The organism is Jannaschia helgolandensis (genome assembly GCF_900109285.1).
Classification (GTDB): Bacteria; Pseudomonadota; Alphaproteobacteria; order Rhodobacterales; family Rhodobacteraceae; genus Jannaschia; species Jannaschia helgolandensis.
On sequence record NZ_FNZQ01000002.1, the window covers coordinates 170,495 to 228,165 of the forward strand.

Genomic DNA, 57,671 nt, shown 5'->3' on the forward strand with positions numbered 1-57,671 from the left:
ACGCCTGCATCGCCGATCTGACCACCTGATTCAGCGTAAAACGGCGTCTGATTGACCACGATGCTGACCGCATCACCGGCGCGCACCATATCAACCGCCGCCCCATCCGAGACGAGGGCAAGCACCTGACCTTCGGCGACTTCTGTGTCGTAGCCCAGGAACTCCGTCGTTCCGTACCTGTCCGCCAGGTCGAACCAGATCGCCGCATCCGCCTGTTCGCCCGAGCCGGACCAAGCAGCCCGCGCCCGCGTCTTTTGCTCGGCCATAGCCAAGTCGAATCCATCGCTGTCGACAGACAGACCCTTTTCGCGCAGGGCATCCTGCGTCAGGTCCAGCGGAAACCCGTAGGTATCGTAGAGTTTGAACGCCGACGCACCGTCCAGGACGCCTCCTTCGGGCAGCGCCTGGACCTGATCCTCAAGAAGCCGCAACCCCCGATCCAGCGTTGTGCGAAACCGCTCCTCCTCGCCGCGCAATGTCTCCTCGATCATTGACTGCGCGCGCGTCAATTCAGAATAATGCTGTCCCATCTGCGTGACCAGCGCGGGCACCAGACGATGCATCAACGGATCCTTCGCGCCTGCCTGATGCGCATGCCGCATGGCGCGCCGCATGATCCTGCGAAGAACATAGCCGCGCCCCTCGTTCGACGGCATCACGCCATCGGCGATCAGGAACGACGTTGACCGCAGGTGGTCGGCAATAACCCTGTGATGCACATTTTCAGGGCCATCGGGATCGGTCGACGTGGCCTGGGCCGACGCTTCGATCAGGGCGCGCATAAGGTCGGTGTCGTAGTTGTCATGCTTGCCCTGCAGCAGCGCGCCTATCCGCTCCAGCCCCATTCCGGTGTCGATCGACTGCATGTCTAGGGGGCGCATCGTGCCATCCTCAAACTGCTCGTTCTGCATGAAGACAAGGTTCCATATCTCGATGAAACGATCGCCGTCTTCGTCTGGAGTGCCTGGCGGACCACCCGGAATATGCTCGCCGTGATCGTAGAAAATCTCGGTGCAGGGTCCGCAAGGCCCCGTCGGCCCCATACGCCAGAAGTTGTCGTCGGTGGCAATGCGGATGATCCGCTCATCCGGCAGGCCCGCGACCTTCTTCCAGATCGCCGCGGCTTCGTCATCCGTATGATAGACCGTGACCAGCAGGCGGTTCGGATCTATGCCGAACTCCCTGGTCAGCAACTCCCACGCGAAATGGATCGCATCGGATTTGAAGTAATCTCCAAAACTGAAATTGCCCAGCATTTCGAAGAACGTATGATGGCGCGCGGTATAGCCGACGTTATCCAGATCATTATGTTTGCCACCAGCGCGAACGCATTTCTGGCTGCTCGTCGCGCGATCGTAACTGCGGCTTTCGACGCCGGTGAAGACGTTCTTAAACTGGACCATCCCTGAATTGACGAACATCAGCGTAGGATCGTTGCGCGGCACAAGCGGCGAACTGGCAACCTTTTCATGACCGTTCTTGGCGAAATAATCCAGGAATGTCGTGCGGATGTCATTCAAGCTGGCCATGATCTTCCCTCTGGTACCTTGCGTGTCCGTCCTAGCCCTGGCTCATCCTGTCGACAAGCCAATCCCAATCCCGCGTGTGGAAAGGGCCGCCCTTTCGGACGACCCTTCCCTGATCACGCCACCCGGCGGGACATTCCAGAACCATCAATCGTCGAGGATCTCGTCCCGGATCTCGGTCTTGTCCGCTTCGCCCATTTGAAAATCCAGTCCGTGCGCCGCGCGGATCTTGTCTTCGATTTCGGTAGCAATCGACGGATTGTCTTTGAGAAACTGCTTGGAATTCTCACGTCCCTGCCCGATCCGGTCATCGCCGTAACTGTACCAGGCACCGGATTTCTCAACCACACCGGCCTTGACGCCCAGATCGATCAACTCGCCGGTCTTGGATATTCCCTCGCCATACATGATGTCGAATTCGACGACCTTGAATGGTGGCGCGACCTTGTTCTTGACCACCTTTACCTTGGTGGTGTTGCCAACAATTTCGTCCCGGTCCTTTACAGCACCGATCCGGCGGATATCCAGGCGGACAGATGCATAGAATTTCAATGCGTTGCCACCCGTTGTCGTCTCCGGTGAGCCGAACATGACACCGATCTTCATCCGGATCTGGTTGATGAAGATGACCATGCATTTGGATCGGTTAATCGATCCGGTCAGTTTCCGCATCGCCTGACTCATCAAGCGCGCATGTACGCCGACCGAGCTGTCGCCCATGTCGCCCTCGAGTTCGGATTTCGGTATTAAAGCGGCCACCGAGTCGACCACCACCATACTCACCGCGCCCGAACGGACCAAGGTATCGACAATCTCTAGTGCTTGCTCGCCCGTGTCAGGCTGCGAAATCAACAATTCGTTCAGATCGACGCCAAGCTTCTTGGCATATTGCGGGTCAAGCGCATGTTCCGCATCGACGAATGCACAGACACCGCCGTTCTTTTGCTCTTCCGCGACTGCGTGCAGGGTCAGCGTCGTCTTGCCGGAGCTTTCCGGGCCATAGATTTCGATGATCCGGCCCTTCGGCAGACCGCCGATACCAAGCGCGATATCGAGGCCGAGCGACCCCGTCGACGTCGCTTCGATGTCGGGCATCTGGTTCTGCCCGCCCAATTTCATAATGGACCCCTTACCGAACTGACGTTCGATTTGGGCCAAGGCGCTGTCGAGCGCCTTCTGCTTGTCCGCGCTACGTTTGTCAGCCATGTCGAGTAGGTTCGCCGTTGCCATGATTTCGGCCCTTGTTGCATGCTGCCGCAGGCGCGGCAATCTGGTTATCGTTCACGTCTTGTTCCCTGAATGATATGGAACATATACGGAACAGTTACAAGCCCTTTGGACTTGCCCCATCGTGGCGACACAGGGTTAAAGAAGCGTTACCGGCAATTTTGCCAACCCGGAGGACGAGATGCTCATATTCTGGAAGGCCAGGCTGGCAATTCTTGCGGTGCCCAAAACCGGGACGACGGCGCTGGAGTTAGCACTTGCTCCGCATGCTGACGCAGCAATACTCAATCCACCGGGTCTGAAGCATTGCACTGTAAAAAAGTATCGCCGGGAATTGGCCGGTTTCTTCGAACAAAAGGGGAAGCGTCCGCTCGAGTTGCTGGCAGTGATGCGCGAACCCGTCTCTTGGCTTGGTAGCTGGTATCGCTATCGGTCGCGGCCGGGCCTGTCCGGACAACCCAACTCGACGGCAGGAATAAGTTTCGACAGTTTCGTCGCCTCCTATCTAGCCGATCCGCAGCCACCTTTCGCTCGCGTCGGATCGCAAGCACAGTTTCTGGACGGTGGCGTGGACCATCTGTTTCGTCACGGCGACACCGATGGGCTGCTACGCTTTCTAGAAGGCCGCATCGGGATGAAAATCGACCTCGAAAAAACGAATGTCTCGCCCGGAGGAGATCTCGATCTGTCTGACGAAATGCATTCAAGATTGAAGAGCGAACGCGTCAAAGACTTCGATATCTGGGATGGAATCGGCTAGGATACGCGATGGAAAAAACCCGACCCAAAAGCTATTACAAAAGCGCGCGTTCGACCGTCCGCGTCAGATCCGAGAGCGAGAAGGGTTTGGGCAAAAATACGGAATTGGGGACAGGGACGCTGGTTTCGGACAGTGCATCCTGAGTATATCCGGACATGAAAACAGTTCGCACATCCGGTCTCATCTTCATCGCCTCGCGTACCCAGCTGGGTCCATCCAGTCCGGGCATCATTACGTCCGTGACGAAGAGATCGACCAGAAGGTTGCGATCTGACAATTGTGCTAGTGCGGATTCGGCGTCTTCCGCCTCCATCACCTCATATCCGCGCAATCGTAACGCGCGGGACGCAAAGGCGCGAACGGGGGCCTCATCCTCGACAAGGAGAACAACCGGCTTGGTGGGCTGAAGATCGCACTTGTCGACATCGGATGAGACCTTGGACTCTGCCTGTTTGCCAGCAAATGGCAACGTCTTCGGCTCGTCGACAGCATCAGGTGGTGTCGGGTGCGACAACGGATCAGATCGTGAAGTTTCCAGAACGCCGCGCAGCATGGCCGACATTTCGCCTTCCCCCTCCGCCGGTTTCGGGGCATCGACGACTTCCCCATCGAATGCGCTATCGCTTATGGTGGATATGGAACCATCAGGGTCGTTTCCAACTTCGCCATCGTCCCTCGCCCCATCCGAGCTATGGTGGGTGGATGTCTTAATGGTTTGAGTAAGATCGGAAACAGGCTCGGGGACAGGCAGTTGGTCGAGTGCGCGGTCAACCGGTGCGGCGGTCGCGTCAGGGAGGTCTGGCGCTTCGACAAGTTCCGCTTCGGCGGCATCGGTCAGCGCCGGAAAATACAGGCTGAAACGGGTGCCCTGCCCCGGCGTGCTGTCGGCAAAAATGTAACCGCCCGATTGCTTGACGATCCCGTAGGCCATGCTCAGCCCCAGGCCTGTTCCTTCGCCGGGACGTTTGGTCGTGAAAAACGGCTCGAAAATGCGGGAAAGGTTATCGATTGTTATACCGGTTCCCTCATCCGTCACGCTGACGATTACATATTGACCCGATGGAACGGAGACTCGATCCCTTAACAGAGGAGCAGGAAGATATCTGCACTCCGTCTCGATCAGGATCTCGCCGCCGTCTGGCATCGCATCACGCGCATTGACCACGAGGTTCATCAGAACCTGTTCAAGTTGCCGCCTGTCTCCCCGGATCGGAATCAGCGCAGGATCGTGCTCAAGCCGCAGAATTACGCGATCGCCGACCAAGCGGTTCAGCAAATGCGCAAGATCTCCCAGCGTATCCCGAAGGTCGATAGGACGCATCTCCAGCGTCTGCTTGCGGGAAAATGCCAGCAGCTGACCGACCAGAGCGGCTGCGCGATTGGCGTTTTGCGTGATCTGAGTCAGATCTGCGTGATCCTCATCGCCTTCGCCATGCCGCAACATGAGAAGGTCGCAATGACCCGATATGGCGGTCAGCAGATTGTTGAAATCATGAGCGACGCCGCCGGCCAGCTGACCGATCGCCTGCATTTTCTGGCTTTGGACGAATTGCGCTTCCAGAGTCTTGAGTTCGGTCGCATCGTTGAGAACCGCCAGAAGCCCACCTTCGCCATCGCCAAGCGGACGACCGAGCGTGATCTGAAGATAGGTCTCGACCTCGGCACCGGTCACGCGGACGACCTCGGCGCGGTAAAGACCGCGACCGGCCGCCGCTTCGCTGACCCATTCGCGGACACTGCGGCCCAATCCCTCGACCAACGCTGCAAGCCTGCTTTCGGTCCCCGTGTTCGTCGCAGGCAGGAGTTCACGGGCCTGCCGGTTCGCAAAGGCCACCCTCCCGCTGCTGTCCAACCGCAACAGCGCGACCGGCAGAGCATCGAGCGCGACCTGACCATCCGTACTATCGCCGGAGGGCAGAACGAAAACCTCTTGCCGACCGTTCACAGGCGCGGACAAAACGACCCGCACGCTTTCAGCGCCATTCTTGGCAACAAGGCGGTTCAGTCCGCCGTTGACCAACGGAACTTCTTCGAACAGGTCGCGCAAACGTTTGACCCGCCGGCCAGCGGCAGTGCGGAGAACTTCGTTCATATAAAGAATCGTGCCGGAGGGTCCGAATGTCAGCATCGGAAGACCGATACCGTCCGCAGACCGGGGTGGCCGATCGACCAGATCCTCCAGTCGCCAGAGATGCCCGCCCGGAATCCGGTGGACTGCAACGCGAACATGACCTCTTCGGGTCACGACATCTTCGCGCGCAGCTTTCTCGTCTATGGCGGCACTGCGCAGCCGGTGCACCACAGCATCGGGATTGGCGAAGAGCGGTTCGAGCGCGCGAGTCATTGTGCCGCCGTCCTGAACGCCGAACCGCTCCGTCGCAGCGCGGTTCTGCGCGAAAATTGCCCCGATCTCGTCCGTGCAGAAGCCGGGCGCGCTGTCATATTCGAGAAATTCCATCACGATCCGAAGTCGGCGATGCGATATCCATGCCATGATCCATGTCGCGACATGCAGTGCGGCGACGATTGTAGTCAATGCCATCGCTGCCGTGAGAAACAGCGCATTCGGCATCGCGCCAGCTGAAACGAATGCCATCGCAACTGCGCCCACTGCAACAACGAGAAGGACAATCGATCCGGTGCGAAGCCTTCGTAGGAGTATTGTCGTCTCGCCCAAGCCCTCGCCTCCGGACCGATCCCCGCAAGGAGCGGTCACCCTAGAATCGTTCTCACGCTTTTTATGGCCGCAAAAGTATTAAGACGCTCTTAACGACACCGCCCGATCCATAGCATGATCGTGATCCGACCCCTAGCTTTCACGCTTGAGAAGACAAACGTGAAAGCCGTCGTGACCACCGTCGACTGGCAGGCTGGACCATTGGTCACCAATGGCGACATCACGATGGCGGTTCAGCGCTGACACCGCACGATCGGCATTTTCGCGCGCCAGAATGGAACAGGTCATGTAGGCGATCCATCCTCCCGGGCGCGTCAGGGCGATCGCCCGGTCCAGGATGGCGTCCTGCGTTTGCGTCAGCTCGGTCAGGCGGGCCTCGGTCAGTCGCCATTTGGCGTCGGGTGCACGGCGCCAGCTGCCGCTACCGGAACAGGGAACATCCGCGACCACACCATCGAAGGGCGCTGCACCTTCCGGGGCCGTGATCTGACTGATCCGCGCACCGGCACGTGCGGTGCGGGCGGGCAGATCGCGCATCCGGGCCGGATCCGCGTCATGGGCGAAAACCTGTTCCGGACCCCTTGCTGCAAGGGCAAGTGCCTTACCTCCGCCGCCGGCACAGAGATCCAGTATCCGCGCATCAGGCGATACCGGGATGCGGTCAACAAGGGCCTGAGACCCGGCGTCCTGTAACTCCCATAAACCGTCCCTGAACGACGGCAGAGCGGTCAGACCACGCGGTGTGCCGGTCAGGCGGATAGCCGTGGGCGACGCCGCGTCCGGTTCGGCTGCCACGCCTTCCTCGGATAATTTCGCGAGCAGGTCCTGCCGCGTGATACGGGCAATGTTGGCGCGCAGAAAGACTGGCGCGCGGGTACGCAGGGCAAGGGCCACATGCTCGGCGGCACTGCCCAGATCGGCGCGCAGGATCGGCAAAAGCCAATCGGGCATATCGAGGCGGACGGCATCGGGTGCGGGGCCAAGATCGACAGGCGGAGATATCGGCTCCGGCGCATGGCCTTGTCCATTGAAAATGGACTTAACGTCAACGTCTTCACCGATCAAACGCCCTGCCATGATCGCGCGCGCGATACCTGGCGCAATCTCCGCCTCTCCGCCAATCCACGCCGATGACCGCAATGTGCGAAGCGCGTCGAATACGTGGTCCCGAACCGCCGTGCGGTCCTTCGACCCGGCGTAGCGACTGCCGCGCGCCCAGACCGTCAGCTCCCGCTCGGCCGCGCCACCGTCGAGGATACGGTCCAATATCTCGATTGCGGCCTGAACGCGCGCGCCGGGGGTCACGCGCCATACCTTGGGTCAGTCATGTCAGGCCGCCTCTCAGGAGCGATAGTTCGGGCTTTCCCGGGTGATCTGGACATCATGGACATGGCTTTCCTTCAGCCCGGCGCCGGTAATCTTGACGAAGGTACAACCGCCCCGCATCTCGGCCACCGTAGCACATCCGGTGTAGCCCATGGCCGCACGCAAACCGCCGACCAACTGATGCACCACCGCCCCGGCACTGCCCTTGTAGGGCACCTGCCCCTCGATCCCTTCGGGAACCAGTTTGTCCGACGCCGCGTCTTTTTGAAAATACCGATCCGCCGAGCCGCGCGCCATGGCACCCAGCGACCCCATCCCACGATATGATTTGAACGTCCGACCCTGATACAAAACCACTTCGCCGGGCGATTCATCCGTGCCCGCGATCATGCTGCCAACCATGGCGCAGGATGCCCCGGCGGCTATGGCCTTGGCGAAATCGCCGGAAAACTTGATGCCACCATCCGCGATCACCGGCACGTCGCCTGCGGCCGCGGCGGCATCCATGATGGCGGTCAGTTGCGGCACGCCGACACCCGCGACAATGCGGGTGGTGCAGATCGATCCCGGCCCGATGCCGACCTTGACCGCATCCGCGCCCGCGTCGATCAGGGCGCGTGTCCCCTCGGTGGTCGCCACGTTGCCCGCGACGACCTGCACCTTGTTGGACAACCGTTTGATACGGTCGACGGCGATGCCGACGCCTTCGGAATGGCCGTGCGCGGTGTCGACCACGATCAGGTCGCAGCCGGCATCTATCAACGCCTCGGACCGTTCGAACCCGGCATCGCCGACAGTTGTCGCGGCAGCAACGCGCAAACGGCCCAGAGAATCCTTGCACGCCTGCGGGTTCAGCACCGCCTGTTCGATATCCTTGATCGTCAAAAGGCCAGTCAAATGGCCCTTCTCGTTAACTACGAGCAGCTTCTCGATACGGCGGGCCTGCATCATCGAACGCGCCGCATTCAGGTCGGCGGGTTCGCGCAGGATTGCCAGATTGTCTGCGGTCATCATCGTCGACACCGGTGTCGAGTCATCGACAGCAAACCGCATGTCACGGTTGGTCACGATACCCAGCACGCGGCCCTTGTCATCAACGACGGGAAAACCGGTGACGCGATATTTTTCCTGTAAGGCCTTGGCATCGGCCAGTGTCTGATCGGGACGCAAGGTAATGGGGTTGTAGACGACGCCACTTTCGAACCGCTTGACGCGGCGCACTTCCTGCTGCTGGTCGTCGAGGTCCAGATTGCGATGAATCACGCCCATGCCGCCCGCCTGCGCCATGGCGATGGCCATGCGCGCCTCTGTCACGGTATCCATTGCGGACGACAGTAGCGGGATGTTCAGGGCAATAGATTTAGTGACGAACGTGCGTGTATCCGCAGTGCCGGGCAGCACCTTGCTGGCACCGGGAACAAGCAGAACATCATCGAAGGTCAGGGCCTCGCGAATCTCCATCGGGGGTCTCCGTTGGCGGGTATCGGTTGGCGCTTTCCTGTTTCACGGGCGGGGGCCGAGGGCAAGTCCGTCAGTCGTGATGGTGACCCATTCGCTTCTTGAAATCGGGCACGAAGATGCACTTCAGAAAATCGGGACGCATCAAGAAGGTCATCCCACTGGAACCAATACCCATCAACCCCAAACGGGCCGTCAGTGTCATTGCGTCAGGCATAGCCTTGAGGTCGAAGCCGACGGCCAACACCTCATACCCGATCTTAAGAAGATGACCCCGGTCTATCTTTCCAGATGTGAATTAAGTTTGACATCCGACGTCACTCTGAAGTCGGGAGAGCACAACTTCTTCTGATGACAAACGGCCCCCCGTAGTGATGCGGCAGCCTTTCGCTGTTCTGCGAGAGGCTGCCATTCGTCAAAAATCAAAGCGGCGGCGCGATCAGCACGTCGCAGGGCGCATTCAGCGCCACGTCCTCGGCCGTCGACCCAAGAAGGATACGGGCCAGCCCGGTGCGCGCGTGTCGCCCCATTGCCAGAAGGTCGGCGCCATGCTCCGCCGCGTATCGGCGCAGAACATGCCCCGCCGGACCTATGATCACATCCGTCGCGGGCGGCGTGCCGTCCTGCACCATCTCCATTGCCGCGCGCTGCAGTTTCGACCGCAGACGATCGAGGGCTTCCGCCGGAATCGTACCGCCCGTCTCGAACCCATAGGGCGTGCCAGCAACCGGGTCCTGCCACGCATGGATCAGCGTCATCGCGGCCGATGGCGCGAAATCCTGCACTGCTTTCGCTGCAGCCTCGCCGGCCGGGGAAAAATCCCAGCCGATCGTAACGGTTTCATATGTACCCTCCGGTCGACCAACGGCGACGAGAACCGGCACATCGACACTGCGCAACAGCCGCGACAGCGTTGGTGCGCCGAAGACATCCGCCAGGCCCCGACGCCGATGGCTGCCGACAACCAAAAGGTCGATATCCCGTTCGCGCATCAATTTGGGCAAAAGGCTATCGAGATGGCCGGCCTCTACGTCCAGGGACGGTGACAGGTCGGCGAGCGCGGGGTTTTCGGCCACCATGGCCGACAGCGTCGCCTCCACCTCGGTGGTCTGGGCAAGCAACATCGCACCGGGCAAGTCTTCATCTATGACGTGAATAATGTGCAGCGCGGCCCCCGTGTCGCGGGCCAGATGTGCGGCGCGCAGCACGGCGCGGTCAGACCGCGCGCTTAGATCGGTAGCGGCAAGAATTGTTTTCATCGGAACCTCCTGTTCGATGGGATGGCTACACCCTGCGGCCTTCGACTAGCCGGACGCCTTGACGTGGAACAAACCCGCCGCCAAAAGCGCCCCATCATACCCGCAATCGGGCGTTCCGTGGGCGCCAAAACGACGGAGGACTCAGATAAGATGTCCCAGATCACCCTTACCTTCCCCGATGGTAACACACGTGACGTCCCCATCGGGACGACACCCGCACAGGTAGCCGAAAGCATCAGCAAGTCCCTGTCGAAAAAGGCCATCAGCGCCCAGGTCGACGGCGCGCACTGGGATCTGGCATGGCCGATCGAAGCGGATGCGAAAATCTCTATCAACACAATGCAGGACGACGACGCCGCGCTGGAGCTGATCCGCCACGATCTTGCGCATATCATGGCGCGCGCCGTGCAAACGATCTGGCCTGACGCAAAGGTCACCATAGGCCCGGTCCGCGATTTCGGCTGGTTCTACGATTTCGACCGAGCGGAACCTTTCACACCCGAAGATCTGGGTGCGATAGAAGCCGAAATGAAACGTATCATCGCCGCGCGCGAGACGGTTCGCACTGAAGTCTGGGACCGTGAGCGGGCGCGCAAGCACTATGCCGATTCCGGCGAGTCCTTCAAGGTGGAGCTTCTGGACCGAATTCCGGGCGATGAGCCGATCCGGATGTACTGGCATGGCGAATGGCAGGACCTTTGCCGCGGCCCGCACCTGCAGCATACCGGCCAGATCCCTGCGGATGCTTTCAAATTGACGCGCGTGTCCTCGGCCTACTGGCTGGGCGACAACACCCGCCCGCAGTTGCAGCGCATCTATGGCATCGCGTTCCGCAACCGCGACGATCTGAAAATGCACCTCAAGTTCCTGGAGGAGGCCGAGGCCCGCGACCACCGCCGCCTGGGCCGCGAAATGGACCTGTATCACATGCAGGAAGAAGCGCCGGGCCAGGTATTCTGGCACCCCAACGGCTGGACAATTTACACCACGTTGCAGGACTACATGCGGCGGCGGCAGCGCCGCGGTGGCTATGTCGAAGTGAACACACCGCAGGTCGTCGACCGCAAATTGTGGGAAGCCTCGGGCCACTGGGACAAGTATCAGGACCACATGTTCATCGTCGAGGTAGACGAAGAACACGCCCGCGAAAAGGCGATCAACGCGCTCAAGCCGATGAACTGTCCCTGCCATGTGCAGGTCTTCAACCAAGGCCTGAAATCGTATCGTGACCTGCCGCTCAGGATGGCGGAATTCGGGTCTTGTGCGCGGTACGAGCCGTCGGGCGCGCTGCACGGCATCATGCGGGTACGCGGCTTCACGCAGGACGATGGTCACATCTTCTGCACCGAGGATCAGATTCAGGCGGAGTGCACCGCCTTCATCAATTTCCTGTCCGAAACCTATCGCGATCTGGGCTTCGAGACATTCGACATCGCTTTCGCCACCCGTCCTGAAAAACGCGTCGGCAGCGACGAGAGCTGGGATCACGTCGAAGGCGCACTGGAGGCGGCGATCAAGTCGACTGGCAACCCCTACCGCGTGGAGGAAGGCGACGGGGCGTTCTATGGCCCGAAACTGGATTTCTATCTGACCGATGCCATCGGACGCGTCTGGCAATGCGGCACCTTTCAGGTCGATCCGAACCTGCCTGAGCGTCTGGGGGCCAGCTATATCGGCGAAGACGGCAACAAGCACCGTCCCTATATGCTGCATCGCGCGGCGCTGGGGTCGTTTGAACGGTTCATCGGCATCCTGATCGAAAACTCCGCAGGCAAGCTGCCGTTCTGGCTGGCACCGCGGCAGGTCGTCGTCGCTTCCATCGTCTCGGAGGCGGACGATTACGTGGCGGAAGTCGTGGAGGCCCTGACCAAGGCTGGCGTTCGGGCCGAAGCCGACATCCGCAACGAGAAAATCAACTACAAGGTCCGCGAACATTCGTTGGGCAAGGTTCCCGCGATTCTCGCCATAGGACGGCAAGAGGTCGAGGATCGCACTGTCACCCTGCGCCGCCTGGGCGAAAAGGCCACGCAGGTGATTTCGTTGGACGAAGTGACGTCTGCCTTGTCGGCGGAGGCGACGCCTCCGGACCTGCGACAAAAGTGATCGTTTCCGAAATCGGGACAATTCCATGACCACACGGAATTGTCCTGACTTCACCCCACCATTGCCCCAATCACGCCACATTTCACCTGCATAAATAAGATCAAGGCGACGATCCGGTTGGGGTTGATCAAAATCCTCCCCCCTTGCGGTCCCCCGGTCGGGTCGATTGTCTTATCTCTCTCCCTGAAGATTGGTCGGCCCGCGTATTGCGCGGGTCGCTCCATGCAGAAAATCCGCATTTCGCAGGCCTATTTCGCTGAATGACTGCCATGCATCTGCATCCCGGCTCGGGCTGTCAGTCGACTGTGACCGGAAACTCGATTTCGGTGCGATATCCATCCGGTGACGGGAAAGTCCGCAGCAAGCCTTCGAGCTGCGCGGCCGAGGCTTCCATGATGCGTTGGCCGAGGCCGGGCTCCGATGCGTCGACGGATCCGACCCCGTCATCGGCACATGCGATGGCATATCGCCCCGCATTGGTTTTCTGGCCGCTCAGGACAATCCGCCCGGTCCGCCCATCGGGAAAGGCGTGCTTGCAGGCATTTGAAATCATCTCATTGATCAGAACGCCCAGTGCGGACGCGCGTCGCGCGATCAGGGCCACGGAATCGAAATGTACTTCGATTTCCACACCCGGAGGGGACATATCGCGCAGGTGGCTGGCCACCCGCTCCAGATAGTTCGTAACCTCGATCGGCTCGTCCGGATTGTCGGATCGATAAAGATCGTTATGAAGTTCCACCATCACGCTGATCCGCTTTTCAACGGACAGCATCGCCTCGCGCACTTCGGGCGTGGCGCTGCGGGCGGCCATGCGCGTCATTGCCGCGACATTGGCCAGACTGTTCTTGACGCGGTGGTCAACTTCCCGGCGCATGGCATCCTGCTGTCGCAGCGCCTCATGCAATTCCAGACGCTGCATGACCTGATTGGCCAGGATCCTCAGCGCGCGGCGTTCGGCATCGCCCAGACGACGGGGACGCCGATCCAGCACGCACAACGAACCCAGCGGGATGCCCGCCTTTGTGGTGATCTGAGCACCTGCGTAAAACAAGATCGGATCGGGACCGGTGACTAGCGGATTATCCCGCGTCCGGATATCTACCCTCGTATCCGGAATCTCAAGAATTTCCTCCTGAAGGATGGCATGACTGCACATTGAAGATTCCAAATTGGTTCCATGGAAATCCAACCCACAAACAGCTTCAAATTTCTGATCGTCGGCATGCACGATAGAGACAAGGGCAATCGGGCAATTCGACATCTGCGCCGCCAGCTCGACGATGCCATCGAAGGCCCCCCCATGGGCTTGGGTGCCCAGATCATAACGGCGAATCGCAGCAAGCCGCTCTTTCTGATGGGGATGAATTGGGGCAAGCATCGGCAACTTCCTTAAAATCGCGATCGGCCTGATCGTGATCATTATTGAACAAGTATCAAAAAATACGCTTCTAATATGTAATGTTATTCTTCCGATGTCTGCAATCGAAGTATCCTGCCTGCATCATAATCGAAAGGGGCGAGGAGTTTTCCTCGCCCCGATAATAATTTCCACGCATCGATCAGAGGTGCCTGAAAATCGCTATGTCATTTCGCTACGATGCGATCATCGGTGAACGGCGTATACGGGCCATTCTGGATCAGGTATTCCGCCGTGACTTCAGCAAGATCAGGGCCGAAATCGTAAGCGTCTGCTGCAGATTTGAACATCTCATATCCATCACCGCCATTTCTGACGTAGTTATTTGACACGACGCCATAGGTCTTGGCGGGGTCGAGCGGTACTCCGCCGATCAAGACATCGCTGACACGGCTGCCGGGGTCGGCACTCGCGTCGAAGGCGAACGACATTCCCGACACCTGCGGGAATCGGCCTCCGCCCTCCTCGACCTGGCTGACGCCGTTTTCCAGCGCAGCCAGAAGCGTCGCGCCGTCCACGCGGAATGTCGACAGCGTGTTCTGGAACGGCAGCACCGTCAGGACTTCGCCCATAGTTACGTCGCCCGCATCAATCGAGGCGCGGATACCGCCCCCGTTCTGGATCGCGACGTCGATGCCCTGGTCCTTGACACGGTCCAGCATCGCGTCGGCGATCAGAACGCCCATTTCGCAAACCTCCGCGCGACAGAATGTGCGGTCGCCTTCAATCGCCTGATCGATCTGGGCAACCACCTTGGACCGGATCTCCTCCAGCGGGGCTGCCATTTCGGCGATGCGCGCCACGGTTGCCGCATCTTCTTCAACAGACGCGTCGATCAGGACCGGCACGCCCTCGGCTGCGGTGACATTGCCGTCGTCGTCGAACGTTACGTTCAACTCGCCCAGGTACTTGCCGTAGGCATAGGCAGAAACGATGGCCGTCTGGCCCACCATAGTGGGATAAGGCCCTTCGGAACGCTCCATGCTTCCCAGCAGGGTGTTCGAATGGCCGCCGACGATGACGTCGACGCCGGTCGTGCCTTCTGCAACAGCCTGATCGACGCCATAGCCCGAATGGCTCAGCACGATGATCTTGTTCACGCCCTCGGCGGTCAGCTTGTCGACCTCTTCCTGAATTGCCGCAATCGGGTCGCTGAATGTGACATTATCACCGGGCGATGCCAATTCGTCGGTGTCCTGCGGTGTCAGGCCGATCAGGCCGATCTTCTCGCCGCTCCGTTCGATCACTGTCGATTTGGCCAGTTTGTCGGCCAACAGCGGTTCGCCCGAGACATCGGCATTCGACATCAGGATCGGAAAATCGATGGCCGTCATGAAGGACGCCAGCACTTCGGGGCCGTCGTCGAACTCGTGGTTGCCGACCGTCATGCCGTCATAGCCCAGCATGTTCATCATCTCGGCCGCTAGCTTACCTTTGTAATAGGTATAGAACAGCGTGCCCTGAAACTGATCACCGGCATCCACCAGAATCGTATTGTCTGACCTGGCGCGTGCTGCCTCGACGGCGTTTACCATACGGGCCGTGCCGCCGAAGCATTCGCCCGCGGTGTTGTCTTCCGCAGCACAGGGACCGTCGTATTTGCTGATCGGCTCAAAGCGAGCGTGAACGTCGTTGGTGTGAAGAATTGTCAGCGAATACTCGGCGCTGGCCATGCCAGTGGTCAACGCGAGCGCCGCCGTTGCTGTCAGAATACGTCTCATCGGTCTAACCCCCTAGGTTGGATATCGTCGATGTTGGGCAGCTAGCGGGCCATTGTCAAAGCGATATGAACGCGGCGCGGCTTGACGTGACAGAACCGCACGGGCATCCCGGCGCAATGATCTACAAATTGTTCCGAACGCCCGAATGGCAGGCCCTCCGCGCGGAGGGGTCATCCACGGGCGCGCCGATTGATCTCTCCGATGGCTTCATCCATTTCTCGACAGCGGAGCAAGTCGCCGAAACCGCCGTCAAACACTTTGCCGGGGTCGAAGGTCTGTGGCTGATCGGCGTCGAGGATGCCGTCGTCGCCGATAACCTGCACTGGGAGATCTCGCGCGGCGGCGCGAAATTTCCGCACCTCTATGCGCCGTTGCGCCTGGATCAAGTTGCCTGGGCGCAGCCGCTGCCGATGGTCGGCGGCGTTCACGTCTTCCCTGCAGGCCTGATGTGATCGAAGCGGCGGGCCTTGCCCTGATGCACCGTTTCGACCCGGAACGTGCGCACCGGTTGGCCCTGTCGGCACTGAACTCCGGGCTGGGGCCGCGCGGCGGGCCGGTCACGTCCCCCCGCCTGGCGACAACACTGGCGGGGATGGATCTGCCGAACCCTATCGGGCTGGCTGCCGGGTTCGACAAGAATGCCACCGCCCTGCATGCCCTGTCGCGCTGCGCATTCGGCTGGCTGGAGGTCGGGGCCGCCACGCCTCACCCGCAACCCGGCAACCCCCGGCCGCGCCTGTTCCGCCTGACCGAGGACGGGGCGGCAATCAACCGCTTTGGCTTTAACAATGACGGTGCAGCGATCATCGCCGACCGGCTGGCGAAACGACCTGAGGGCGCGGTCGTCGGCCTGAACCTTGGTGCGAACAAGGACAGTGACGACCGTGCAGATGATTTCGTAAAGGTCCTAGCGCATTGCGACAGGCACATCGATTTCGCGACCGTCAATGTCAGCAGCCCGAACACTGAACGGCTGCGCGACCTTCAGGGCAAGGCCGCACTGGCGGGCATTCTGGACCGGGTTTGCGCACAACGCGACGACCGGGGGCTGGATACGGCGATCTTCCTCAAGATCGCGCCCGATCTGGACGCCGCCGCGTTGGAGGATATCGCAGAGGTCGCGCTGAGCTCCGGCGTGAACGGCATCATCGCGACCAACACAACGCTGGCCCGCGACGGTCTGCACAGCGTCCACGCTTCGCAAACCGGTGGCCTGTCCGGTGCGCCGCTGTTCGATGCCTCGACCCGAATCCTGGCCCGCCTGTCGGTGTTGACGAACGGTAAACTGCCGCTGGTGGGCGTTGGCGGCATTGCCAGCGCCGACCAAGCCTATGCCAAGATCCGCGCAGGCGCGTCTGCCGTGCAGCTTTACACCGCGTTGGTTTATCACGGCATCAGTCTGCCCGCGCGTATCGCAAAAGGTCTCGACGATCTGTTGGCCCGCGACGGGTTCGCCAATGTCGCCGACGCCGTGGGTACCGACCGCGACCGCTGGCTCTAAGCCGCCCCGCCCGTCGCCGCCCGCTCCAGCCCCGGATATTTCCACCCCAGCGTCACGCCGCGCACTGCAAACGAGACCATCAGCGCCGCCCAGAGTCCGTGATTGTCCAGCCACGGCACCAGCACTGCCAAAGCCACCAGATAGACCCCAAAGCTCAATACCATCATGTTGCGCATGTCGCGCGTGCGGGTCGCGCCGATAAACACACCATCCAGCATCCATGATGCGAACCCGATCAAGGGTGCCGCGACCATCCACGGCAGATAGTCGCGCGCGACCTCCCGGACCTCGGTTGCCTTGGCCATCACGTCGACCAGCAGTCCGCCGAACACCGCGAACGCCAGCGCCAGAACTGCCACCGTCCCCAGCCCCCATGCACCGCACAGGACCACCGACCGCCGCAAGCGTCCCCTGTCGCCCGCACCGAAGAAACGCCCGACCAGCGCCTCGACCGCAAAGGCGAACCCGTCCAGCGCATAGGCCGTGATATACAGGAATTGCAGCAGCACCTGATTGGCCGCCAGCGTGACCGTCCCGAACAGGCCACCCATCAACAGAAACGACGCGAAGGTGATCTGCAACAGAACCGACCGGATCAGGATATCGGTGTTGACCGCCAGCATTCGCTTCAGACGCGCGGACTCGAATACCTGCACCCTGTCGCGCCAATCCGACCCGACGAAGGCATCCCGGCAGAACCATACCGCCAGCATCACGCCCGACCATTCCGCGATGAAAGTGGCCCAGGCGACCCCCTCGACGCCGAATCCCAGACCCAGCACGAACCAGACATCCAACGCGATATTCGCCCCGTTCATCGCCAGTTGGATCACCAGAACGGCGGCGGTGCGTTCCTGCGCGATCAACCAGCCGGTCAGGCCATATATCGCGATCGCCGCAGGGGCCGACCAGATGCGGACCTGCATATAGGATCGCGCCAGTCCCTCGACCTCCGCTGATGTGGGTGCCAGCCAGAACGCGCCTGTGAAAATTGCCCATTGAAGTGCGATCAGTCCCGCCCCCGCCACGGCGGCAATCAGCAGTGCCCGTGACAGCAGCGCGACCAATTCGGGACGGTCGCCCGCACCCAGGGCCTGCGCCGCCAGACCTGTGGTGCCCATCCGCAGGAACCCGAAAATCCAATAGACCGACGACAGGATGATCGCGCCCGCGCCCACGGCGGCAATCGGTGCGGCCTGCCCCAGTTGACCCACGACGCCGGTATCCACCGCGCCCAGAATCGGCACGGTGGCGTTCGACAGGACGACGGGTATGGCGACCTTCAGGATGCGGCGGCTCGACAGCGCCGCCTCGGGCCGCCCTTTCGTCAGGGGCACAGGGTCACTCACCCGTCCGGGTCCGTCCTCTGCGGCATGAGAAAATGGCCGGTGGCCTGCGCAAACAGACGCTCGCGATTGTCCTGCCAGCCTTCGACATGGACGCTGGCATATCGACGACCGGACCGGTTCAGGCGGGCGCGGGCATAGGCGTCACGGGGCAGCCCGGCGCGCAGGTAGTCGACAGAAAAGTCGATGGTCTTGGGCAGACGCGGCAGAGCGTCATGGGTCAGGCCCTCCGGTTCCAGCCGTCCGGCCTCTAGGTCGTCCCAGAGCATCGACCACGACAGGGTGACGATAGCCGTGACCTCGAGGAATGCCGCCGTCACACCGCCATGCAGTGCAGGCAGCGCAGGGTTGCCGATCAGCTTGGGGTCGTAATGCAGAACCCCGGTCAGCTCGTCGCCGCGCCGGTCGAAGGTGATATTCAGAAACTTGATATATGGCACGCCGTCGATCAGGCCACGCAGGGCGGAATCGCGTCGTTGCTTGACGACCTGAACGGGTTCCGGCGTCTTCATTTCGCCCGCGCCCGTTCCAGTGTAAAGGCTCCGTTGGCGACTGCGACGGGGCCCTTGTCGGTATCTTCGTCAAAGGCTTCGGCCCGAACGAAGGCGACAGACCGCGTGACATGATGACAAACGGCCCGCGCCGTGATCGTCTGGTGCGGCGTGGCTGCGCGCATATAGTCGATCCGCAGGTCCATGGTAGCCGTGGCAATGGGAGCGGTCGGATGGCTGAGGACAGCAGCACCCCCGGTCGTGTCCATCAGCGCGGAGACCGCACCGCCATGGATCACGCCGGTCAGCGGATCGCCGACAAGATCGGCGGCCCAGGGCATGGAGATCGCTGCCTCCCCCTCGCCCACCGACTCGACGGTCATCGACAGGGCGCGACAATGCGGCAAGGCGGAGATGAACTGATGCGCGGCCCTGATGCGTTTGGCGGCGGCTTCTGAGGTGTCGTCGGTCATGCCGCAGCCTTGCCGCGAAGCGTATCGACCTGCAAGCCCGTTTGGCGTCCGGCTAAGTGACCCGGCTGCTGGCCCGGATGGACAGAACGGTCCTGACCGTGCCAGACTGACGCAGGGAGGAATCGATGACGGAACGGCTGGATTTCAAACAGATGTGCGCTCGTTTCGACGTGACGCCCCGGACATTGCGTCACTACGAGTACATCGAACTTCTGTTCCCCGAGCGTGAAGGACGCGCGCGATATTATGGCGCGCGGGAAATCGCGCGAATGACGCTGATCCTTCGAGGTCGCAAATTCGGCTTTTCCCTCGAAGAAATCCGCCAATGGCTGGAACTGTATGACGCGGATCCCGAGGGACGCACACAGATGCAGGCCTGGATCAATCTTGCCGATGGCCAATTGGCCGAACTGGCCGACCGCAAGCGTCATCTCGACGAGGCCATCGCAGAACTTCAGGCTCTGCGGGATGGCGTAAACGCCGATCTGAAAACCAGGGACTGAACACAACCTCAAGGTGATTCATCTCCACCCGACGCAACCTCAGCGATCTGGCTCGCCCTATATTCAGTGTTGCACGTTATCCGCGCAGCGATTGACGCAAGCGATCCTTACGTCAACCCGATAAGTGACGTTACGTTCGGGTTACGTAAACGTCAGCCTGGGTTGTATCGCTATGGTCGGACCCGCATCTCGACTGCATCGCCATAAGTGGCACCGAGACAAGGATGGAAAGTAATGTCTGACGAACTGATGACGATCCGACAGATGTGTGACGCGTTCGACGTTACACCCCGGACGCTTCGCTTCTATGAGGCGAAAGAACTGATCAGTCCACAACGCGAAGGCCAGAAACGCTGGTTCACCCGCCGCGACCGGGCGCGCTTGAAATTGATCCTGCGCGGCAAGCGGTTCGGATTCTCCCTCGAGGATATCCGCCAGTTGCTGGATCTTTACGATCTGGACGACGGCCAGCTGACACAGGTTTCCCGCACCTACGAGATCGGTCACGAGCGTCTGGCAGCGATGACCGCCCAGCGCGATGAACTGAACACCGCCATCGCGGAGCTGTCGGAACAGCTGCGTTGGGGGGAGAAAATAATGAATCAGGCGCAGCCCCGAAAGTTTGGCTGACCGCGACCAACGGGGGCGCAGAGACGCCCCCGACGATTTGAGGAGGATCGAACATGCCCAGCTATATCGCACCCACCAAGGACATGCAGTTCGTGCTGCACGATGTTCTGAAGGCTTCAACGCAAGACATTTCAGGCTATGACGAGATCGACCGCGATTTCACCGGTGCCGTGCTGGAAGAAGCAGGGCGTATGGCGTCCGAAGTTCTGCACCCTCTCAACGTTGTCGGCGACCGCGAAGGCTGCGTTCTCGAGAATGGCGTCGTCCGCACGCCCACTGGGTTCAAGGCGGCTTTCGATCAGGTCCGCGATGGCGGCTGGACGGCACTGGATTGCGATACAGAATACGGCGGCCAGGGCCTGCCCTATCTTATGCACACCGCGGTGGGCGAGATCCTGTCCTCGTCCAACATGGCCTTCAACATGTACCAGGGCCTGACCCACGGTGCCTATTCCGCGATCCACGCCCACGGCACGGACGCTCAGAAGCAGAAATGGCTGCCCAAGCTGACCACCTGCGAATGGACCGGCACCATGAACCTGACGGAGCCGCATTGCGGCACCGACCTGGGACTGATGCGCACCAAGGCCGAACCGCATGACGATGGTTCTTACAAGATTACCGGCCAGAAGATATTCATCTCGGCGGGCGATCACGACATGGCGGACAATATCGTCCACCTCGTGCTGGCCAAGATCGCCGGCGGACCCGAGGGCATCAAAGGGGTGTCGCTGTTCATTGTCCCCAAGATCATGGTCGACGACGATGGCAATCTGGGCGCGCTTAACGACGTCTCGGTCGGCAAGATCGAGGAAAAGATGGGCATTCACGGCAATTCGACCTGCGTAATGAACTATGATGGCGCGACAGGCTATCTGTTGGGTGAGGCGCATAAAGGCATGCGCGCCATGTTCACGATGATGAACGAGGCGCGCCTCGGTGTCGGCCTGCAAGGCTATGCCCAGGCCGAAATCGCCTATCAGAACGCGCTGGCCTACGCGCTGGACCGCCTCCAGGGCCGCGACGTGACCGGCGTCAAGAACCCCGACGGCCCGGCCGATCCGCTGATCGTTCACCCCGACATCCGCCGCAACCTGATGGACCAGAAATCCTTCGTCGAAGGTGCGCGGGCCTTCGTATTCTGGGGCGCGATGATGATCGACCGCGCGCACCGCAACGAAGACAAGGACGCCGATGGCCTGATCTCTCTGCTGACGCCGGTCATTAAGGGTTTCCTGACCGACAAGGGCTATGAGATGGCCACCAATGCGCAGCAGGTCTATGGCGGTCACGGATATATCGAGGAATGGGGCATGTCGCAGTTTGTGCGCGACGCCCGCATCGCCCAGATCTACGAGGGCGCGAACGGTGTGCAGGCGCTGGATCTGGTCGGTCGCAAGCTGGCCCTCGATGGCGGCAAGCATGTCATGGCTTTCTTCGACATGGTCAAGACGTTCTGCAAGGACAACGCCGAGGACGAGACTCTCAAAGCGGGCTTCCTGGAACCGCTCAAGGCCGCATCCAAGGACCTTCAGGCGGCGGGCATGTACTTTATGCAGCAGGGCATGAAGAACCCGAACGCCGCGCTCTCGGGCAGCTATGATTTCATGCACCTTTTTGGCCACGTCTGCCTTGGCCTTATGTGGGCCCGCATGGCGCAGGCTGCCGGTTCAAAACTGGGCGAAGCAGGTGCGGATCGCGATTTCCTTGACGCAAAAATCGCCACGGGGCGCTACTACATGGCGCGTCAGCTTCCGGCGACGGGGATGCACCTTGCGCGCATCCAGACCGGGTCGGAGACGGTAATGGCGCTTGAACCCACGGCTTTTTAAGGCAAAACCACGGTCGGTCCGCACGCCGGGCCGACCCCGACCGGAGGATACATGCCCCGCCCGCAACGCCTGACCCGACGCTTTCCCGCCCGTATGACCGAGGCGGGATACCGACGTCTCCGCAAATTCGCGGAGGAGGCTGGACTGGACGAAGGTGAAGCGCTGTCGTTCCTGTTCGAGAACTTCGACAGCGTGACGCACCGGGACAATCTGATGCACCGGCTGGACCTGCATCTGGCGATGCTCGCGAAACGCGGCGACACCGGCGCGTAGACACAGACAACGACCGTATTTCGGGAGGGAAGCGCATATGACCATCAAGCTGCATTGCTTCGGCGAGTCGGGGAATTCCTACAAGGCCGCGCTGGCGCTGGAACTGTCCGGGCTGGATTGGGAGCCGGTGTTCGTCGATTTCTTCGGCGGTCAGGCCCGCACACCCGAATGGCGGGCCGAGAACGGCATGGGCGAAGCGCCCGTGCTGGTCGATGACGACATGCGCCTCAGCCAGTCGGGGGCAATCCAGCAGTGGATTACGGACAAGACCGGCAAGTTCGGCGGCACACCCGAGGACCGTTACGAGGTTCTGAGGTGGATCTTGTGGGACAACCACAAACTGTCGAGCCAGGCGGGCATGACCCGGTTCCTGATGAACTTCCTGCCCGAAGACAAACGCCCCGCCGAAGTGATCGCCTTCAGCCAAGGCCGCCTGAAGGCAGCCTATGACGTGCTGAACCGCCATCTTTCGGGGCGCGACTGGATCGTCGGCAAGGGTGTCACCAACGCCGACCTGTCGTGCTGCGGCTACCTCTACTACCCCGAGCCGTTCGGTTTTGATCGCGCCGACTGGCCTAATATCGACGCCTGGCTGGACCGCATCGCCGCCCTGCCCGGCTGGAAATCCCCCTACGACCTGATGCCCGGCCGTCCCTCGGACCGCCAGTAAGGAGTCTCCCATGACCGAAGAAGCCTATATCTACGATGCCATCCGCACCCCCCGTGGCAAGGGCCGAAAGGACGGATCGCTGCATGAGGTCACCGCAGCGCGCCTGTCCGCCGACGTGCTGAACGCACTGAAGGACCGTAACGGGTTCGAAGGCCATGCGGTCGAGGACGTGATCTGGGGCAACGCCACCCAGGTCGCCGAACAGGGCGGATGTCTTGCCCGGACCGCCGTTCTGGCCTCCGATCTGGACCAGCGTATTCCCGGCCTGTCGATCAATCGCTTCTGTGCATCGGGCATGGAGGCCGTGAACCTGGCCGCCAACCAGATCCGCGGCGGGGCCGGTGACGGCTATATCGCGGGCGGTGTGGAATGCATGAGCCGCGTCCCGATGGGCAGCGACGGGGCTGCCATCGCCGTCGATCCATCTATCGCGATGAGCACCTATTTCGTCCCGCAGGGAATTTCGGCTGACATCATAGCCACCGAATATGGCTTTACCCGCGATCAGGCCGATGCCTTCGCCGTCGAGAGCCAGAAGCGCGCCGCCGCCGCGTGGAAGAATGACCGCTTCAAGAAGTCGATCGTTACCGTGCGTGATGTGAACGGCCTGCCCATTCTGGACCACGACGAATACATCCGCGAAGGCACCGACATGCAGTCGCTGGGCGCGCTCAACGCTGCGTTTCAGGCGATGGGCGAGGTCATGCCCGGCTTCGACAAGATCGCCCTGATGAAATACCCGCATCTGGAGCGGATCAATCACATCCACACGGCGGGCAATTCGTCGGGCATCGTCGATGGCGCGGCAGGCGTTTTGATCGGCAATAAGGAATTCGGCGAAAAATGGGGCCTGAAACCCCGCGCCCGCATCCGCGCCACAGCCAAGATCGGCACCGATCCGACCATCATGCTGACCGGTCCGATCCCAGTGACTGAAAAGATCCTGTCGGAGAATGGCTTGACCATCGGCGACATCGACCTGTTCGAAGTCAACGAGGCGTTTTCTTCCGTCGTGCTGCGCTTCATGCAGGCTTTCGATGTCGACCATGACAAGCTGAACGTGAATGGCGGCGCTATCGCCATGGGCCACCCGCTGGGGGCGTCCGGCGCGATCATCATCGGCACCCTGCTGGATGAGTTGGAGCGCGCGGACAAGGAAGTTGGCCTTGCCACCCTGTGCGTGGCGTCCGGCATGGGGGCAGCCACGATCATTGAGCGGGTCTGATGCAGGACGCGCAAGCCATCTATCAGGACCACCTCTACATGGTGTTGATGCCGCAATGGCAGCGGGTCTTCGATAGTGTCTGCGCGTATTTGCATTTTTCCCTGCGGATCGAGACGGCGGATGCTGTGGCTATCATTCAGACGGCTCAGAAAATGCGAAAATCGCTGGAGGCGTTCCATGCGTCGCTGGTGCGTCTGGCCGCGCAGGCCTGTCACCGCGTCTGCTTGTCGGCGGCGGTCGGCCCGCCCCGCCCCCAACACATTGTCGGACGGCATCGCACCTGTAACATGAGGAGTGGGCAATGATGGATCTGGTGCTTGCCGGTGACAGGTGGTGCAGTTCGTGCATCCGGTCCAACCATCGGAACGCTGCCTGTCCTGTCATCAGCCCCGAACGTCACAAAACGTTCGGCAAGGAGGACGGAGGATGACGCAGGCGCACGATATCTATCAGGACTTCCTCGACACGGCCTCGATCGCGCTGTGGAACCGTGACTACACTACCGTCGCCGCAATGTTGTCTTATCCCCACCTGATCCGCCTGCCCGAGACGGACCGCATCATCCAGAATGCCGCCGAACAACAGCTGGACGCGCAGGCGTTCCGGGAAAGCCTCAAGGGCCTGGGCGCGACGGCCTACCACAGGCTGTGCCGTGACGCGCAATTCGACCCTGACGGGCCGGATCGGATTACGGGCGCGCATACAACCTACATCATGCGCGGCGGCAGTTATCTGACCGATCCCTATGAATGCCGGATGTCGCTAATGCGTCAGCCCGATGGACGCTGGCTTGCGGACGCCATCAATGTTTCTGTTCGTAAAAGCGGCATGGCCTACTATCATCCCGACAACATCCGCGCTCGCACCGGGCGCCCGAAATGATTACCAGCACCGCTGCCGCTCTGGACCCGAACTGGAAGAGACCCCGATGAAAGACGCCCTGACCATCTATCAATATCACCTCGACTCCGTATCTCAGCTTATCTGGGACCGCGATTTCGAAGGCGTTACGGCACTCATGACCTATCCGCATGAACTGGCGACCGCGCGCGGTGTCACGGTCGTCGATCGCCCCGAGACGATGGTCGACTGGGCGCGCGAGTTTCGCGCCCACCTCGATCAACTGGGCGCGACTTCGTATCACCGGGTCGCCGTCGCCGCCGCCATCAGCGGCGAGGACGAAAGCGAGATCAGTGGCTTTCACCGCGTCTATGTCCTGTCTGGTGCGACCCATCTGATCGACCCCTACATCAGTGAAGCCACCCTGAAACTCTGCGACGGGGTCTGGCTGGGCAGTGGTGTGCGCGCCGTCCTGCGCAGCACCCGATATCCGGTGGACGACGAAGCCTGACGTTCATCCCCACCTTTCCCCTTTACCGAAAAGAGACCGCCATGACCGATTTCACCCTGACCAAGGACGCCGACGGCATCGCTACCATCACATGGGACGTGGTGGGCAAATCGATGAACGTCCTCAGCCTCGAAGGCTGGGACGATCTGGATGGCTGTGTCACCGACGCGCTGGGCGACGACGCGGTGAAGGGCATCGTCATCACTTCCGGCAAGGACACGTTCGCCGGTGGCATGGATCTGAACGTCATCGCCAAGATGAAGGCAATGTCCGGCGACGATCCGGCGGCGGGCCTGATGGACGGCTTGATGAAATCCCACGCGATCCTGCGCAAGATCGAGCGGGCCAATCTGGACCCCAAGACCAATAAAGGGGGCAAGCCGGTTGCCTGCGTCCTTCCGGGCACAGCGCTCGGTATCGGGTTCGAGATCCCCCTTGCCTGCCACCGCATCTTCGCCGCCGACAACCCCAAGGCCAAGATCGGCCTGCCGGAAATCATGGTCGGGATCTTCCCCGGCATGGGCGGCACGACCCGTCTGGCGCGCAAGATGGGCGCGATGGCCGCTTCGCCGTTCCTGCTGGAAGGCAAGCTCTCCGACCCGAAGAAGGCCAAATCGGCCGGTCTGATCGACGAGGTTTCCTCCGATCCGATGGCCGACGCCCGCGCCTGGGTCCTGTCGGCGACCGATGCCGATATCGTCAAACCGTGGGATGCCAAGGGTTACAAGATGCCCGGCGGCACGCCCTATCACCCGGCAGGCTTCATGACCTTCGTCGGAGCCAGCGCGATGGTGAATGGCAAGACCCAAGGCGCCTTTCCCGCCGCCAAGGCCCTGCTGTCGGCAGTATACGAAGGTGCGCTGGTGCCCTTCGACACGGCGCTTAAGATCGAAGCACGCTGGTTCACCCACGTTCTGATGAACCCCTCGTCCGAGGCGATGATCCGCAGCCTGTTCATTAACAAGGAAGCACTGGAGAAAGGCGCGAACCGGCCCGATGCGCCCGATCAGAAGGTGTCCAAGCTGGGCGTCATCGGTGCGGGCATGATGGGCGCGGGCATCGCCTATGTTTCGGCGAACGCCGGTATCGAAGTCGTATTGATTGACCGCGAACAGGCCGCCGCCGACAAGGGAAAGTCCTATTCCGAAGGCATCCTCGATAAGGGCATCTCTCGTAAGAAGGTGACCGAAGACAAAAAGGCCGAGGTTCTGAGTCGCATCACTGCCACCACGGACCTGAAGGCACTCGAAGGGTGCGACCTGATCGTGGAAGCCGTCTTCGAAGACGTTGACGTCAAGGCCGATATGACAAAAGCGGTCGAAGCAATCGTGGGCAAGGATTGCATCTTCGCCACCAACACCTCCACCCTGCCGATTACCGAACTGGCCAAGGCCAGCGCCCGGCCCGATCAGTTCATCGGCATTCACTTCTTTTCGCCCGTCGACAAGATGCTGCTGGTCGAGATCATCAAGGGCAAGCAGACGGGTGACATCGCCGTGGCCAAGGCGCTCGATTTCGTGCGCCAGATCCGCAAGACCCCGATCGTGGTGAACGATGCACGGTTCTTCTATGCCAACCGCTGCATCATCCCTTATATCAACGAAGGAATCCGCATGGTCGCCGAAGGGGTTTCCCCGTCGCTGATCGAAAACGCGGCCAAGATGCTGGGCTTCCCGCTGGGGCCGCTGCAACTGGTGGACGAGACCTCCATCGATCTGGGCGTCAAGATCGCGGTCGCGACGCGGGCGGCAATGGGCGACGCCTATCCCGATGGCGCGGTGGACGAGGTTCTGTTTGCGTTCAAGGACGCGGGCCGTCTGGGTAAAAAGTCGAATGCGGGCTTCTACGACTACGACGACAAGGGCAAGCGGCAAGGCCTGTGGCAGGAGTTGGGCACGCGCTATCCGGAGGCCGGGGAGCAGCCCGACCTGCATGAGGTTCAGAACCGCCTGATGTTCGCGCAGGTACTGGAGGCGGTTCGCGCTCTGGAAGAAGGCGTACTGGAGGACATTCGCGAAGGCGACGTCGGTGCGATTTTGGGGTGGGGCTTTGCGCCGTGGTCCGGCGGACCGTTCAGCTGGCTCGACATTGTTGGCGCGGCCTGGGCTGCGGATACCTGCGATGCACTGACGGTCAAGTACGGCGACCGTTTCAAGACGCCTTCGATGCTGCGGCGGATGGCCGAAGACGGAACGGCGTTCTATGGCGACACCGCGCAGCAGGCGGCCTGAACGCGTGCATTCCGAACGTGCCGGGGGTTTCACACCCCCGGACCCCCGCGGGATATTTTCACCAAAAGGATGCCGGTTTTAGGTGGCTGTTAAGACTTGTGTGCTTTGATAATCGGGCGGTACAGGCGGGGACGCCGATGACCGTCCAAGGGGAAGCCCCGGCTTCTTCGATCCCCATGGGCAGCCAGTCAAGTCTACTGCTCATCGGGGGTCTTCCTCTTGGTCAAAATATCCCCGCCGGAGGCATCTTGCGAAGGCGAACAGGCCGCGCGGTCAGGCCTCGATTGTTTCCCAACGACCCATGTGTCCGTCCACGGTCCCGCCGTATTTCGCCTGTATGGTTAACCCCTAAGCCCCCCAACTGACTGGGATATGGGAACCGAAACCGACACCTGAAAAGCAACACCCGCGATCAACGCCTTGCTCGCCTGCGCCGTTACGGCGCAGGCGCTGGACCTTCCGTAGGGTTCCCCGGGTCTGACGTTCTCTTCCGGGCACCACGGACGCCGGAACGGACGCAGACCTAGCGCTTCATGACCGGTTCACCCACTGCGTGCATCGCCTGAAAGGCTGCCCGCACCAGGTCGCGGTCCAGTGTCGCGGCCTCTCCCGTGTCGACTTCGCAGGGCACGCCTTCGGCCTCGACCACCGCCGGGAGGCCAAAGGACAGGCCATGGTAGCGCAGGTCGGCAAGGGGCCGTTCGACGATCAGACCGCGCAGGCCGATCAGGTCGCGGACCGGTACAGACACTTCCGCGACGCCGCAGATCCGCGCCAGAGTCTCACCCGACAGCAGAATGCGCTGATCGGGCGACAGGCGCATGGGCCGACTGTTCCCCAGGCTGCCGACCGGAATGCGGACGGGCCAGGCCGACCTGTCGAACGTCCAGTCTGCGCGGGATTTCCGCATCTCGCCCAGACGCGCGATCCGCATCGGTCCGGCACGTGTGATGACGGTATCGCCGACAGCCAGCATCTCGATGCCGCACGGCCCGTCCGGCGTGGACAGCCGGGTGCCCGGCACGAACCGTGGGATGGTTTCGGGCGACCCGGCAATCGGAAAAGCGTCGTGACTGAACAATTTGACGTCTGACATGCGGGTTTCTTTCGTCCCTTGGGTGTTACGGCAGAAGATGTACTGGCAGACACCGATGCGACCCTGCCGCGCTTTGGCCGCCGCCGTGGCGAAACCTAGCGTCGCCTTGATGCCACGGCGAGTTTACGCCGGTTCACCCGGATCGAATGAGTAGGAAAAGGCCGAGATATCCTGCGCGCAGATATCCGCCACACGTTTCTGTGTGGCATCGTCGTAATAGCCGCGCCAATCGCGTATCCGCACCGAACGGTTGGCCATCGGCAGCATCAGGTCGAAGCCAAGCAATGCGCTGAACGGGGCAAGGTCGGTGTCCAGATGCTCCAGCCGAAGAAAGATCGGATCGCGCCCCCCGGCGACGTAGCTGGCATAGGGATTGCGCCGGAATCCCTCGCCGACCTCCGCATCCATCACGAAGTCCGCAAAGCCGGACGTTTTTGCCCGCCCGACCGCCGGATGATCAAAGCTTTGTTCCTTGAGCCAGTGATAGTAGCTGACCATACGATCCCATGGATTGCGCACCAGCGTCACTGGCACCAGGGCGTCCAGAACGCTATCGGGGATCAAACCGCGCACGTCCCGCAACGTGGAATGTTTCCAGAGCCGCCCCGCCGTTTGCGCACCCTTCAACCGGCCCCGGCGACGCCGCGCTTTGGGTGTGTCCCCGATCAGGATGTCGTCGGCCATCGCCCGCGCCTCCAGCGCAAGTGCCATGGCGGTGCCGCCGGTCTTGGGGGCATGGACGAAGGCATATCCCCGGCCCGGTGACAGGATCATGCCGGAACACCCCGCCCGCGCAAGGCGATCAGACTGCCCGCGGCTGCGATAAGAAGCAGCCCGAGCATCGCCGGCACCGACAACACATCGCCCCAGACCAACAGGCCGAACAGCGCCGAGAACCCCAGAACGGAATATTCGAACACCGACACCAGGGACGCCTCGGCCAGTTGATAGCCCCGTGTCAGCAGGACCACGGCGATCAGGCTGCCCAGCGCCTGTACGATGCACCACCACAGGACCTCGGGCGTCGGCCAGACCCATCCGCGCGTCAGGAAATCGGCCCCCTCGCCCCCCGCGACCGCAATGCTGACGATACCCAAAAGACCCCAAAGCCCCATGAAAGCAAATCCACCCAGTGTCAGGGTAAGCGCGTGTTCGTCCGGGCACCATTCGCGCGTGGCAATGGCCGCCATGGCATAGAACAGCCCCGCGGCCAGCGGCACGAATGCGGCAGGTGAAAGGGTCGATACATCCGGCGAAAGAACCATAAGAACACCAGCGAACCCCGTGAAGGCCGCGACGATCCGCACCGGCCCAATCCGCAACCGGAACAGCGCGACCGACAGGATCAGCACGAAGATCGGTGCGGAGAACAGGCCCGCCGCCGCCTGCGCCACGGGCAGGAACCCAAGGGCACCGAAATAGATGAGCAGACCCGTGGCATTGAATGCCGACCGGGCCAACACGCCCCTCCAGCTGACCACCTCCAGCCGTTTGCGAGAGATCGCCAGCCAGGCCAGCGCGATCGTCCAGATCATCACCGACCGCAGCAGATGGAACGTCCAGAGGCTGCTGTCGATGGCGATGACACGGATGAACTGGTCGATCAGCCCGATGATCGCCATCGCCGTCATGATATGTGCGGCCGCAATGAGGGGTCTGTTCTGCATCTCGTCCCTTGTCCTCGGCGGCCCTGTCTGCACACTATCGCGAGCCCGGGGGACAAGGGCAACGGCGCAGGGGGGAAACGCATGGGCTGGCTCAGCGACGAGATGGGACTGGAGCGATGCGCGGCGAACCACGTCGCGCTGACGCCGCTGTCGCACCTGAACCGTGCCGCGCAGATCTGGCCGGGGCGCGAGGCGCTGGTTTACGGCGCATCCCGCTGGACCTATGCGCAATATCGCGACCGCGTGACCCGGCAGGCCGCGATGCTGGCCGCGCGTGGTATCCGCCCCGGTGACGTCGTGGCGACCCTTCTGCCAAATGTCCCCGCGCAGGTCGAAGCCAGCTTTGGCGTGCCTTCCTGCGGGGCCGTCCTGAACACGATCAATACGCGGTTGGATGTGGACACCGTTGCCTACATCCTGTCGCACGGTGGCGCGAAACTGATGCTGGTCGACACGCAATTCCTGTCGCTGGCCGAAGACGCCTGCGCCACGCTCGACACGCCGCCCCTGTTGATCGAGATCGCGGACGACGCTGCGGGTCACCCGGCATCCGGTCGTCATCCGGAATACGAGGATGAACTCGCCCGCGCTGACCCGGCGTTTGACTGGATATTGCCGCAGGACGAGTGGGAAAGCATCGCGCTGAACTACACGTCGGGCACGACGGGGCGGCCCAAGGGCGTCGTCTACCATCATCGCGGCGCCTATCTGATGACCATGGGCACCGTAGTCAGTTGGCGCCTGACCCTCTATCCCCGTCTGCTGGTCGTCGTGCCGCTGTTCCATTGCAATGGCTGGTGTCACAGCTGGATGGTGCCGGTTCTGGGTGGGACCATCGTCTGTCTGCGTGACGTCACCGCACCTGCGATTTTCGACGCATTGGCGGACGAAGGCGTGACCCATTTCGGAGGCGCGCCCATTGTACTGAACGCGCTGGTGAATGCGCCCGACCGCCGGGATTTTACCCAGCATGTCGAAGTCTATACCGCCGGTGCCCCGCCCCCCGCCGCGACGCTGGCGCGGATGGAGTCGCTGGGTTTCAACGTCACCCATGTCTACGGCCTGACCGAAACCTACGGCCACGTCGTCGAGAACGTCTGGCAGCCTGGCGAGTGGGACGCACTGGACCCTGCCGCGAAGGCCGCGCTCAAATCGCGACAGGGGGTCGCTTATCCGATGATGGAACATGTCGATGTGCTGGACGACTCCGGCCGGCCTGTGCCAGCCGATGGCACGACTCAGGGTGAAATCGTGATCCGAGGCAACGCCGTGATGAAAGGCTATCTCAAGAACGCCGATGCCACAGCCGAAGCGTTTGCGGACGGCTGGTTCCATTCCGGCGATCTGGGCGTCAAACACCCCGACGGCTATGTGCAGATCCGCGACCGCGCCAAGGACATCATCATTTCAGGCGGCGAAAACGTCAGTTCGGTCGAGGTCGAAGGCGTGTTGATGCACCACGATGCCGTCTCGCTTTGCGCCGTGGTTGCCGCGGCCGACGATTACTGGGGCGAAGTGCCGCACGCCTTCGTCGAACTGCGCGACGGGGCGGACGTGACCGAGGCGGAGATCATCGCCCACGTCCGTGCACGCCTGGCTGGTTTCAAGACGCCCAAGGCGGTCACCTTCGGGCCATTGCCGAAGACCTCGACCGGCAAGATCCAGAAATACCTGTTGCGCGATCAGGTGCGCGCCGCCCCGGCAGGTCGCCCCGGATGACTGCAATCGACGGACTGGAACGACTGGAATCCCCCGCGCTCTGGCGCCCCGGAGCGGGGCAGCAGCGGCGCGATGTCTACGTTGCCATCGGCAACGCCGAACTGGTCATTCAGGACAGTACCGGAGCGGCCTTGTCGCATTGGTCCCTGCCTGCACTAGTCCGTCGCAATCCGGGCGAGACGCCTGCCCTCTATGGGCCTGCCGCCGCCGATGACGAGGAACTCGAAATCGAGGAGACTGCGATGATCGCCGCCCTCGACCGGGTCATGGCCGCCGTCGAGAAAGGCCGCCAGCGACCGGGGGCGCTGCGGCGACTGATCCTCGGGTTGGTCGCGGGCTTTTTGGTCGGGGTCGCGTTGATCTGGTTGCCAGATACGCTGCGCCGTCAAGCCGAGAATTTCATGCCCGTCGCACAGCGGGCCGAAGTGGGCGACCGGATGCTGGGCGAACTAACCCTTCTGACCGGTGCACCCTGTGGCACGGCGATAGGAAACGAAGCCTTGTCCATCCTGCGACAGCGTATTCTGCCGACCACACCGATCCGGCTGACAGTACTGCGAGATCTGCCGCAACCGGCAATGGCCCTTCCCGGCGGAACAATTGCGATCTCGGACAGTATCCTGGTCACTCAGGACGACCCCGACGTCGCCGCCGGGCATATTCTGGCCGCCGCCATATCGGCCCGACAGCAGGCTCCCCTGTCCCGGTTCCTGAAACAGATGGGCTTCATCGACCTGCTGCGGCTTCTGATGAAGGGGCAGATCACCGACCGGGCGATCACCGAACATGTCGAGGGCTTGTTGCTCGCGCCCGAACGCAGCCTTTCGGTCGAGATACTGCGCCCGGGTTTCGACATGGCGCGCCTGGCATGGGGACCCTATGCCACGGCCGTGGGCCTGCCCCGTGGCGACGTCCCGCCATCGCGGATGCCCCCGGCGCTGGACGATCCAAGCTGGCAGGCGCTGCGCGAAATCTGCAATGGCTAGCCTGTCACGCGTTCAATGCGCCGTCTCGTCCACATCTCCCACGGTGAAGAAGAAATCCCCGGCCACGTCGGCGTCCAAAACTTGGTCGGGCACGCAATCCGGCCCCGCCAGAAACACGTTCGCTCCGAAATGTCCGTGCATCCGGCTGAGCCGTTGCATCCGCCGCCCGGTGATCTCAGCATAGAATGCGGCGAAGGCATCCCCGTTCCGCAATTCCGCGATCCGTTTGCGGTGTGCCGCGACACAGGCCTCATGCTGCGCCGCCACGCCGGGCAGCGCTTTCAACGCCGCCATCTCCGCCTCCAGCGCGGGTAACATCCGTTGAATCGACCGATCCTGCTCCGCATTGTTGTTCATTCGAAACCAGTACCCAAGTCCCTGATCGCGCTCGACGTGATTCACGCGACCCCGGTCGCGTTTGACAAGAAAGCTTTCGGCATCCCGCACGGCATAGTGGTTCAGCGTCACCAGATCGTATCCATAGGTATCCAGCGACGACCTCCATCCGGTCCGCAGCATGTCCTTGGGCATCGGCTGTCCCGACCCGTTGACCCAGGAAATCTCTTCCCACAAGCCGGGTTTCAGGCCCTTGGGACGATGCACCCCCATCTTGCGATAGATGCCGTTGTTGCGGAACAACGTCTTGAACCCCCAGGCCTGATGCGGTTTGCGGATCAGTTGCGGCGCACAGCGATCGAACCTTGCGGGCGTCGGCGCATCCTCGAAATCGTGCAGGTCCGAGTTGCCGAACAGACGCCATGTCATCGAAATCATGTTCGCGTCGCCGACCGCTGCATAGAGGTCGCGCAGATGGCCGTTCCCGGCATGAATGTTGATGAACTCGTCCACATCCATGCAGATCGCCCATCCGGCACGGGCCATGATCGGCTCTGCCTCGGCGGCCTCCAAAGCGGCATGCTGGGGCTTCATATCCGTGGCTCGGAACGGATTTTCGCGATGCGCGACGATGCCCTGATCCTGTAACAGGTCCAGAAGCGTGTCGGTCCCGTCCGAGCAGTCGTTCGTATAGACAAGAAAATCATCGACCCCGATTGCACGATGATAGGCGATCCATTCCAGAACGAACGGCCCTTCGTTCTTCATGCAGGTCACGATGGCCGTCCGACCGGGTACCGACGCCGCAACCCCGATGGCACCCGACCTCTCGGACACCGGAGGCAGGATCGGGTCGTGACCGAAACCATTGCGGGCCAGCGCCAGCAGGTCGTCGTCCACCACCAGCCCGGCCTTGGGGGCCAGTGGCGCGTCGGCGTCATTCTCGGGGGTCTTGGCCGCCATCGCACGATAGAAAAACGCCACATCGCGCGCGCCAGGCTTCAACCCGCCGACGCGCACCAGACGAAACGGCGCATCCCTAGGCAAGCGCGCAGGTGCCGCGACCCAGCGCCGGTTGCCACCCGGATTGTCGAACTGGTCGCAGATATGATCGCCGAATGTCGCAGCCTGCCCCTTGCGCACGCGCCACGGGTATATCCGCCGCCCGATCAGCGCGACCACGCCCAGATCGGACCCGTCGATCAGGTCGAAAGCGCGGCGCCCCGGCGGCGCGGGGGACAACATGTCCGACACGTCCAGAAAGGCCACAGCGCGCGCATCGGTCAGGAACCGCCAGCGCAACGCCTCCCAGACGATCATCGCCGCCATCGGTGCGGTCCACGGATCGGTTTCGGGTACCGCCATCCGGTCCTTGCCGGGCGCGTCCGGGGCCTGAAGCGGATGCCGTTCGCTGATCGCGTCATGGCCCAGGGGCACGGGACTGCTGACCACGACCACCCGTGTCAGACCCGCCACGGGCGCGGTCTCCAGCAACATGTCCAGCGCCGGTGCCAGCCCTTTTTCGCCCGGTCGCACCCGGTCGAGGATCAGCGCGGCATCAGCCCCCTGCGTCGCGACATGATGGCGCAGCCAGTCGCGCACCAGTTCAGGTGTCTCGCCATTGCGGGCCCCCATCAGGACGCGCGCGCCCGTGAATAATCCAGGCTCGGGTGCGGCGACGTCAATCCTGGCCGCGATCCCCCGCACCGGCAACGCGGCCCGGCCCTTGCCCGACCAGTCGCAGCGCACCATCAGCGACGAATTGACCGAAATCGCCTGTTGCGGCACCACCTTGCCCTGCCGCCCTATCTGGTTCGGATCGGTTCCGGCAGCGAAAAATACCCGCAGGCCCTCGGCATCGCCAATCGCGTCCAGCACGGTGACGCCTTCGATCACCTGCCCGTTCAAAACCCGCGTTTCGATCATCTGCCCGCCTCCTGCGCGCGGGCATAGAGGTCCAGAAGGCTGCGGCCAAGGGCGGGTGCGGGGGCGCGACTGCCCGCTGCCAGCACCAACCTGCCGCACAAACGCGCGCCGTCGGGCGTGGCCAGAATGCGCGAAAGCTCCGCGTCATGCCATGCCCGTGCCGCCGCCTCGGCCATTGCGACGCCAGGCATGTCGCGCAGGCGCGCTGTCTCCGCCATCATGGCAGGCAGTTGGGAAGCGATCATATTGCAGCGCGTCTCGTTGAAATTGCGTTCCACCCAATATTCCAGATCGACCGGCTTGCCGACGTGGTTCGGCAGGCCCCTGTCCCGCTTGACCAGAAATTCATGAACGGACCGTGTAGAATAATGGTTCAGTTGTGCAATACGCCCGTCCGGCACCTGCCCGCCGCGCCACAGCAGGATGCGTTTCGCGGCCTGCGCAAGTGCGTCGTTCCGCGCGCCGGTATCGTCATACAGGACCGGGGGCGCGGACTGGCGCGGGCGGTGGATGCCGAAACCGGTGAACGGGCCGTCACGCCGGAACAGCGTCTTGAAGAACGACGCCAGCGCCGGATAGGCCACGCCCGCGGGGGCGGCGCGGTCGAACCGCTCCGGTGTGCTGCCCTGCCCCGGCTCCAGCCGTCCGGCACAGCCGAATAACCGCCACGGCAGCACGATGGCCTGTGCGTCGGGCATTCGGGCGACAAGGTCCGGCAAGGTCGCGGGCCCGTCCAGCGCAATGAATTCATCCGGGTCCAGATGCGCCAGCCAATCCGCGTCGCGGCAGGCCGGATGATCCCATGCCGCGGCCATAGCGCGCCACTGCGGCGCAGGGTTCGACCCTAGAATGTCGCCCTGCGGCATATGAACCACCCCTGCGGGTGCCAGTGCATCCAGCAACGCGCCGGTCCCGTCGCGGCAATCGTTTGTGAAGGCGAGGATTTGCCCGACACCCAAAGCCCGCAGGTGGGCGATCCATTCAACCGCGAACGGTCCTTCATCGCGCAGGCAAGTGACAACGGTAATCGTCGGTAGGGGGTGTTGGATCGGGGATTCGGTCATGTTGCTCCTGACGGGTAAATCCGCGGCAGGCGGCTTCATCATTGCCGATACGGCGACAATGCGGCAGGAATATCAAGCAAAGAGGACGTTTTTTGGCCTGAAACTGCGGGGTTTTCGCGTTACGATATACCCCTGTCCCGTGACCCGAGGATTCTCATGTCCAAACCCATGCCCCAGTTGATGACCCGCGCCGCCCACCGCGCCGCGCTGACGCAGGCGGCAGGAGACGTTGGGTATCTGCGACAGATCGGTGACGAGCATCTGGCGCTGCACCGGCCCGGCGGCGACACTCTTTTGGTGACGTTCGAATGCCTGGACACCACGCGGGCACGTGACGGCGGCCTGCCGCTCAGCAGCGGATTGGCGCGCAAACGGGGCTGGGCCACCCTCGATATCATGGCCGAGGGGCGGACCTGGTTCCGTGACGACGACCTGCACGACTTCTTCGACGGCCTGACCGACGATGGCTTCTTCGACGACTACGACACCGTAGTCTTCGCGGGCGGCGGCATGGGAGCCTACGGTGCCGCGGCGCACAGCGTGGCAGCCCCCGGTTCGATCGTCTTTCTGATGCAGCCCTATGCCACACTCGCCCGCGATATCGCGCCCTGGGAACGCCGGTTCCGCAACGCGTGGTCGCTGCCTTTCGGCCCGCGTTATGGCAATGCCGCGCGGATGATCGACGGGGCGGCGCGGGTCTATCTGATCACGGACCCGACCGAGTCTGCGGATGCGATGCACGCCAGCCTGTTCCAGGCCGGCCACGTCATGCGCCTGCCCGCGACCCATGCAGGCACGGACATTCAGGCCCGGATCGAAGGGATCGGCATCCTCAACCGCCTGATCGCCGGGGCCGTCAACGACACGCTGACCCCGCTGCGGTTCGCCCAGCTCTGGCGCGGACGTCGGCAGGACCCGGTCTGGCTGACGGGTCTGATGCGCAAGATCGATCGCCTGGATCGTCCGTGGCTTGCGGCGCTGATCACAGGATACATGGTTCGCAAGGGGGCGGGTCGAATTGCCCGCCGCCGCCTGAACGCGGCGCTGTCGCAACTGGCCGCCGAGGGTCGCACGGCCCCCGGCAATCTGGAACCGGCCCCCCGGCCCGATCATGCCCGGACCTTACTGGCGGGAGAGTAGCGCGGGCGGGCACATGGCCCCCCGCCTCTTGCGTCAGCCTTGAGTTTCGAACCGTACGTTGCTGCCCAGCGGCGCGGCGAACAGACGGCGTACACCATCCACGTCAACTACCAGTATTTCCGCGCGCGGCCCGGTGCCCGCAGCGGGGACCTCGATCTGGAATCGCTGCGGCACGCTGCCTTGCTTGAACATCACCGTATATGGCAGCGCATAACCGCAATCGGCAGTCACGCCCGACCAACCGCCCGGCGTCCCCTCGGGGCGGGTTCCGGTGCAGCGCGCTCCATCCGACAACCGGATCGTGACTTCGCCGGGCGTTGCTGCGGCCGAGACGACCCGCACCTCACCCGGAGGCACGATCACATCGGATTGCGGCACATCCCCGCCAGTCGCGGTAGCAAGGGTTTGGCACGCCCCGAGGACGAGCGGCAGAAAAATCAGGATAGAGCGCATTTAGGCCTCCCAGGCAGTTCCAGATGATCGTTCAAAGCGGCCAGATCAGAGGGATCAGCGCAGACGAGACGAGAGCGACAATGACATTCAAGCCGATTCCCACCCGTGCGAAATCGGTAAACCTATATCCGCCCGGACCATAGACCAGCATGTTCGTCTGATAGCCAATGGGTGTCGAAAAGGCACAACTCGCCCCCACCATCACTGCCACCACCAGTCCGCGCGGGTCTACGCCAAGGGTCTGCCCCAAGGCTATGGCAATCGGCGTGACCACCACGGCCACGGCATTGTTACTGACCAGTTCGGTCAGGGTCGAGGTCAGCGCGAACACCGCCAGTACCAGAAGCGGCCCCGGCAATCCCTGCAAATACGGTGCGACCGCGTTAACGATCATCTCGACCGCACCCGAAGATTCCAGCGCCGCGCCCACGGCCAGCATTGCGAAGATCATCGCCAGCAACCGGCCGTCGACGAAACCGAACGCCTCGTCCGCGTCTACGCTGCGCGTCAACAGAACGATCACCGCACCCAGCACTGCAAGTGCCAGGATCGGCGCAAGGTCCATTGCCGACAACACAACGATGCCCGCGACCACGACCACCGGGATCCAGCTGCGCTCGCGGCGGAATGCCTGCTCTCGCGGTGCGCTGACTTCGACAAGATGCATGTCCAGAGCCAGCCTGTGAATATCGTCGCCCGCGCCTTCCAGAAGCAGGGTGTCACCCACCTGCACGACGATATCGTCCAGTTGCCCCGATATATTCCGGTCCCGCCGGTGCAGGGCCAATGGATAGACCCCGTACCTGCGCCGCAACCGCAGGTTACCCAGCCGTCGACCGACCATTCTTGCGTCCGGGGTAATCAGAACCTCGACCGTCGTGGTCTCGACCGCGCCCACCTGATCCAGTCGCTTCAGGTCGGGATTGCGCTGCAAGGTCAGCAGTTCCGCGATCTCGGTGCGAAGGATCACGCGGTCGCCGGTCTGAAGCGTCACGGCGCTCAGGTTGCGGCGCAACGACGCATCGCCCCTCACCACGTCGACCAGTCGCACACCATCGCGTTTGAAAAGTTGCACGTCTGTCGCCTCGCGCCCGATCAGGTTCGAATCAAGCGGGATAATCGCCTCGGCAAAGAATTTCGCGGCCTTGCGCGATCCGCCCAGCATGGCCGCCATCGACGTCCGCTCGGGCAAGAGGTGCCGACCGATGAAATACAGGTATGCCATGCCCACCAACGCCACAGGAATGGCCAGCGGCGAGACTTCGAAGATGGTGAACGGCTCCATCCCCCGCGCCCGTGCCACCCCGTCGACCAACAGATTGGTCGACGTCCCGATCAGGGTGATCGTGCCGCCCAGGATCGACGCATAGCTGAGCGGGATCAGCAACTTCGACGGTGCCAGCTTCATCGCGCCCGCCAGTTGCACGAACACCGGAATCATCACGACCACGACGGGCGTATTCGCCACGAAAGCCGAGGCGACAAGAACGAAGGCCAGCAACATGCCGATGGCCAGCCGGGGCCGGGTGCCGACCTGCGCCTCGGCAAAGCGCGTAAACCAGTCCAGCGCGCCGGTCCGCACCAGCGCGCCCATCAACAGGAACATCGCCGCGATAGTCCAGGGTGCCGGGTTGGACAAAACCGCAACGCCCGCCTCGTAGGGCAATATCCCCGTCGCCAGCAGGATTGCCGCGCCGCCCATCGCCACCACTTCGGTCGGATAGACCTCACGGATGAACAGACCCAGCATCACCGCGAGAACGCCCAATGTAATCCAGGCTTCGGCGGGTTGCGACAGGTCGAGCCAGCTCATACCGCGGGCCCTGTGGCTGGACCGCTCTGCGACAGGCGCCCGCCCTGCCGCACCTGCACGACCTCGCGTGCCAATCCGGTGGCGTCATCGGTTTCGACGAACAGTCCGCACAGCGTCGCCTCGCCGTTCGCAGGTTCGAACCTGTCTCTGGTCATGCCGGTGATGAACCGCCGCAGCGGCTCGGTCTTTTCCATCCCGATCACACTGTCATAATCGCCGCACATCCCTGCATCCGATTGAAACGCCGTTCCTCGCGGCAGGATGCAGGCGTCTGCGGTGGGAATATGGGTGTGGGTGCCCACCACGATGCTGGCGCGCCCGTCGCAGAAATGGCCCATCGCCATCTTCTCGGACGTCGCCTCGCAATGCACGTCGACCAGCGTGGCATTGACGGCGCGGCCCAGCGGATGCGCCTTCAAAACAGGTTCGATCGCCGAAAACGGATCGTCATAGGTCCGCGACATGAACACCTGCCCCAGCACCTGCGCGACCAGCAGCTTGCGGCCCCCGATGTCGAACACCCGCCAGCCCTTGCCGGGTGCGGATTTGGCGAAGTTGATCGGGCGCAGGATGCGGGCGTCCTGTTCGACGGCCTGCATCATGTCCTTCTGGTCGAAGGCATGGTCGCCCAGCGTGACGATATCCGCCCCCGCATCAAACAGACCCCTGGCCTGACTGGCGTTCAGACCCCGCCCCGATGAGGCGTTCTCGCCGTTCACAACAACTGCATCCAGTCGCCAATCGGTGCGCAAACCGGGAAGGCGTTCGGTGATGGCAGTGCGACCGGTACGTCCCATGACGTCGCCAAGGAAAAGAATACGCATGGCGCCGGGTTACGCGTCCGCGCAAGGGGTTGAAAGTGCTTTTGCTAAAGACGGCACCGATCCTTCGCGAAAGGGTCGGCATCGGCTGAATTCGTCGAAGAAGGCATGGCACGACTTTTCCTGGGAAAACCATCGGACAGCCCATGTATGTTCGCATGACGGAAGACGTGGGGTTCCAGGCTGAGTGTTTTTGCGGACCGGGAAGGCTTCAGTCACGCAGCAGCCCGCTCGTTCGCGCCGTGCAACGCTTCATCGGAGTGTCGCGTCCGGATTATGATGAACCGGCGTTCATCCCTTCACGGCCCCCGCCGTCAGGCCCGATACGATCTGCCGCTGAAAGATCATCACCAGCAGGAACAGCGGTGCCGTGATGCTGACCGCCGCGGCCACCGCCTCGACCTGATCGGTGGTCGTCGTCTCGCGGTTGAAATACCCGGCGATCGCCGGAACCATCGTCTGGTTCGACGCATCCAGCAGCAGCGACGTCACGAGGAAATCGTTGTAGGCCAGCAGGAAACTGAACAGACCCGTCGTAATCACCCCCGGCCACATCACCGGCATGATGACCCAGCGAAAGGCCTGAAAATGTGTGCAGCCATCGACACGCGCGCTTTCATCCAGATCGACCGGGATGTTCTGGAAGAACGAGCGCAGCATCCAGATCGTGAAGGGTTGGTTTATCGACACCAGCACCGCGATCACCGCCAGCGGCTGACCGTAGAGCGTCGGTGCATTCTCCCCCAGGACGGGCCGGAGAATTTCGGCCGAGTTGATAAACACCGGCAGGTATCCGGCAACCAGAACCGAATGGGGCAAGGCTCTGAAAATCAAAGCGATAATCAAAATCCAGAATGCGAATGTCGACCCTGACCGGGCCAGCCCATACCCTGCCAATGTCCCCACCGTCAGCGACACTGTGACCACCCCGAATGTCACGATCATTGAGTTGCGGAAGTTTTCGTAGAATGCGTTTTCGACCCAGACGGCGCGGTAATGTTCCGCAGTCAGCCCCAGCACCGGTCTGCCCAGCGGCCCGAGAAGCGCATTCAGCGGCCCAGAGATCCAGGGCACGATGAAGAAGAACCCGATGATGAACAGGACCGCGAACCCCAGTGCGATTACCGCCCAACTGAAGATGCGCTGCACGGTCCCCTCGCCCGCCGCCATCGGCATCAGCCATTTCGTCGCTGCCCTGATCGACAGCCATGCCACCGTAAGGCCCAGCAGGATATCGACGATGGACAGCCCCTTGCCATCGGCCAGCGTCCGAGGGCCCACAAGAACGTTGATTGCCGAGGAGGAGAAGGCATCGACAGGCGATTTGAACGACATCGCCACAATCCAGAACAGCGGAAAGGCTGCCAGTGACAGCCATGCCAGCAGGAACAGGTTTGACGCCAGTTTCAGCGATAATGGCTGCCGCAGGGCGCGTGGAACGGATGCGTCGGACATTTCTATGCCCCTCTGTGGTCGCGCCAGGTGCGGCGCAGCGGCGCGGCCAGCAATACAACGACCCCGATCATCGTCAGCATCGCCGATGCGCTGGCCGACGAGATCTGACGGTTTCCCGCGTCGTCCGGCGTCAGGTAATCATAGGTCAGGTATTGCAGCGTGATCCGGTACGATTCGGACGAAAACCCGATGACCTCCTCGAAGGCGCGATAGGCGTCCATCAGGTGGATCAGCGTGATGAACACGATCAGCGGCATAAGGTGCGGGATCACGACGTATCGTAGTCTTTCCCACCGAGACGCGCCGTCGATGATCGCCGATTCCAGCGTGTCCTGATTGACCGTTTGCAGGCCCGCGTAGAAGATCACGAAGGCGAAGGGCGCAACGTGCCAGACGCGATAGAACATCATCAGGAATTCGATCGCCCAGCCATTTGCGGCGACCGAAAGGTTGGTGTCGAACAGCGCCTCCAGCCACACCGTCACGATCCCGTCGCCATAGAACAGCCAGCGGATCGACAGCGCGCCGATGACCGGTGTTATGATGAATGGCAGCAGCGAAACGAAGATCACCGGTCCTTTCACTGCCGTGGCGGCGTTGTTGACCACGACCGCGATGGCCAGCCCCAGTCCAAGGACCAATGGCAGCGTGACAAGCGTGAAGGTCAGCGTGAACCGCAGCGCCTTCCAGAAGTCGATCTGCAAGACAGCGCCAAGGTCGAAGTCGGACAGGGCGCGGGTCAGACGTTCGCCGCCCAGGACATTGGCATAGGATGAAAAGCCGACCCACCGCGTGGTCGTGACCGTCTTGCCGTCACCGTCCAGAACCGGGATCGTCTTGATCTCGGTCGTGCAGGTCTGGGTGATGAAACCGGGGGTGCAGGTTTCGGTCTCGACGACCTGGAACACCGGCTGCGTCACCTGGAAGGAATTCAGCAAAACCGTCACCAACGGGAACGCGATGAACATCAGCATCATGACGACCGACGGTCCGACGAACATGGCGAAGGTGCGGAACTTCATGGCGCGGTCCCCGGAGCTGGTGGAACGGGACGTGTGGACGTGTCCTCAGGGGCGGCCGGAGGCGCAATGCGGATTGTGCGCCCCCGGCGGGGTCCGATCATTCCAGCAGACCGGCTTCTTTGGCTTGGCTGATGTAATCCTCTTCGACGGCGGCCAGCGTCTCCTCGGCGGTCATGTTGCCGGTGAAGAAGCCATCCAGCTTGTTGCCGAGGGCCGTGTGCATCAGGCCCATCTGGCTGGTCGAGGGATAGCTGATGGGCGCGGGCGTGGCCGTCGCCGTGGCGATCGCACCCGACGCCATGTCACCCGGCGTATAGCCTGAAATCAGCCATATCGCGTCTTCGTTCGCACCCTGCACCATCTCGCTGTCGAGGCCCTCCATTGCGACGCGGAAGGCCGCGTCGGCAGTCGCATCGTCGATATTCTTGGCGATCACGATGCCGTCCCACCAAAGCGTCGTTGCAGGTGGCCCGCCCTCGACCGCGATGGGCGCGGCAGCCGATCCGACCTTGCCGACGACCTGGCTTTCTGCCGGGTCGTCCATGGCGCCGCCGCGCGACCCCCAGAGGTTTGCCATGGCGATCTTGCCCTGCTGGAATTGCTGCTGGACGTAGGTGGAATCCGAGACGAGATACTCCGGGTCCATGTATGCAGTCAGCTTTTTCATCATCTCCAAAGCCTTGATCCCGGCTTCGGAATTCACCGCGGGCGTGCTGTCTTCGTTATAGAAGGTGCCGCCATAACCAAGGAACATGTTGTTGAAATCCTGCGCGATGTTCCAGCCAGAGGCCATGGTGGCCCCCAGCGGATAATCGACGACCCCGGCGTCCTGAATGGTCTGTGCAGCGACAAGCACCTCGTCATAGGTTCTGGGGACGTCCAACCCCAGATCCTCGAAGATATCCTTGCGATACATAAGGTGCTGCGTATTCACCATCATGGCGATGGCGATCACCTCGCCGTTGACCCGGATCAGCTGGTTGGGACTTAAGTTTTCACCATATTTCGCAACCAGATCGTCCAGTGGTCGGATCGTGCCTTCATTCAGAAGCGGCGTGACAGTGCCATTCGAAACGCCACCGATCGCATAGAGCGAGGGGTTGGCGGCAAAGGCGGCAGGCTGCTTGGTGCGGAACTCCTGATCCAGCTCGGCTGATACGTTGCCGCACTCCGCCATGGCGTCGGTCACGGCCTTCCATGCCTCGAAACCCGCGCTCAGCGTCTTGATTTCAACATCGTTCTCAAACGAACAGGCGGCCACGGCGGTGGTTGTCATCACCGTGGCCGAAAGCGCGAAGGCGCCCGCAAGGGCAAGGTTCTTGATCAGCATCGGTATCTCCCCATCGGTTTGCTATGCGTGTCGTGTGCCCGGTTTTCCGGTGCGGCCGCCCTGTTCCTCCCTCTCGGGTCATCAAGACGACTTTGGCTGCGAAGGTGCTTCCCTTTCCCGACCTCGCCGTTAGGATCAAGGCGTGCATACGCTTGCAAGAACGCTAGCCGGGCAAGTGCCGCGCGCGCAAGATGAATCTTCCATGGGTTCAAAGACTGATTTTCGCAGCGATAGAAACACGGGATTTTCGGTTTTTCACCACATCCGGCAGCCCCTCGCCCCTCCGGCGGCCGGGGTCCGGTGCCGTTGCACGTAACCCGCCACCGTCGTATCCATCCTCCGACAAACGGAGACGACAGCATGACGACCGCAGTGTTCATCGACGGCGAGTCCGGGACCACCGGCCTGCAAATCCGTGACCGGCTGGAGGCGCGGGACGACATCCGTCTGGTGTCGGTGCCGACCGAACACCGCAAGGATGCAGCCGCCCGAAAGGATGCCTTCGCCGAGGCAGACGTCTCCATTCTGTGCCTGCCCGACGATGCAGCCCGCGACGCGGTGATACTGGCGGGCGGCACCCGGATCATCGACGCCTCGACCGCGCACAGGACGGCGGCGGCCTGGGTCTACGGCATGCCCGAATTGCCCGGTCAGCGGGATCGCATCCGCGACGCGACCCGTGTCGCGAACGTCGGTTGCTATGCCACCGGGTCAATCGCCATGCTGCGGCCCCTGACAGATGCGGGCCTCGTACCGCACGATCACGGTGTCGTTCTGACCGGCGTGTCCGGATACACCGGCGGCGGCAAGGCGCTGATCGCGGAGTACGAGGCAGGGACGGCGCCTGACCTTTATCTCTATGCGCTGACCCAGTCGCACAAGCACATCCCCGAGATCATGAAATACGGCGGCCTGACCCGAAAGCCCCTGTTCCAGCCAATGGTGGCGAATTTCGCTCAGGGCATGATGGTTCAATTGCATCTGCATGCGGATCTGTTGCCCGGCGAAATTGCCGGACACGCCCGGATCGAGGCAGCACTGCGCGATTTCTATCACGGCGATCCGTTCGTCAGCGTCGAAATGGCAGGTGATCGGATTGATCCTCAGGCCACGCGCGACACCAACCGAATGATCCTGTCTGTACAGGGTGACGGCGCAGGCCGGGTGACGGTAACGGCGGTTCTCGACAACCTCGGCAAAGGCGCGTCGGGCACGGCTGTCCAGAATTTGAACATCATGATTGGCGCCAAAGAAACCGCCGGGCTGACATAAATCGTCCTGATTCTCGCCTTATTGACAAGGCAAGCATTGCGGGTCTGCCAACACCGAGGTTTTAGTCATGATCCGTTACATCGCCCTGTCCGTGATGCTGCTGCCCGGCATCGCACATGCCCAGAAATTTGTGAGCGCCACAGATGGCTCCGACGCGACAGTCGTCGAAACGGCCGTCGAGCAGCCCGCCGACAGCTTCACCGTCGCATCGACAGAGACCGCCGTAGGCGATCCCGTCCAGACCGCCAGCCTGGAAGAGCCTGTGGATCCCGCCGCCGACTATGGCGACAGCATCGTCATCAACTCCACAACCGATCTGGAGCTTCCCGATTTCGTCGTTCAGACGAACGTATCCGGCAGCACAAGCATCGATGGAAACACCCTCATAGCCCGCGTCGAGATCGACAGCGAAGGCGAATCGACGCTGGCGCTCGCCACGGCCGGATCGAGCGCCGAAATCTACGACGAGAGCACGGCAACATCTGATGCGGCCAACTTCGAAGTCGGCGAATGCAATGCCGGGACCGACTGGGCCAACAACGACGCCAACTGCTGGAACAGCTACCCAACTGCAGTAGATTGACGCATCGACCGGATCGCAGACCCGGCACCTGATGAACGCGAAATCCGGAACCCGTTGTGGATGGCCTCGTCACCGCAACGGGTTCTTAACGTTTTGGGTTCATGACTCCGTCACCTGACCGCGCGGTGAACGGAGTCTGCCTTGACCTATCAGCCGACGAATGTCCCGGTTCCGGGCCTTCCACCTTCGGGCGGCCCGCTGACACGGCGCCAGAAAGCGGCGGTGGTGATCCACCTGCTCGTTTCCGGAGGGGCAGATCCGGGCCTGCGCGACCTGCCGCCCGATCAGCAGCGGCAACTGGTTGATGACATGGCCCGGTTGCGCTTTATCGATCGCGGCACTCTGGCTGATATCATCGCCGAATTTTCGGCCGAACTCGACAGCATCGGCCTGCACTTTCCGCGCGACCGCGCCAAGGTGCTTGCTCTTCTGGAAAGCCAGCTTTCGCTGGATGTGGTTGACGCAATGACCAATGAATTAGGGAATGCCGCCCTGCCCGGCAGCGGACCATGGACCAAGATTTCCGAACTCGATGCGGCCGGCCTGAAGACAATGATCGACGGCGAATCCGACGAAGTCTGCGCCGTTCTCCTCTCTAAGCTCCCTGCGACGCGGGCCGCCGAACTGATGCAGTTACTGCCGCCGGAACGGGCGGACCGCATCGCTGCCGCCTTTGCCAAAACCGAAGATGTCACTCCGACTGCCGTGGCTCAGATCGGCATTGCGCTCGGCCGCGAAAGGGCATCGCGCAAGCCTGTCGCCTTTGCGACCGACGGGGTGCAGCGGGTCGGCAATATACTGAATGCGGCAACCTCCGGCGTGCGTCGCGCCATCCTCGACAGTCTGGAGGCGACCCATCCGGATTTCGCGGCCCGCGTCCGCTTCGCCGTGTTCAGCTTCGAGAATATCGCCGACCGCATTTCCCCGCGCGACATGCCCAAGGTTCTGCGCGGACTGGACGGGTCTGTGATCGTTACCGCCCTTGCCGGCGCGGCCGACGACATGGCCGAGGTCGTGGATTTCATCCTCGGTTCTATCTCCAAGCGGATGGCCGACCAATTCCGCGAGGAGATCGGCGAACGTGACCCTCCGACCCCGGAAGAGACCGAGCTTGCGATGAGCGAGATCGTCGCGATGATCCGCAAGATGGAAGACGACGGAGAGTTGACGCTGAACGCACCCGAAGGATGATACATTATAGGCCTGCGGCCATGACTTCGTTCCCAGCCATATACGGCAGGCAACGCGCCTATGAACCTGAAAAACGGGAAAGGCCAGTTAAGCCAAGCCTCTCGGTTCCATGTCAGGTCGGTTCAGGCTGGACTGCGGAATACGAAGATCGCCACCACAACCGCCAGGAACGCTAACATTCCCAGACCCGTCTGGGTCATCGTGATGCTTTCACCGTGAACCTGGCTCATCACGTCGCCAAGGCAGATTGGGCCGGTTTTAAGGCCATTTAAGCAGACATTCATCATAAACCCCCCGGTTTGAATAAGGCAGTTATGCCGTTACAATAAGGCAATCTGGGGGCAACACTGTGGATCGTGGCACAACTATGGCACGGATTCGACCCTATTGCGGCCCGCAAGTGTCAAAATTCAGGGGCTATCGAGGAGTGCTCCATGTCGGAGGAATTTGTGATTCGCCACATTCCCGCCTGAATCTGGACGCCGACACAGATGTCGGAAAAGCTTACGGCGTCTGGCGACTGGTCCTGATGACGATCAGGCCCTAAATTATCACCATGGTTCTCGAATTTCGTGACGAAGGCATCTATTGCCCCGCCGGCGGCTTCCACATCGATCCGTGGAAGCCGGTCGATCGTGCGCTGGTGACCCATGGCCACGCCGACCACTCCTATCCCGGGCATCGCCGCTATTTGACAACACACGCAGCCGCCCCGGTCATACGCCACCGGCTGGGGGAGATCACACTCGACGGGATCGCCTTTGGCGAAAGACGCGATATCAATGGCGTCACCGTCAGCTTTCACCCCGCAGGTCACGTCCCCGGCAGCGCGCAGATCCGCGTCGAGCACAAGGGCGAGGTCTGGGTCGTGTCGGGCGATTACAAGACCACCGCCGATGGCCTGTCAGAGCCGTTCGAGCCGGTGAAATGTCACGCTTTCATCACCGAATGTACCTTCGGATTGCCGGTGTTCGACTGGCGCCCCGAAGCTGAACTGGCAGCGCAGATCAACGATTGGTGGCGGGCGAATGCCGAACAGGGCCGCGTGTCCGCGATCGGCGCCTATTCGCTGGGCAAGGCGCAACGCGTCATTACGATGCTGGACCCAGACATCGGTCCGATCCTGACCCATGGCGCGGTCGAGAACACGAACGAAGTGTTGCGCGCGCAAGGCCTGCGCCTGCCGGACACGGTGCGCGTCACCCCCGACCTCGATCCCAAGGCCTCTCCCGGTGCCATGCTCATCGCACCGCCCTCTGCACTCGACAGCACCTGGTCCCGACGCTTCGGGCCGGTCGCCACGGCCTTTGCATCGGGCTGGATGGCGCTGCGCGGCGTGCGGCGCAGGCGGGCAACCGAGCGCGGTTTTGTCGTCAGCGATCATGCCGACTGGAAGGGTCTGAACGCGGCTGTCGCGGAAACCGGCGCGACGCGGATCTTCGCGACCCACGGCTATACTTCGACGTTCCGCGACTGGCTGGAGCATCAGGGCTACGATGCGCAGATCGTGCAGACCGAGTTCGGGGACGAGTTGCTCGACGCCGAGGATATCGCATGAGTTGGCGGGATCGGGCGCTGGTGGTGATCTGCCGGGGCATCGTCAAACCGGCTCTGACCCTGCCCCTGCCCTGGGCGCTGCATCGGCATGCGGTCCGGCTGCTGACTCCGCGCACGCCGCAGCTCGACGGGATGACAGTCACAAGAAGAACAATCGCGGGAGTCCCCTGCCACGTTTTCGCACCCATGGATGCGGCAGGTTCCCTTCTCTGGATGCATGGCGGCGGATTCGTTCTGGGATCGGCCCGCAGCTATGCCCGCCTGGCACTTGCCCTGGCACAACGATCGGGGCGACACGTGATCCTGCCGGAGTATCGTCTTGCGCCGGAACATCCTTTCCCGGCCGGGCCGGACGATTGCATTGCCGTTGCCCGTGAACTGATCGCCGCAGGCCCGCTTGCCCTGGGCGGTGACAGCGCGGGCGGAACCCTTGCCCTGACGACATTGGCCGACCTGCTGGCGGACGGCACACCGCCGGAACGGGTTGTTCTTGTCTCGCCTGCAGTCGACCTTGATCCATCCCGACAGACGCCGGACACTCGTGGCGAGATGATCTTCCCCTTGGCACTGCTTCACCGTGTCGCCCGCGATTACGTCGGATGCGCCGACCCCAGAAATCCGCGCGTTTCCCCGATCCACGCGGTCTTCGACAATTCTCCGCCGGTGCTGATCCAATGTGCCACGGGCGAGGTGCTCGAGGCGGATACGGACGCCATCGCGGAGCACCTGGTCCGCGCGGGCGTCTCCGTAGAAGTGCAAAAAACGGACGGTGTGCCGCATGTCTGGCAATTATTCGTCGGCCGCACGCCCAAGGCCGACCACGCCGTCGACGCGATGGCGGCCTTTTTGCGGGGCGGCACGGCATGAAACGTTTCGCCACCCTGTTCACCGCGTTGGATCAGACCACAAAGACCACGCTCAAGACTGCTGCGCTGGCTGCGTATTTCGCCGATGCGCCGGAACAGGACCGCCTCTGGACGATTGCCCTGCTGTCGGGACGCAGACCCAAGCGCACGGTCAACGCCAGACGCTTGTCGGAATGGGCTGCCGAACTGGCGGACCTGCCGATGTGGCTGTTCAAGGCGAGCTATGATGTGGTGGGTGACCTGGCCGAGACCATCCATCTGGTCCTGCCCGAACCGGGCGCGACCTCGGACCGCAGCCTGACCGACTGGATCACCGATATACGCGCCTTGTCAGCCGTCGATGAACCCACGCGCAAGGCCGCGATCCTGCAGGCGTGGGATCGGCTGGCAGGCACGGAGCGCTTCGTCTTCAACAAGCTGATCACAGGCGGGTTTCGTGTCGGCGTGAGCCAAAAGCTGATGACCCGCGCGCTGGCCCGTGCCACCGGCATTGCAGAAGTGGAACTGGCGCATCGCCTGATGGGCAACTGGACGCCGGACAGCACAGGCTATGCCGCGCTGATTACGGACCCGGACCCTGACGCTGACCTGAGCCGACCCTATCCCTTCTGTCTGGCCTATGGCGTCGAGGGAGATGTGGCCAACCTGGGTCCGCCTGCGGATTGGCTGGCGGAATGGAAATGGGACGGCATTCGCGGACAGCTGATCCTGCGCGGCGGACAGCATCACCTGTGGTCGCGCGGAGAGGAGTTGATGACCGACCGTTTCCCCGAATTCGCCCGCGCCGCCGATTTCATTCCCGATGGCACGGTTCTGGACGGCGAAATTCTGGTCTGGGACGCCGAAGCACATCGCCCCCTGCGGTTTTCTGCGCTGCAACCGCGCATCGGGCGCAAGACGGTGCCGAAGAAATTGCTGGCCGAAGCGCCTGTGATCCTGCGTGCCTATGACCTGCTGGAACAGGGCGGGAAAGACCTGCGCGCCCTGCCCTTTGTCGAACGACGCGCGCGTCTGGCGACGTTGCTGGCCGACCTGCCGTCGGACGCCCCGGTCGCCATGTCGCCATTGATTCCGTTCGAAACTTGGCACGATCTGGCGAAGGTCCGCGCCACCGCCCGCGATGCGGATGCCGAGGGTCTGATGCTGAAACGCCGCGACAGCGTTTATCACGTCGGCCGCAAGAAGGGCGACTGGTGGAAGTGGAAGCTGGACCCTCTCTCGCTGGATGCGGTGATGATCTATGCGCAGGCCGGGCACGGGCGACGGGCGAACCTGTACACCGATTTTACCTTCGCGGTCTGGAAGGGAAACGAGCTGGTGCCGTTCACCAAGGCCTATTCAGGCCTGACCGACGAGGAGTTTCGCAAGATCACCCACTGGGTGCGGCGCAACACGCTGGCGCGCTTCGGTCCGGTTCGTCAGGTCCCGCCCGAGCATGTGTTCGAGATCGGGTTCGAGGGCATCCAGAAATCCACGCGCCACAAGTCAGGCGTGGCGTTGCGATTTCCCAGGATGTTGCGCTGGCGCAGGGACAAGCCGGTGCAGGAAGCGAACTCTCATGATGATTTGCTGCAAATGCTGGAGCAATATGGCTGACAGCCGTTGATGACATTGTCGCGGGGTGGTCCGGTCGATACACTTGCAACATGACACTGCCGCGCTCCGATCCGCCGCTGCCCGCGACCGCGCCCGCCCGCCGTGCGCCGGAGGGGGCCTGTGATACGCATGTTCACATGCTCGGCGCGCCATCGGATGCCCGGCTGTGGGACGGGCGGGTCGAGGATCCGGCCGAGGGCTGGAACTTCCGCGATTACATTGCCGCCTACCGCGCGCAGATGACGACCCTCGGCACAACGCATACGGTCATCGTCCAGTCCATTCTTTATGGAACCGACAACGGCCTGGCCGCCCGGACCATAGATACCCTGGGCCGGGAGACGACCCGCGGGATCGGCCTGGTGACCGATACGGCGACCGAGGATCAACTGGATGATCTGCAGTCCGAAGGGTTCGAGGGCGTGCGCCTGAACTATGTTCATGGCGGCGTCCTGTCGTGGGATGGCGTCGAGGCGATGGCCCCGCGTCTGGCCGACAGGGGACTGCACGTGCAGATGCTGTTGCAGGCCGACCGCCATATGGCCGAACTTGCCCCCCGGATCGCCGCGATGCCTGTGCCGGTCGTTCTGGACCACATGGGCTGGCCGGACCTGTCGAAAGGAGTCGACGAACCGGGGTTTCGCGCCCTGCTCGACCTGATGGAACATGGCCATGTCTGGGTGAAACTGTCGGCGCCCTATCGCTTTTGCGCGACACCGTTCGAGGCGGCGGATGCGCATGTTGCGGCGATGCTGGCAGCCAATCCGCTGCGCTGTCTGTGGGGGTCGGATTGGCCGCAGATCATGCTGGGCGGGGCAAAGCGCGGCGCGGCAGGCGCGCTGCTGGATGCGTTTGACCGGGTTTGCCCGGACGACGAGGTGAGGCAGGCCGTTCTGGTGGACAATCCGGCCCGTCTTTACGGGTTCTGATCAGCCCGCGCGTTGCAAAGGTGTCGACCGTTCCGCGCGCCATGCCCGACAGGCATCGCCGAAAGCCTCGAACAGCGGGCGCGACACCGGGTCGTCGTCCGCATTCCACTCCGGGTGCCATTGCACGGCCAGCGCAAAGCCCGGTGCGCCGTCGATGAAGATGGCTTCGGGCGTTTCATCGGGGGCCCAGCCATCAATCCGGACGCGCGGCCCCGGTTGCTTGATCCCCTGCCCGTGCAGCGTGTTTGTCAGGACGGTCTCGGACCGCATCAGCCGGGCAAACGGCCCGCCCGGCGTGAAATGCACGTCGTGGCGCAGGGCAAATTTCTCCTCGAGCGTGCCGTCGGGGGGCATGCGGTGATTGGTGCGCCCCGGCAGGTCGCGGATTTCGGGATGCAGCGTTGACCCGAAGGCGACCGCGATCTCCTGAAAACCACGGCAGATACCCAGAACGGGCTGACCCCGCTCGACCGCCGCGCGGATCAGCGGCAGGGCCACGCGGTCGCGGTTGCGGTCGAAGGTGCCATGCGCCTCGGTCTCGGCCTCACCGTATTCCTCGGGGTGGACGTTGGGCCGCCCGCCGGTCAGCAGAAAGCCGTCGAAGGTTTCAAGCAACTCGTCGATCCCGACCACCGAGGGATCGCCGGGAAAGGTCAGCGGCATCGCACCCGCGACCTTGGATACGGCATCAGTGTTCATAGAGCCGTTGGCATGGGCAGGATATTGGTCGTTGATAAGATAGTGGTTCGAGATGATGCCGACGATCGGGCGCATGTCAGTCCTCCGGTTACAGGGGAAGATAGCGACCCGGATGCGCTCGCGATAGTCCGGCATCGGCAGATGCGGGGATGCGCTGGCGCACAAGGCCCGTCTGGCCCGTGGATGACGGCAGGAGCGGCCTGCACTATGCCGCTATCCAGATTGATCCCGAACCGAAGATGGGCGCTTGCCGCGGTCCGTGGGCGCAAAACTCCCGCAACCCGAGCGGTGGCGGTCAGGCCTCGCCCTTAAGGCCCGCCGCTTCGATCCCGGCAAGGCCCGCAACCGCGTCGTTGTCCGATGTGTCGCCGGTGACCCCGACCGCGCCGATGATATTATCCTTGGCATCACGCACCAGTATGCCCCCCGGCACCGGAACGACCTGCCCGCCGAACACACCGTTCACGGCAGCCATGAAATAGGCCTGCTGTTCGGCACGCGCCATCTGGGCCTTGCCTGCCATGCCCAGCATGATCGAGCCATAGGCCTTGCCGTGTGCGATGGCGAAACGGCCCGGTGCGGCGGCATCGTCCCGTTCGAACGCCTTCACGTTACCACCCGCATCCAGCACGATGACGGACAGTGGTTTCAGATCCATCTCCTTGCCACGCGCCATGATGCCTTTGATGATCTGGCGGGCGCGGCGCAGGTTGATTTCGGCCATTGATATGGTCCTTTCGATAAGTTTTCGGTGGGTAGCGTCAGCTGGCCTTCAGCTCTAGCCGACGCCGGTGCAGCACCGGTTCGGTATAGCCGGATGGCTGCACCCGGCCCTTGAACACAAGGTCCTGCGCAGCCTTGTAGGCGATACCGTCGAAGCCGGGCGCCATCGGCACATAGCTTGGATCGCCCGCATTCTGGGCGTCGACCTTGGCGGCCATCTTCTGCATCCCGGCCTCGACCTGATCGGCAGAGATCACACCGTGGTGCAGCCAATTCGCCAGCGCCTGTGACGAAATCCGGCAGGTTGCGCGATCTTCCATCAGGCCGACGTCGTTGATGTCCGGGACCTTGGAACATCCGATGCCGGCATCGATCCAGCGGACAACATACCCCAGGATGCCTTGCGCATTATTCTCGATTTCCGCCGTGACCTCCGCGTCCGACAGGTTGCGCCCCTCCATCACCGGTATGGTCAGCAGATCCTCCAGCGTGCCCCGCGCGCCACCGGCGGCCAGTTCGTCCTGACGGGCCAGAACGTCGACATGATGATAATGCGTCGCGTGCAGCGTCGCGGCGGTCGGCGACGGAACCCAGGCACAGGTCGCGCCAGCCTGCGGATGACCGATCTTCTGTTCCAGCATGTCGGCCATCAGGTCGGGCATGGCCCACATCCCCTTGCCGATCTGCGCCCTGCCCTTCAAGCCGCAAGCCAACCCGATATCAACGTTCCGGTCTTCATAAGCCTTGATCCAGAGGGTTGATTTCATCTCGCCCTTGGGCAGCATCGGTCCGGCTTCCATACTGGTATGTATCTCGTCGCCGGTCCGGTCCAGGAAGCCGGTATTGATGAAGGCCACGCGCGTCTTGGCGGCCCGTATGCACTCCTTCAGATTGACCGACGTCCGGCGCTCCTCGTCCATGATGCCCAGTTTCACGGTATTCGCGGGCAGACCCAGCAGCGCTTCGACGCGGGAGAATATCTCGTCCGCGAAGGCGACCTCTTCGGGGCCGTGCATCTTGGGTTTCACGACGTAGACCGACCCTGTCACCGAATTGCGTGGCCCATCGGTCTTCTTCAGATCGTGCATCGCGATCAGCGTCGTGATCGCCGCATCCATCAGTCCTTCCGGAATCTCGCTGCCGTCGCGAAGCAGGATGGCCGGGTTCGACATCAGGTGCCCGACATTGCGAATTAACATCAGGGCGCGTCCCTTAGCAGTGATGACGCCACCCGGACCGTTGAATTCCATGTCGGGATTCAGCGCGCGGGTAAAGGTTTCGCCGCCCTTGGTCACCTGCTCCGAGAGATCGCCTCGCATCAGCCCCAGCCAGTTCGCATAGGCACCGATCTTGTCTTCCGCATCAACGCAGGCAACCGAATCTTCGCAGTCCATGATCGCGGAGAGCGCCGACTCCAGATGAATCGCGTCCAGACCCATCGGATCGTCACGGCCGATCGTGCCGTCCCGCGCGATCACCAGAACGATCCCCAGCCCGTTATTGCGCAAAAGAACACGGATCGTGACATCAGTCTCGACCCATCCTTGATAAGCGTGTGGATCGGCGATCTCCACGACGTCGGCACCCTTGCGCAGGACGGGTCGATCGTCCTCGATCTTCAGATCGGTCACGTGCTTCCACGACCCCTGAGTCAGCGGCAGCACCTGATCCAGAAACCCCTTGCCCCAATCGATCACCCGCTGACCGCGCGCCGCGTCATACCCCTTGCCAGACGGCAGATCGCCGATCGCATCCGTGCCGTAGAGCGCGTCATACAGGTTGCCCCAGCGCGCATTCGCAGCGTTCAGGGCATACCGTGCATTGGTGATCGGCACGACCAGCTGCGGGCCGGGAACCTCTGCGATTTCCGGGTCAACGCCTTGCGTTTCCAGCGTGAAATCGGGGCCTTCGGGAAACAGATAACCGATGTCGGTCAGAAAAGACTTATAGGCTGTGGCATCGTGCGGTTGACCGGCGCGGGCCCTGTGCCAATCGTCGATCCGGGTCTGGATCGAAGCGCGTTTGGCAAGCAAGGCCGCGTTCTTCGGTGCCAGATCGTGGACGAGCTTCGAAAAGCCGTCCCAGAAGGCGGCGCTATCGACGCCGGTGCCGACAAGTGCCTTGTCGTCTATGAAGCTGGCCAGATCGGTCGAGACCTGAAGGCCGGATTTATTGATACGGGTCATGTCGATCCTTCCTTGAGCGTTTGAAGGGATGTAACGCGCAGGTTTCCTATCGGCAACAAGGATTGGTCAAGTTTTCTTACCGCTTCGCCTCATACGGCATTTGTCTGAACAATATCGCACCTGGTCCCCAACCCTTTGCCCACTTCGACGTCATGTGAACGGTCGCACGCAGGTCGCGCAGGTTTTCATCGGCATATTCGCCTTCCCCATCATCCTGGCCATGTCGACACCGCCCTCATTTCGCTGTGTTCCCCGCCTCAGCGGAAATAGACTGGCGCCCCCATTCCGCCAGCCCTAGCTTGCCCGCAAAAGGAGCCTTCCATGCGCGATGCGACCCCCGAACAGGACCAGACCATCTATCTGGCCGATTATGCCCCCGTTCCCGTGACGGTGACCCACGTCGATCTGCAGGTCCGTCTGGACCCCTTGGCAACGCGCGTTTCTTCCCGCCTGACCTGTATCCGTCAGGGGCCGGGCGACATGGTTCTGAATGGCGAACTGCTGAAGCTTCGGGCCGTCCGGCTGGACGGAGAGGAGTTATCTCCAGACGCCTACAGTCTGACCGATACGACGCTGACGATTCTGAACGCCCCCGACAGCTTCCTTTTGGAAACCGAGGTCGAGATCGCGCCGCAGACCAACAAGGCCCTGTCCGGGCTGTACATGTCCAACGGCATGTATTGCACACAATGCGAGGCCGAGGGGTTCCGCCGGATCACCTACATGCTGGACCGGCCCGACGTGATGGCGACCTATGACGTGCAGATCGACGCAGACCTTCCCGTAATGCTGTCGAACGGCGACGAAACCGCTCATGGACACTGGCGCGATCCATGGCCCAAACCGACCTATCTGTTCGCGCTTGTCGCGGGCGACCTGATCGCGACACACGACAGTTTCACCACGATGGACGGACGCGACGTTGCGCTGAATGTCTGGGTCCGGCCCGGCGACGAGGGGCGGACCGCATATGCATTGGACAGCCTGAAACGGTCGATGGCCTGGGACGAAAAAGTCTATGGCCGCGTCTATGACCTGTCGGTGTTCAACATCGTGGCGGTCGATGATTTCAACATGGGCGCAATGGAAAACAAGGGGTTGAACATCTTCAACTCGAAATATGTCCTGGCTTCGCCTGAAACCGCGACCGATGCGGATTTCGCCAATATCGAACGTATCGTCGCGCATGAGTATTTTCACAACTGGACCGGCAACCGCATCACTTGCCGCGACTGGTT

The 57,671-nt window shown here is 62.2% G+C and carries 51 protein-coding genes (2 of these 51 running past the window's edge); 25 read left to right on the forward strand and 26 right to left on the reverse strand.

Annotation, left to right across the window (positions count from 1 at the left end; genetic code table 11):
- Both alaS and recA read right to left on the reverse strand, forming a co-directional pair.
- Positions 1–1,529, reverse strand: the 5' portion of a protein-coding gene (gene alaS / locus BMY38_RS07850) for an alanine--tRNA ligase (RefSeq protein WP_092761597.1). 1,120 nt of this gene lie to the left of the window's left edge; 1,529 of the gene's 2,649 nt are visible here — the first part of the coding sequence; its start codon is at positions 1,527–1,529; the stop codon falls past the left edge of the window.
- A gap of 144 nt (positions 1,530–1,673) precedes the next feature.
- A complete protein-coding gene (gene recA / locus BMY38_RS07855; RefSeq protein WP_092762005.1) occupies positions 1,674–2,756 on the reverse strand; it encodes a recombinase RecA in 1,083 nt (360 codons plus the stop codon).
- A gap of 178 nt (positions 2,757–2,934) precedes the next feature.
- Here recA and BMY38_RS07860 point away from each other — a divergent pair, with 178 nt between their 5' ends.
- A complete protein-coding gene (locus BMY38_RS07860) occupies positions 2,935–3,513 on the forward strand; it encodes a gamma-glutamyl kinase (RefSeq protein ID WP_092761599.1) in 579 nt (192 codons plus the stop codon).
- A gap of 34 nt (positions 3,514–3,547) precedes the next feature.
- Here the strand turns inward: BMY38_RS07860 and BMY38_RS18380 are convergent, their stop codons facing one another.
- The 5 genes from BMY38_RS18380 to BMY38_RS07880 form a co-directional block, all read right to left on the reverse strand.
- Positions 3,548–6,109 carry an ATP-binding protein gene (locus BMY38_RS18380; RefSeq protein ID WP_175495805.1) on the reverse strand — a complete coding sequence of 854 codons (2,562 nt, stop codon included), beginning with the start codon at positions 6,107–6,109 and terminating at the stop codon, positions 3,548–3,550.
- A gap of 213 nt (positions 6,110–6,322) precedes the next feature.
- On the reverse strand, positions 6,323–7,495 hold the full coding sequence (locus BMY38_RS07870) for an RsmB/NOP family class I SAM-dependent RNA methyltransferase (protein WP_092761601.1): 1,173 nt from the start codon (positions 7,493–7,495) through the stop codon (positions 6,323–6,325).
- Positions 7,496–7,531: 36 nt separating this feature from the next.
- On the reverse strand, positions 7,532–8,977 hold the full coding sequence (guaB, locus tag BMY38_RS07875; protein ID WP_092761603.1) for an IMP dehydrogenase: 1,446 nt from the start codon (positions 8,975–8,977) through the stop codon (positions 7,532–7,534).
- Positions 8,978–9,047: 70 nt separating this feature from the next.
- Entirely contained in the window at positions 9,048–9,218 is a 171-nt protein-coding gene (locus BMY38_RS18080; protein ID WP_175495806.1) for a hypothetical protein, read from the reverse strand.
- 178 nt (positions 9,219–9,396) lie between these two features.
- Complete coding sequence (locus BMY38_RS07880) at positions 9,397–10,233, reverse strand: universal stress protein (protein ID WP_092761605.1); 837 nt, start codon at positions 10,231–10,233, stop codon at positions 9,397–9,399.
- A gap of 150 nt (positions 10,234–10,383) precedes the next feature.
- On the opposite strand from BMY38_RS07880, the gene thrS reads away from it, so the two are divergent.
- Positions 10,384–12,336, forward strand: a complete 1,953-nt coding sequence (thrS, locus tag BMY38_RS07885; protein ID WP_092761607.1) for a threonine--tRNA ligase — start codon at positions 10,384–10,386, stop codon at positions 12,334–12,336.
- A 295-nt stretch (positions 12,337–12,631) separates the two neighbouring features.
- Here thrS and BMY38_RS07890 read toward each other — a convergent pair whose 3' ends face one another.
- Together BMY38_RS07890 and BMY38_RS07895 are read right to left on the reverse strand one after the other, a co-directional pair.
- Complete coding sequence (locus BMY38_RS07890) at positions 12,632–13,717, reverse strand: histidine kinase dimerization/phosphoacceptor domain -containing protein (RefSeq protein WP_175495807.1); 1,086 nt, start codon at positions 13,715–13,717, stop codon at positions 12,632–12,634.
- Between the two features lie 206 nt (positions 13,718–13,923).
- Positions 13,924–15,477, reverse strand: coding sequence for a bifunctional metallophosphatase/5'-nucleotidase (locus tag BMY38_RS07895; protein ID WP_092761611.1), 1,554 nt, complete (start codon positions 15,475–15,477; stop codon positions 13,924–13,926).
- Between the two features lie 116 nt (positions 15,478–15,593).
- Between BMY38_RS07895 and BMY38_RS07900 the strand changes: the two genes are divergently transcribed.
- Both BMY38_RS07900 and BMY38_RS07905 read left to right on the forward strand, forming a co-directional pair.
- Entirely contained in the window at positions 15,594–15,929 is a 336-nt protein-coding gene (locus BMY38_RS07900) for a DUF952 domain-containing protein (protein WP_092762007.1), read from the forward strand.
- On the forward strand, positions 15,926–16,978 hold the full coding sequence (locus BMY38_RS07905) for a quinone-dependent dihydroorotate dehydrogenase (protein ID WP_092761613.1): 1,053 nt from the start codon (positions 15,926–15,928) through the stop codon (positions 16,976–16,978). Before BMY38_RS07900 ends, BMY38_RS07905 begins: the two co-directional genes overlap by 4 nt.
- Here BMY38_RS07905 and BMY38_RS07910 read toward each other — a convergent pair.
- From BMY38_RS07910 to BMY38_RS07920, 3 genes are read right to left on the reverse strand one after another with little or no spacing between them, the layout of a single operon-like run.
- Positions 16,975–18,327 carry an MATE family efflux transporter gene (locus BMY38_RS07910; protein WP_245737545.1) on the reverse strand — a complete coding sequence of 451 codons (1,353 nt, stop codon included), beginning with the start codon at positions 18,325–18,327 and terminating at the stop codon, positions 16,975–16,977. The two genes, BMY38_RS07905 and BMY38_RS07910, sit on opposite strands and share 4 nt — an antisense overlap.
- Positions 18,324–18,836: a PaaI family thioesterase gene (locus BMY38_RS07915; RefSeq protein ID WP_092761615.1), complete on the reverse strand. Its 513-nt coding sequence runs from the start codon at positions 18,834–18,836 to the stop codon at positions 18,324–18,326. The genes BMY38_RS07910 and BMY38_RS07915 overlap by 4 nt, the downstream gene beginning before the upstream one ends.
- A complete protein-coding gene (locus BMY38_RS07920) occupies positions 18,833–19,288 on the reverse strand; it encodes a PaaI family thioesterase (RefSeq protein ID WP_092761617.1) in 456 nt (151 codons plus the stop codon). The genes BMY38_RS07915 and BMY38_RS07920 overlap by 4 nt, the downstream gene beginning before the upstream one ends.
- A gap of 125 nt (positions 19,289–19,413) precedes the next feature.
- On the opposite strand from BMY38_RS07920, the gene BMY38_RS07925 reads away from it, so the two are divergent.
- From BMY38_RS07925 to BMY38_RS07970, 10 genes are all read left to right on the forward strand, one after another.
- A complete protein-coding gene (locus BMY38_RS07925; protein ID WP_092761619.1) occupies positions 19,414–19,791 on the forward strand; it encodes a MerR family transcriptional regulator in 378 nt (125 codons plus the stop codon).
- 234 nt (positions 19,792–20,025) lie between these two features.
- On the forward strand, positions 20,026–20,421 hold the full coding sequence (locus BMY38_RS07930; RefSeq protein WP_092761621.1) for a MerR family transcriptional regulator: 396 nt from the start codon (positions 20,026–20,028) through the stop codon (positions 20,419–20,421).
- Between the two features lie 53 nt (positions 20,422–20,474).
- A complete protein-coding gene (locus BMY38_RS07935; protein WP_092761623.1) occupies positions 20,475–22,253 on the forward strand; it encodes an acyl-CoA dehydrogenase C-terminal domain-containing protein in 1,779 nt (592 codons plus the stop codon).
- A 51-nt stretch (positions 22,254–22,304) separates the two neighbouring features.
- Positions 22,305–22,526, forward strand: coding sequence for a hypothetical protein (locus BMY38_RS07940; RefSeq protein WP_092761625.1), 222 nt, complete (start codon positions 22,305–22,307; stop codon positions 22,524–22,526).
- A 37-nt stretch (positions 22,527–22,563) separates the two neighbouring features.
- Positions 22,564–23,196 carry a glutathione S-transferase family protein gene (locus BMY38_RS07945; protein ID WP_092761627.1) on the forward strand — a complete coding sequence of 211 codons (633 nt, stop codon included), beginning with the start codon at positions 22,564–22,566 and terminating at the stop codon, positions 23,194–23,196.
- A gap of 10 nt (positions 23,197–23,206) precedes the next feature.
- Positions 23,207–24,421, forward strand: a complete 1,215-nt coding sequence (locus BMY38_RS07950; protein ID WP_092761629.1) for an acetyl-CoA C-acetyltransferase — start codon at positions 23,207–23,209, stop codon at positions 24,419–24,421.
- Complete coding sequence (locus BMY38_RS07955) at positions 24,421–24,726, forward strand: hypothetical protein (RefSeq protein ID WP_092761631.1); 306 nt, start codon at positions 24,421–24,423, stop codon at positions 24,724–24,726. The genes BMY38_RS07950 and BMY38_RS07955 overlap by 1 nt, the downstream gene beginning before the upstream one ends.
- A gap of 121 nt (positions 24,727–24,847) precedes the next feature.
- Positions 24,848–25,303, forward strand: a complete 456-nt coding sequence (locus tag BMY38_RS07960) for a hypothetical protein (protein ID WP_092761633.1) — start codon at positions 24,848–24,850, stop codon at positions 25,301–25,303.
- Positions 25,304–25,349: 46 nt separating this feature from the next.
- Complete coding sequence (locus tag BMY38_RS07965) at positions 25,350–25,772, forward strand: hypothetical protein (protein ID WP_092761635.1); 423 nt, start codon at positions 25,350–25,352, stop codon at positions 25,770–25,772.
- A 41-nt stretch (positions 25,773–25,813) separates the two neighbouring features.
- On the forward strand, positions 25,814–28,003 hold the full coding sequence (locus BMY38_RS07970; protein ID WP_092761637.1) for a 3-hydroxyacyl-CoA dehydrogenase NAD-binding domain-containing protein: 2,190 nt from the start codon (positions 25,814–25,816) through the stop codon (positions 28,001–28,003).
- 523 nt (positions 28,004–28,526) lie between these two features.
- Here BMY38_RS07970 and BMY38_RS07975 read toward each other — a convergent pair.
- From BMY38_RS07975 to BMY38_RS07985, 3 genes are all read right to left on the reverse strand, one after another.
- On the reverse strand, positions 28,527–29,099 hold the full coding sequence (locus BMY38_RS07975; RefSeq protein WP_092761639.1) for a Hint domain-containing protein: 573 nt from the start codon (positions 29,097–29,099) through the stop codon (positions 28,527–28,529).
- Between the two features lie 123 nt (positions 29,100–29,222).
- A complete protein-coding gene (locus tag BMY38_RS07980; protein WP_092761641.1) occupies positions 29,223–29,873 on the reverse strand; it encodes a sulfotransferase family 2 domain-containing protein in 651 nt (216 codons plus the stop codon).
- A complete protein-coding gene (locus BMY38_RS07985; RefSeq protein ID WP_092761643.1) occupies positions 29,870–30,766 on the reverse strand; it encodes a DMT family transporter in 897 nt (298 codons plus the stop codon). Before BMY38_RS07985 ends, BMY38_RS07980 begins: the two co-directional genes overlap by 4 nt.
- 81 nt (positions 30,767–30,847) lie before the next feature.
- Here BMY38_RS07985 and BMY38_RS07990 point away from each other — a divergent pair, with 81 nt between their 5' ends.
- Together BMY38_RS07990 and BMY38_RS07995 are read left to right on the forward strand one after the other, a co-directional pair.
- On the forward strand, positions 30,848–32,485 hold the full coding sequence (locus BMY38_RS07990; protein WP_092761645.1) for an AMP-binding protein: 1,638 nt from the start codon (positions 30,848–30,850) through the stop codon (positions 32,483–32,485).
- On the forward strand, positions 32,482–33,471 hold the full coding sequence (locus tag BMY38_RS07995; protein WP_092761647.1) for a M48 family metalloprotease: 990 nt from the start codon (positions 32,482–32,484) through the stop codon (positions 33,469–33,471). Before BMY38_RS07990 ends, BMY38_RS07995 begins: the two co-directional genes overlap by 4 nt.
- Positions 33,472–33,483: 12 nt before the next feature.
- Here the strand turns inward: BMY38_RS07995 and BMY38_RS08000 are convergent, their stop codons facing one another.
- Positions 33,484–35,733 (reverse strand): glycosyltransferase family 2 protein, encoded by a 2,250-nt coding sequence (locus tag BMY38_RS08000; protein WP_092761649.1) that lies wholly within the window; start codon positions 35,731–35,733, stop codon positions 33,484–33,486.
- On the reverse strand, positions 35,730–36,797 hold the full coding sequence (locus tag BMY38_RS08005) for a glycosyltransferase family 2 protein (RefSeq protein WP_175495808.1): 1,068 nt from the start codon (positions 36,795–36,797) through the stop codon (positions 35,730–35,732). Before BMY38_RS08005 ends, BMY38_RS08000 begins: the two co-directional genes overlap by 4 nt.
- A 156-nt stretch (positions 36,798–36,953) precedes the next feature.
- On the opposite strand from BMY38_RS08005, the gene BMY38_RS08010 reads away from it, so the two are divergent.
- Positions 36,954–37,937 (forward strand): hypothetical protein, encoded by a 984-nt coding sequence (locus BMY38_RS08010; RefSeq protein WP_092761653.1) that lies wholly within the window; start codon positions 36,954–36,956, stop codon positions 37,935–37,937.
- A gap of 33 nt (positions 37,938–37,970) precedes the next feature.
- On the opposite strand, the gene BMY38_RS08015 is transcribed toward BMY38_RS08010, so the two are convergent.
- From BMY38_RS08015 to BMY38_RS08040, 6 genes are all read right to left on the reverse strand, one after another.
- Positions 37,971–38,390 carry a hypothetical protein gene (locus BMY38_RS08015; RefSeq protein WP_092761655.1) on the reverse strand — a complete coding sequence of 140 codons (420 nt, stop codon included), beginning with the start codon at positions 38,388–38,390 and terminating at the stop codon, positions 37,971–37,973.
- Between the two features lie 31 nt (positions 38,391–38,421).
- The gene (locus BMY38_RS08020; RefSeq protein ID WP_092761657.1) at positions 38,422–40,203 is read right to left on the reverse strand and encodes an SLC13 family permease; all 1,782 of its coding nucleotides are present in this window, start codon (positions 40,201–40,203) and stop codon (positions 38,422–38,424) included.
- Positions 40,200–41,027 (reverse strand): TIGR00282 family metallophosphoesterase, encoded by an 828-nt coding sequence (locus tag BMY38_RS08025; protein ID WP_092761658.1) that lies wholly within the window; start codon positions 41,025–41,027, stop codon positions 40,200–40,202. Before BMY38_RS08025 ends, BMY38_RS08020 begins: the two co-directional genes overlap by 4 nt.
- Before the next feature lie 288 nt (positions 41,028–41,315).
- On the reverse strand, positions 41,316–42,479 hold the full coding sequence (locus tag BMY38_RS08030) for a carbohydrate ABC transporter permease (protein ID WP_092761660.1): 1,164 nt from the start codon (positions 42,477–42,479) through the stop codon (positions 41,316–41,318).
- 2 nt (positions 42,480–42,481) lie between these two features.
- Positions 42,482–43,501 (reverse strand): carbohydrate ABC transporter permease, encoded by a 1,020-nt coding sequence (locus tag BMY38_RS08035; protein ID WP_092761662.1) that lies wholly within the window; start codon positions 43,499–43,501, stop codon positions 42,482–42,484.
- 97 nt (positions 43,502–43,598) lie between these two features.
- Positions 43,599–44,831, reverse strand: coding sequence for an ABC transporter substrate-binding protein (locus BMY38_RS08040; protein ID WP_092761664.1), 1,233 nt, complete (start codon positions 44,829–44,831; stop codon positions 43,599–43,601).
- A gap of 360 nt (positions 44,832–45,191) precedes the next feature.
- Between BMY38_RS08040 and argC the strand changes: the two genes are divergently transcribed.
- The 7 genes from argC (at position 45,192) to BMY38_RS08075 (ending at position 52,825) form a co-directional block, all read left to right on the forward strand.
- Positions 45,192–46,103 (forward strand): N-acetyl-gamma-glutamyl-phosphate reductase, encoded by a 912-nt coding sequence (gene argC, locus BMY38_RS08045; protein WP_092761665.1) that lies wholly within the window; start codon positions 45,192–45,194, stop codon positions 46,101–46,103.
- Between the two features lie 67 nt (positions 46,104–46,170).
- On the forward strand, positions 46,171–46,686 hold the full coding sequence (locus BMY38_RS08050; protein ID WP_092761667.1) for a hypothetical protein: 516 nt from the start codon (positions 46,171–46,173) through the stop codon (positions 46,684–46,686).
- Between the two features lie 141 nt (positions 46,687–46,827).
- Complete coding sequence (locus BMY38_RS08055) at positions 46,828–47,877, forward strand: FliG C-terminal domain-containing protein (protein WP_092761669.1); 1,050 nt, start codon at positions 46,828–46,830, stop codon at positions 47,875–47,877.
- A gap of 556 nt (positions 47,878–48,433) precedes the next feature.
- On the forward strand, positions 48,434–49,435 hold the full coding sequence (locus BMY38_RS08060; protein WP_092761671.1) for a ligase-associated DNA damage response exonuclease: 1,002 nt from the start codon (positions 48,434–48,436) through the stop codon (positions 49,433–49,435).
- The gene (locus BMY38_RS08065) at positions 49,432–50,301 is read left to right on the forward strand and encodes an alpha/beta hydrolase fold domain-containing protein (protein ID WP_092761673.1); all 870 of its coding nucleotides are present in this window, start codon (positions 49,432–49,434) and stop codon (positions 50,299–50,301) included. Before BMY38_RS08060 ends, BMY38_RS08065 begins: the two co-directional genes overlap by 4 nt.
- Positions 50,298–51,896, forward strand: coding sequence for an ATP-dependent DNA ligase (locus BMY38_RS08070; RefSeq protein WP_092761674.1), 1,599 nt, complete (start codon positions 50,298–50,300; stop codon positions 51,894–51,896). The genes BMY38_RS08065 and BMY38_RS08070 overlap by 4 nt, the downstream gene beginning before the upstream one ends.
- A 50-nt stretch (positions 51,897–51,946) precedes the next feature.
- Entirely contained in the window at positions 51,947–52,825 is an 879-nt protein-coding gene (locus BMY38_RS08075) for an amidohydrolase family protein (protein WP_092761676.1), read from the forward strand.
- On the opposite strand, the gene BMY38_RS08080 is transcribed toward BMY38_RS08075, so the two are convergent.
- The 3 genes from BMY38_RS08080 to BMY38_RS08090 all read right to left on the reverse strand — a co-directional run bounded on the left by BMY38_RS08080 (position 52,826) and on the right by BMY38_RS08090 (position 56,433).
- Positions 52,826–53,599, reverse strand: coding sequence for a gamma-glutamyl-gamma-aminobutyrate hydrolase family protein (locus BMY38_RS08080; RefSeq protein ID WP_092761677.1), 774 nt, complete (start codon positions 53,597–53,599; stop codon positions 52,826–52,828).
- A gap of 220 nt (positions 53,600–53,819) precedes the next feature.
- Complete coding sequence (locus tag BMY38_RS08085; RefSeq protein ID WP_092761679.1) at positions 53,820–54,248, reverse strand: GlcG/HbpS family heme-binding protein; 429 nt, start codon at positions 54,246–54,248, stop codon at positions 53,820–53,822.
- Positions 54,249–54,285: 37 nt separating this feature from the next.
- On the reverse strand, positions 54,286–56,433 hold the full coding sequence (locus BMY38_RS08090; RefSeq protein WP_092761681.1) for a malate synthase G: 2,148 nt from the start codon (positions 56,431–56,433) through the stop codon (positions 54,286–54,288).
- A gap of 321 nt (positions 56,434–56,754) precedes the next feature.
- Here BMY38_RS08090 and pepN point away from each other — a divergent pair, with 321 nt between their 5' ends.
- Positions 56,755–57,671, forward strand: partial view of an aminopeptidase N gene (gene pepN / locus BMY38_RS08095; protein ID WP_092761683.1) — the beginning only. Its footprint extends 1,630 nt past the window's final position; 917 of the gene's 2,547 nt are visible here — the first part of the coding sequence; it begins with the start codon at positions 56,755–56,757; the stop codon falls past the right edge of the window.

Bases quoted from the DNA above. Each gene is read 5' to 3' on its own strand.
- BMY38_RS08035 (WP_092761662.1), bottom strand. From the start codon at position 43,501: ATGAAGTTCCGCACCTTCGCCATGTTCGTCGGACCGTCGGTCGTCATG.
- BMY38_RS07975 (WP_092761639.1), bottom strand. From the start codon at position 29,099: ATGTCAGACGTCAAATTGTTCAGTCACGACGCTTTTCCGATTGCCGGG.
- BMY38_RS07970 (WP_092761637.1), top strand. From the start codon at position 25,814: ATGACCGATTTCACCCTGACCAAGGACGCCGACGGCATCGCTACCATC.
- BMY38_RS07985 (WP_092761643.1), bottom strand. From the start codon at position 30,766: ATGCAGAACAGACCCCTCATTGCGGCCGCACATATCATGACGGCGATG.
- BMY38_RS08075 (WP_092761676.1), top strand. From the start codon at position 51,947: ATGACACTGCCGCGCTCCGATCCGCCGCTGCCCGCGACCGCGCCCGCC.
- BMY38_RS08050 (WP_092761667.1), top strand. From the start codon at position 46,171: ATGATCCGTTACATCGCCCTGTCCGTGATGCTGCTGCCCGGCATCGCA.
- BMY38_RS07990 (WP_092761645.1), top strand. From the start codon at position 30,848: ATGGGCTGGCTCAGCGACGAGATGGGACTGGAGCGATGCGCGGCGAAC.
- BMY38_RS07950 (WP_092761629.1), top strand. From the start codon at position 23,207: ATGACCGAAGAAGCCTATATCTACGATGCCATCCGCACCCCCCGTGGC.
- BMY38_RS07920 (WP_092761617.1), bottom strand. From the start codon at position 19,288: ATGACCGACGACACCTCAGAAGCCGCCGCCAAACGCATCAGGGCCGCG.
- BMY38_RS07860 (WP_092761599.1), top strand. From the start codon at position 2,935: ATGCTCATATTCTGGAAGGCCAGGCTGGCAATTCTTGCGGTGCCCAAA.
- BMY38_RS08030 (WP_092761660.1), bottom strand. From the start codon at position 42,479: ATGTCCGACGCATCCGTTCCACGCGCCCTGCGGCAGCCATTATCGCTG.
- argC (WP_092761665.1), top strand. From the start codon at position 45,192: ATGACGACCGCAGTGTTCATCGACGGCGAGTCCGGGACCACCGGCCTG.
- BMY38_RS07965 (WP_092761635.1), top strand. From the start codon at position 25,350: ATGAAAGACGCCCTGACCATCTATCAATATCACCTCGACTCCGTATCT.
- BMY38_RS08040 (WP_092761664.1), bottom strand. From the start codon at position 44,831: ATGCTGATCAAGAACCTTGCCCTTGCGGGCGCCTTCGCGCTTTCGGCC.
- BMY38_RS07915 (WP_092761615.1), bottom strand. From the start codon at position 18,836: ATGAAGACGCCGGAACCCGTTCAGGTCGTCAAGCAACGACGCGATTCC.
- BMY38_RS07995 (WP_092761647.1), top strand. From the start codon at position 32,482: ATGACTGCAATCGACGGACTGGAACGACTGGAATCCCCCGCGCTCTGG.
- BMY38_RS08015 (WP_092761655.1), bottom strand. From the start codon at position 38,390: ATGCGCTCTATCCTGATTTTTCTGCCGCTCGTCCTCGGGGCGTGCCAA.
- BMY38_RS07930 (WP_092761621.1), top strand. From the start codon at position 20,026: ATGTCTGACGAACTGATGACGATCCGACAGATGTGTGACGCGTTCGAC.
- BMY38_RS07940 (WP_092761625.1), top strand. From the start codon at position 22,305: ATGCCCCGCCCGCAACGCCTGACCCGACGCTTTCCCGCCCGTATGACC.
- BMY38_RS08090 (WP_092761681.1), bottom strand. From the start codon at position 56,433: ATGACCCGTATCAATAAATCCGGCCTTCAGGTCTCGACCGATCTGGCC.
- BMY38_RS08010 (WP_092761653.1), top strand. From the start codon at position 36,954: ATGTCCAAACCCATGCCCCAGTTGATGACCCGCGCCGCCCACCGCGCC.
- BMY38_RS07960 (WP_092761633.1), top strand. From the start codon at position 24,848: ATGACGCAGGCGCACGATATCTATCAGGACTTCCTCGACACGGCCTCG.
- thrS (WP_092761607.1), top strand. From the start codon at position 10,384: ATGTCCCAGATCACCCTTACCTTCCCCGATGGTAACACACGTGACGTC.
- BMY38_RS08060 (WP_092761671.1), top strand. From the start codon at position 48,434: ATGGTTCTCGAATTTCGTGACGAAGGCATCTATTGCCCCGCCGGCGGC.
- guaB (WP_092761603.1), bottom strand. From the start codon at position 8,977: ATGGAGATTCGCGAGGCCCTGACCTTCGATGATGTTCTGCTTGTTCCC.
- BMY38_RS07890 (WP_175495807.1), bottom strand. From the start codon at position 13,717: ATGCTTGCCCCAATTCATCCCCATCAGAAAGAGCGGCTTGCTGCGATT.
- BMY38_RS18380 (WP_175495805.1), bottom strand. From the start codon at position 6,109: ATGGCATTCGTTTCAGCTGGCGCGATGCCGAATGCGCTGTTTCTCACG.
- BMY38_RS08025 (WP_092761658.1), bottom strand. From the start codon at position 41,027: ATGCGTATTCTTTTCCTTGGCGACGTCATGGGACGTACCGGTCGCACT.
- BMY38_RS08000 (WP_092761649.1), bottom strand. From the start codon at position 35,733: ATGATCGAAACGCGGGTTTTGAACGGGCAGGTGATCGAAGGCGTCACC.
- BMY38_RS08070 (WP_092761674.1), top strand. From the start codon at position 50,298: ATGAAACGTTTCGCCACCCTGTTCACCGCGTTGGATCAGACCACAAAG.
- BMY38_RS08080 (WP_092761677.1), bottom strand. From the start codon at position 53,599: ATGCGCCCGATCGTCGGCATCATCTCGAACCACTATCTTATCAACGAC.
- BMY38_RS07880 (WP_092761605.1), bottom strand. From the start codon at position 10,233: ATGAAAACAATTCTTGCCGCTACCGATCTAAGCGCGCGGTCTGACCGC.
- BMY38_RS07900 (WP_092762007.1), top strand. From the start codon at position 15,594: ATGATCTACAAATTGTTCCGAACGCCCGAATGGCAGGCCCTCCGCGCG.
- BMY38_RS07955 (WP_092761631.1), top strand. From the start codon at position 24,421: ATGCAGGACGCGCAAGCCATCTATCAGGACCACCTCTACATGGTGTTG.
- BMY38_RS08005 (WP_175495808.1), bottom strand. From the start codon at position 36,797: ATGACCGAATCCCCGATCCAACACCCCCTACCGACGATTACCGTTGTC.
- BMY38_RS08020 (WP_092761657.1), bottom strand. From the start codon at position 40,203: ATGAGCTGGCTCGACCTGTCGCAACCCGCCGAAGCCTGGATTACATTG.
- BMY38_RS08065 (WP_092761673.1), top strand. From the start codon at position 49,432: ATGAGTTGGCGGGATCGGGCGCTGGTGGTGATCTGCCGGGGCATCGTC.
- BMY38_RS07945 (WP_092761627.1), top strand. From the start codon at position 22,564: ATGACCATCAAGCTGCATTGCTTCGGCGAGTCGGGGAATTCCTACAAG.
- BMY38_RS07980 (WP_092761641.1), bottom strand. From the start codon at position 29,873: ATGATCCTGTCACCGGGCCGGGGATATGCCTTCGTCCATGCCCCCAAG.
- BMY38_RS07925 (WP_092761619.1), top strand. From the start codon at position 19,414: ATGACGGAACGGCTGGATTTCAAACAGATGTGCGCTCGTTTCGACGTG.
- recA (WP_092762005.1), bottom strand. From the start codon at position 2,756: ATGGCAACGGCGAACCTACTCGACATGGCTGACAAACGTAGCGCGGAC.
- BMY38_RS08085 (WP_092761679.1), bottom strand. From the start codon at position 54,248: ATGGCCGAAATCAACCTGCGCCGCGCCCGCCAGATCATCAAAGGCATC.
- BMY38_RS07895 (WP_092761611.1), bottom strand. From the start codon at position 15,477: ATGAGACGTATTCTGACAGCAACGGCGGCGCTCGCGTTGACCACTGGC.
- BMY38_RS07935 (WP_092761623.1), top strand. From the start codon at position 20,475: ATGCCCAGCTATATCGCACCCACCAAGGACATGCAGTTCGTGCTGCAC.